Genomic DNA, 57,671 nt, shown 5'->3' with positions numbered 1-57,671 from the left:
CGTCCGTGAAGCCCTGCGCCAAGGCATTTCCCGGGGCAAGCTGGAATGCACCCTGCGCTTCACCGAAGAAAGCACCGGCAAGCCGCTGCAAGTTGACCGCGAACGCGCCGCTCAGCTGGTCGCTGCCGCCGAGACGATTGCCGGCCTGATCAAGAACCCGGCGGCGCTGAACCCGCTGGAAGTGTTGGCGTGGCCTGGCGTTCTGGTGGGCGATGCCACTGACCCGCAAGCCCTGAATGCAGAAGCACTGGCGCTGTTCAACGAAGGCCTGAAAGAGCTCAAGGCCGGCCGCGAGCGCGAAGGTGCGGAGCTGGCGCGGTTGATCAACGAGCGCCTGACCTCCATCGAAACAGACGTGGTGACCCTGCGCGAACTGGTCCCGCAGATGCTCGCCACCCAGCGCCAGAAAGTCCTCGACCGCTTCGCCGACATGAAGGCCGAGATGGACCCGCAGCGCCTGGAGCAGGAAATGGTCATGCTCGCTCAGAAGAGCGACGTCGCCGAAGAACTGGATCGCCTGAGCACCCACATCATTGAAGTTCGCCGGGTGCTCAAGTCCGGCGGCGCTGCCGGTCGGCGCCTGGACTTCCTGATGCAGGAACTCAACCGCGAAGCCAACACACTGGGCTCCAAAGCCTTCGACCCGCGCAGCACCCAGGCGGCGGTCAACCTCAAGGTGTTGATCGAGCAGATGCGCGAACAAGTGCAGAATATTGAGTAAGGCAAACCCGACATGACCCACAGCACCGGCACCCTGTACATCATTTCCGCACCTTCGGGCGCGGGCAAGAGCAGCCTGGTCAAGGCCCTGACCGACGCCGACCAGGAGATCCGCGTTTCCGTCTCCCACACCACCCGCGCCATGCGCCCTGGTGAAGTGAATGGCGTGAACTATCACTTCGTTGACCGCAGCGACTTCGTGAAGATGATCGAGCACGGCGACTTCCTCGAGCGCGCCGAAGTGTTCGGCAACCTCTACGGCACCTCGCAAAGCCACCTGCAGCAGACACTGGACGAAGGCCACGACCTGATTCTGGAAATCGACTGGCAGGGTGCAGAGCAAGTGCGCAAGTTGATGCCTCAGGCCCGTTCGATCTTCATTTTGCCGCCGTCCTTGCAAGCCCTGCATCAGCGCCTGACCAATCGCGGCCAGGACAGTGATGAAATCATTGACGGCCGGATGCGTGAAGCCGTCAGCGAGATGAGCCACTACGTCGACTACGACTACCTGATCATCAACGATGATTTCGCCCATGCATTGCGTGATTTGCAGGCGATTTTCCGTGCGAACCAGCTGCATCAGAAGCGCCAGCAGCAGCGAAATGGAAAACTTTTGGCTGAATTGCTCGGCTAAACAGCGCTTCCCAAAACCGCTGCAAGCGCTTTACATTGGCACTTGCAGCGCGTTGAAGGGCTTGATCAAAAAATCAGCGCTTCCCTAATCGCTGGTGATTTTTTAAACTGTTGAGTCCGCTCGCCCAACCGGGCAGCGCGCATATTGCATTCGCTCCGAGGAATACCATGGCCCGCGTAACCGTTGAAGACTGCCTAGAACACGTGGAAAACCGCTTTGAGCTGGTCATGCTCTCTACCAAGCGTGCCCGTCAACTGGCCACCGGTGGCAAAGAGCCGCTGGTTCAGTGGGAAAACGACAAGCCTACCGTTGTAGCGCTACGTGAAATCGCTGAAGGCCTGATGAGCTACGAGTTCATCGCCAATGCTGAAATCGTCGAAGACGAACCGCTGTTCGCAGCGTTCGAGGACGAGTCCAACGAGGCCGTCTAAGCCTATGCCTGGTCGACGTAGCACGGCGCGGGGTCACAGCGAACGGCAGGAGTCATCATGCCGAGCATAGACGCCCTCGCCGATCGCTTATCGACCTACCTCGGCAAGGACCAGGTCAATCTGGTCCGCCGAGCGTACTTCTACGCCGAACAAGCCCACGACGGCCAACGCCGCCGCAGTGGCGAGGCGTACGTCACGCACCCTCTTGCGGTGGCGAATATTCTTGCCGACATGCACATGGACCATCAGAGTTTGATGGCCGCGATGCTGCATGACGTGATCGAAGACACCGGTATTGCCAAGGAAGCGCTGCAAGCGCAATTCGGCGAAACCGTGGCCGAACTGGTCGACGGGGTCAGCAAACTGACCCAGATGAACTTCGAGACCAAAGCCGAAGCCCAAGCCGAAAACTTCCAGAAAATGGCCATGGCCATGGCGCGCGACATTCGCGTGATCCTGGTCAAACTGGCCGACCGCCTGCACAACATGCGCACACTGGAAGTCCTGTCGGGCGAAAAACGCCGGCGGATCGCCAAGGAAACCCTCGAAATCTATGCACCCATTGCCAACCGGCTGGGCATGCATGCCATCCGCATAGAATTCGAAGACCTCGGCTTCAAAGCCATGCACCCGATGCGTTCCGCGCGGATCTACCAGGCGGTCAAACGCGCCCGGGGCAACCGCAAGGAAATCGTCAACAAGATCGAAGAGTCCCTCAGCCACTGCCTGGCCATCGACGAAATCCAGGGCGAGGTCAGCGGTCGCCAGAAACACCTTTACGGCATCTACAAGAAAATGCGCGGCAAACGTCGGGCCTTCAACGAGATCATGGACGTCTATGCGTTCCGGATCATCGTCGACAAGGTCGATACCTGCTACCGCGTGCTGGGTGCTGTACATAACTTATATAAACCATTGCCGGGGCGCTTCAAGGATTACATCGCGATCCCCAAGGCCAACGGCTATCAGTCGCTGCACACCACGTTGTTCGGCATGCACGGCGTACCGATCGAGATCCAGATCCGCACCCGTGAAATGGAAGAGATGGCCAACAACGGCATCGCTGCCCATTGGCTGTACAAATCCAGTGGCGACGAGCAGCCCAAAGGCACTCATGCCCGCGCCCGCCAATGGGTCAAGGGCGTGCTGGAAATGCAGCAACGCGCCGGCAACTCGCTGGAATTCATCGAAAGCGTGAAGATCGACCTGTTCCCGGACGAGGTCTACGTGTTCACGCCAAAAGGCCGGATCATGGAGCTGCCAAAAGGCTCCACGGCGGTCGACTTCGCTTACGCGGTGCACACCGATGTGGGCAACAGCTGCATCGCCTGCCGGATCAATCGTCGTCTCGCGCCGCTGTCCGAACCGCTGCAAAGCGGCTCCACGGTCGAGATCGTCAGCGCTCCCGGCGCGCGACCGAACCCGGCCTGGCTCAACTTCGTGGTCACCGGCAAGGCGCGGACCCACATCCGCCACGCGCTGAAACTGCAACGCCGCTCCGAGTCCATCAGTCTTGGCGAACGCTTGCTGAACAAGGTCCTCAACGGTTTCGACAGCGCCCTGGACAAAGTGCCGGCCGAGCGCGTCAAGGCGATGCTCACCGAGTACCGCCTCGAACTGATCGAAGACCTGCTCGAAGACATTGGCCTGGGCAATCGCATGGCTTACGTGGTCGCCCGCCGCCTGCTCGGCGAAGGCGAACAACTGCCAAGCGCCGAAGGCCCGCTGGCGATTCGCGGCACTGAAGGCCTGGTGCTCAGTTATGCCAAATGCTGCACGCCGATCCCGGGCGACCCGATTGTCGGTCACCTGTCGGCAGGCAAAGGCATGGTCGTGCACCTGGACAACTGCCGCAACATCAGCGAGATCCGCCACAACCCGGAAAAATGCATCCAGCTCTCGTGGGCCAAGGATGTCACCGGCGAATTCAACGTCGAGCTACGCGTCGAGCTGGAGCACCAGCGCGGCCTGATTGCGCTGCTGGCCAGCAGCGTCAACGCAGCCGACGGCAATATCGAAAAAATCAGCATGGACGAGCGCGATGGTCGCATCAGCGTGGTCCAACTGGTGGTCAGCGTGCACGACCGCGTGCACCTGGCCCGCGTGATCAAGAAACTGCGCGCCTTGACCGGGGTGATTCGCATCACCCGCATGCGTGCCTAAGCCAACCCCTTACAAGGAGTCATTCATGACCAAGACCGTTATCACCAGCGACAATGCCCCGGCCGCCATCGGTACTTACTCCCAGGCGATCAAGGCTGGCAACACCGTCTACATGTCGGGTCAAATTCCTCTGGACCCAAAAACCATGGAACTGGTTGAAGGCTTCGAAGCCCAGACCGTCCAGGTGTTCGAGAACCTCAAAGCCGTGGCCGAAGCTGCCGGCGGCTCGTTCAAGGACATCGTCAAACTGAACATCTTCCTCACCGACCTGAGCCACTTTGCCAAGGTCAACGAGATCATGGGCAAGTACTTTGACCAGCCTTACCCTGCCCGCGCCGCCATCGGCGTAGCCGCGCTGCCGAAAGGTTCGCAGGTTGAAATGGATGCCATTCTGGTCATCGAGTAATGCGTCCGGCGCAGCCTAAAAGGCTGCGCCGTCCTCGTTTTGAAAGGATTCCACCATGCGCCAAGCGCTAGCTCTTTCGCTGGTCGCCCTACTCTTGGGCGGTTGTGCCAGCAACCCTGCCGACCGTGATATCAGCGGCACCTGGATCAACCAGGTGGCGATTGATGCCGCCTCCAAAGGCAGCCCCCTGCGTGAAGCGCTCCAAGCCTATGGTCCGAACCTGGAATGGGACGTCAACACCAAGGCCAGCCAGGCCCGCTACACCAATGGTTTTGAAAATGTCGAAGGCAAGCTGCTGGGCGAAGAGTCCGGCGCCTGGAAAGTCGACTTTTATGGCAGCTCTGCCAGCGAACTGAAGCGTAATGGCAAGCAACTGAATCAGCTCGCCAATGACAATGAGCCTGCGCAAGTCTTTGACCGTGCGTTGATCCCGGTGCCGGAAGGCGCTCCGATAGGCGCCAGTTTCGAGCGAGCGCTGTATTCGGCCTACATGGGCGGCAGCTGGAAGATCGTGAGCGGTCCCGGTGAAGGCAATACCGTGCAGTTCCAGGCCGATGGCCAGGTGACCGGTTTGCCAGGCAGTGATCGCTATGCGCTGTGCCTGGCCGGCGACTGCGCCTCGATGAGCGGCGGCAACGACAACATGTGGCTGCAACAGAACGGCCAGGGCAACACCTGGATATTTGCGCGCAAGGGCAAGGAACTGGAGATTCTGCAAGCGGTGAACACCGCACAGGCAGACGAAATGCCCCAGTTCACACCGGGTGAACGCAAGTGGTTGCTGGAAAAGCAGTAACCCGGTCTTTGCCGAAATGAACGACCAATGTGGGAGCGAGCCTGCTCGCGATAGCGGACTGACATTCAACATTGATGTCGACTGATACTCCGCTTCGCGAGCAGGCTCGCTCCTACAGGTGGTTTTAGTTGACTGGAAATCAGTTGCCTCCTTCGAGAATCGCGGCATACCCTTCCCGATAGCTTGCATACTTCGGCACCCAGCCCAAGGCCTTGGCCCGCGCGTTACTGCAACGCTTGCTCCCCGTGCGCCGCACACTCGCGTCATCAGCCCACTCGGTTACGCCCAGATACTCACGCAACCAGTCCACCACTTCAGCAAGCGGCGCCGGTGCATCGTCGACGCCGATATAGCAGTCATCCAGCACCACACCGCGCCGATCCGCTTCAAGCAGACACGCCATCAGTCCCGCCGCGTCATCGGCATGGATGCGGTTCCCGTACAGCGGTGGATCAATCGCCACGCGATACCCACGACGAACCTGGGTCAGCAGCCACTCACGGCCCGGGCCGTAAATACCGGTCAATCGCACAATGCTGGCCGGGATGCCGCTATCCAGCGCGATCTGCTCCGCTTCGAGCATCACACGCCCTGAATAACCGGCCGCTACCGCAGGCGAAGTCTCATCGACCCACTCGCCATCCTGCTGGCCATAAACACTGCTGCTGGAAACAAACAACAGCCGGTTGGGCACCTGTCCATAGTCGTCCAGCCACTCAAGCACATGCTTCAGGCCCTGGATATAAGCAGCACGATACCCGGCTTCATCGTGATCCGTGGCGGCCGCGCAATACACCAGGTAATCCACGGCACCGATCGGCCAGGTTTGCGGACAGTCTTTATCAAACAAGTCGCCGGCCACACCGATCACGCCCTCGGGCAAGCGTGAAACGTCGCGACGCAGGCCATGAACTTCCCACCCGCCCGCCAACAATTGCGTGGCCAGGCGACTACCGACATCACCGCAGCCGGCGATCAAAACAGAGGGTGCGGACATCAGAAAACTCCCATCAAAAAGACAAAAACCAGCGCTGGCAAAGGACGAGCGGCTAGCAACGGAGGAAAAAAAGAGACTCTATTACTTTTGTTAACAAGAATTATTTGCAATAATGCCCGCCACTTTTGTTCTCGGCCTTACGAGGCCTGGAAGAACATTAACCGTCTTTTCCTCTCAGGTCCGGCCAGCATGACACGCAATCAATTCACCGTTTTGCCAACGAATCGACCTCGCGCCTGGAGCGCGGTGGCCGCCCTGTTGTTCAGCCTGATGCTGGCACCGGTTGCCGCCTTGGCTGACGCACAAGCGCCAGCCACCCCGGCCACCGCTACCGCGCCGGCAGCAGCCGATCACGCCGCTGCACCGGTCGCCGCCGACCCGGCCCAGGCTGTCGACGCCAATGCCGAAGACGCTCCTGAAGTCCTCGAAGCCGACAACACTTTGGGCATGGCCCATGACCTGTCGCCGTGGGGCATGTTCCAGAACGCCGACATCATCGTCAAAGTCGTGATGATCGGCCTGGCCATCGCCTCGATCATCACCTGGACCATCTGGATCGCCAAGGGCTTCGAGCTGATGGCCGCCAAGCGTCGTCTGCGCACTGAAATCGTCCACCTGAAAAAAGCCACCACCCTCAGAGAAGCCAGCGCGACCGCCGCGAAGTCCGGCACCCTTGCCAACCTGTTGGTGCACGATGCGCTGGAAGAAATGCGCCTGTCGACCAACAGCCGCGAGAAAGAAGGCATCAAGGAACGCGTCGCCTTCCGTCTCGAGCGCCTGGTGGCCGCCTGCGGTCGCAACATGAGCAGCGGCACCGGCGTCCTCGCCACCATCGGTTCCACCGCGCCATTCGTAGGTTTGTTCGGCACCGTGTGGGGCATCATGAACAGCTTTATCGGCATCGCCAAGACCCAGACCACCAACCTCGCCGTCGTGGCCCCCGGCATTGCCGAAGCGCTGTTGGCTACGGCACTGGGCCTGGTTGCCGCGATTCCAGCGGTGGTGATCTACAACGTGTTCGCCCGCTCCATTGCCGGTTACAAGGCGCAAGTGTCCGACGCATCGGCAGAAGTCCTGCTGCTGGTCAGCCGCGACCTCGACCACCAGCCTGAGCGCAGCTCGCAACCGCACATGGTGAAAGTGGGGTAATCGGCCATGGGCCTGCATTTGAAAGAAGGCGCAGACGACGATCTGGCCGAGAACCACGAAATCAACGTCACGCCGTTCATCGACGTGATGCTGGTGCTGTTGATCATCTTCATGGTGGCCGCCCCGCTGGCCACCGTGGACATCAAGGTCGACCTGCCTGCCTCCACCGCCAAACCGGCGCCACGGCCTGAGAAACCGGTGTTTCTCAGCGTAAAAGCCGACCAGCGCCTGTTCCTCGGCGAAGACGAAGTGAAGGCCGAAGCACTGGGCGCCACACTGGACGCCAGGACCAAAGGCAAGAAGGACACGACGATCTTCTTCCAGGCCGACAAAGGCGTGGATTACGGCGACCTGATGAGCGTGATGGATAACCTGCGTTCCGCCGGCTACCTCAAGGTAGGCCTGGTCGGGCTCGAGTCGGCAGTCAAGAAATGATCACGACGCGCCATAAGCTGACGCGTTACAGCGGGAGCCTGGCCGTGGTGCTGGGCGTTCATGCGCTGGCCATTGCGCTGGCGATGAACTGGACCGCACGCCCACCCATCGAGCTGCCACCGCAGGCAATGATGGTCGAGCTGGCCCCGGTTCCGGCCCCGCCACCACCGGCACCGCCGAAAGTGATAACGCCACCCCAACCGCCCGCTCCGGTTGAAGAGTTGCCGATCCCGAAGCTGGCTGAAGCGCCAAAGGCCGAGATCGCCGTACCGAAACCGGTCAAGCCCAAGCCGAAGCCTCAACCGCCCAAGCCTGTGGAGAAAAAACCGGAGCCGCCGAAAGAGAAGCCGGCCGAGGAAAAACCGAGCGACGCGCAACCGACTCAGGCGCCAACGGAGAAATCCGCACAACCGGCACCAGGTCCTTCGCCCGCGCAGCAGGCTGCCAAGGCCAGCTGGCAAGGCACTCTGCTCGCTCACCTGGCCAAGTACAAAAAGTACCCGGCCAGTGCGCAGGCACGGGGCAAAGAAGGCATGAACCGCCTGCGTTTCGTGGTGGATGCTGAGGGCAATGTGTTGTCGTTCGAACTGGTGGGCGGCTCCGGCACTGCCGATCTGGACCGGGCGACCCTGGAAATGATCCGCCGCGCCCAGCCGCTGCCCAAGCCACCGGCTGACATGCTGACTAACGGCTCCATCGAAATTGTTGCGCCGTTTGTTTACTCGCTGGAACGCCGCCGGTAAGCAATACGCATAACCCGGGTTTGGCGGCGACCGCAAGCCCTGTGAAAGGCACCGAAAGGTGCCTTTTGCGTATCTGCCTGCGGCAAACCTGCATTACCCGGTGTCACTCAACGCACTCAGTCTGATAACGTGCGTCTATCGATTGCAGCCGGTATGCTTGGCTCGCAACTTCATGGACGCTTGCTATGACTCTTACAGAATTACGCTACATCGTTACGCTCGCCCAAGAGCAGCACTTCGGCCATGCGGCCGAGCGTTGCCACGTCAGTCAACCGACCCTGTCGGTGGGCGTGAAGAAGCTTGAAGACGAACTCGGTGTGCTGATTTTCGAGCGCAGCAAGAGTGCCGTGCGGCTGACCCCGGTGGGCGAAGGCATCGTGGCCCAGGCACAAAAGGTCCTGGAACAGGCCCAAGGCATCCGCGAACTGGCCCAGGCCGGCAAGAACCAGCTGACCGCCCCGCTGAAAGTCGGCGCGATCTACACCGTCGGCCCGTACCTGTTCCCGCACCTGATTCCGCAACTGCACCGGGTCGCCCCGCAGATGCCGTTGTACATCGAAGAAAACTTCACCCACATCCTCCGAGACAAACTGCGCAACGGCGAACTTGATGCAATCATCATCGCCCTGCCGTTCAACGAAGCCGATGTGCTGACCCTGCAGCTCTACGACGAACCGTTCTACGTCCTGATGCCGGCCCAGCACCCGTGGACGCAAAAAGACTCCATCGACGCTGCGCTGCTCAACGACAAGAGCCTGCTGCTGCTCGGCGAAGGCCACTGCTTCCGCGACCAAGTGCTGGAAGCCTGCCCGACGCTGACCAAAGGCAATGAAGGCGCCAAGCACACCACCGTGGAATCCAGCTCCCTGGAAACCATTCGCCACATGGTCGCGTCCGGCTTGGGCATATCGATCCTGCCGCTGTCAGCGGTGGACAGCCATCACTACGCCCCGGGCGTGATCGAAGTGCGCCCACTGACGCCGCCAGTGCCGTTCCGCACCGTGGCCATCGCCTGGCGTGCGAGCTTCCCACGCCCCAAAGCCATCGAGATTCTCGCTGACTCCATTCGCCTGTGCTCGGTGGCCAAGCCGCCCAAGCCCGTGGTTGCGGCTTAAGTCACTGTCATGACCGAGTTGTCGCAAGTGTCGGTGACGGCACTCAAGGGTGTCGGTGAGGCCATGGCCGAGAAGTTGGCCAAGGTCGGCCTGGAGAACCTCCAGGACGTGCTGTTTCATCTGCCGTTGCGCTATCAGGACCGCACGCGCGTGGTCCCGATCGGCCACTTGCGACCCGGGCAAGACGCCGTGATCGAAGGCACCGTCAGCGGTGCCGACGTGGTCATGGGCCGACGCCGCAGCCTGGTTGTTCGTCTGCAGGACGGCACCGGCGGGCTGAGCCTGCGTTTCTATCATTTCAGCAACGCCCAGAAAGAAGGCCTCAAGCGCGGCACGCGAATTCGCTGCTATGGCGAAGCGCGGCCCGGTGCGTCGGGGCTGGAAATCTACCACCCGGAATACCGCGCCATCACCGGTGACGAGCCACCGCCCGTGGATGAAACCCTGACACCGGTTTACCCGCTGACCGAAGGCCTGACCCAACAGCGCTTGCGACAGTTGTGCATGCAGACCCTGACGATGCTCGGCCCGACCAGCCTGCCCGACTGGCTGCCCACCGAACTGGCGCGCGACTATCAACTCGCGCCACTGGCCGACGCGATCCGCTACCTGCATCACCCGCCGGCCGATGCCGACGTCGACGAACTCGCCCTGGGTCATCACTGGGCGCAGCACCGTCTGGCCTTCGAAGAATTGCTGACCCATCAACTGTCCCAGCAGCGCCTGCGAGAAAGCATGCGCTCCCTGCGCGCGCCGGCGATGCCGAAAGCCACCACGTTGCCGGCCAAGTACCTGGCCAACCTTGGCTTCAGCCCGACCGGCGCCCAACAACGCGTCGGCAACGAAATCGCCTACGACCTCAGTCAGCATGAGCCCATGTTGCGCTTGATCCAGGGCGATGTCGGCGCGGGTAAAACCGTGGTCGCCGCCCTCGCCGCGCTTCAAGCGCTGGAAGCGGGTTATCAAGTCGCGTTGATGGCGCCGACCGAGATCCTGGCCGAGCAACATTTCATCACCTTCAAGCGTTGGCTCGAACCGCTGGGCATCGAAGTGGCGTGGCTGGCGGGCAAACTCAAGGGCAAGAACCGCGTGGCCGCGCTGGAGCAGATCGCCAGCGGCGCGCCTATGGTGGTCGGCACTCATGCGCTGTTCCAGGACGAAGTGCAGTTCAAGAACCTTGCGCTGGTGATCATCGACGAACAGCACCGTTTCGGCGTGCAGCAGCGGCTGGCGTTGCGGCAGAAAGGCGTCGGCGGGCGGATGTGCCCGCATCAGCTGATCATGACCGCCACGCCCATCCCCCGAACGTTGGCCATGAGTGCCTACGCCGACCTCGACACCTCGATCCTTGATGAGCTGCCCCCCGGTCGTACGCCGGTCAACACCGTGTTGATCACCGATACCCGGCGCGTCGAAGTCATCGAACGCGTGCGCGGCGCCTGCGCTGAAGGGCGCCAGGCCTATTGGGTGTGCACGCTGATCGAGGAGTCGGAAGAGCTGACCTGCCAAGCGGCGGAAACCACCTTTGAGGACCTCACCGCCGCTCTCGGCGAACTGAAGGTCGGGCTGATCCACGGCCGCATGAAGCCTGTGGAAAAAGCCGCGGTGATGGCTGAATTCAAGGCCGGCAACCTGCAACTGCTGGTGGCCACGACGGTGATCGAAGTCGGCGTCGACGTCCCGAATGCCAGCCTGATGATCATCGAAAACCCCGAGCGCCTGGGCCTCGCGCAACTGCATCAGCTGCGCGGTCGCGTCGGTCGAGGCAGTGCCGCCAGTCATTGCGTGCTGCTCTACCATCCGCCGCTGTCACAGATCGGCCGTCAGCGACTTGGCATCATGCGTGAAACAAACGACGGGTTTGTCATCGCCGAAAAAGACCTCGAACTGCGCGGCCCCGGCGAAATGCTCGGCACCCGCCAGACCGGCCTGCTGCAATTCAAGGTCGCCGACCTGATGCGCGATGCCGATTTACTGCCCGCCGTGCGCGACGCCGCCCAGGCGTTACTGGAACGCTGGCCGGATCACGTCAGCCCTCTACTCGACCGCTGGTTACGCCACGGGCAGCAATACGGCCAAGTGTGAGCACCGTCGCAGTTTCTGGACCCCGCACTTAAACAAGCTGGTTATACTCCAGCAATTGTTTTAGACCGGATACAGACTCATGACCGAAGTTGCCCTCGCACCCGCCACCCCGCACGCTCCGTCGGTTATACGGCTGCTGCTGGGCAAATTAGGCATTGCCTACGAAGAAGTCATCGACCACCACGGCCTGAAAGCCACGCGCAAAGTCCAGGCCATCCTGGTCGATGACGCCGTTGGCGCCCTGATGGTGCTGTTCCCTCAGAGCCAGTTGCTGGACCTCAATCGCCTCGCCGAACTCACGGGCCGCCGCCTCACAGCAGTGCCCACCGAGCGCCTGGAAAAAATGCTCGGCAAACACAGCCTGAGCTTTTTGCCTGGCCTGCCGGCGCTGACCAGTTCGCCCTGCCTGTACGAAGAAAGCCTGCTGCGCGAACCGAAGCTGCTGATCAACTCTGGCGAGCCCGGCGTGCTGCTGGAAATCACCAGCGAAGCATTCAAGACCATGCTGACCAAGGCCAGCGCCGCCAACTTCGGCGAAAACCTGACCAGCATCCGGCCGAACCTCGACCGCCCCGACGATGACCGCGAGGAAATCACCCAGGCCGTGCAAGCGTTCACCGCACGACGCATCCAGCAACGCCTGGAAGCCACCATCGAGATTCCGCCGCTGGCCGAGACCGCGCAGAAAATCATCAAGCTGCGCGTCGACCCCAACGCCACCATCGACGACATCACCGGCGTCGTGGAAACCGATCCGGCCCTGGCCGCGCAAGTCGTGAGCTGGGCGGCGTCGCCGTACTACGCGTCGCCGGGCAAGATTCGCTCCGTGGAAGACGCCATCGTCCGGGTGCTGGGTTTCGACCTGGTGATCAACCTCGCGCTGGGCCTGGCGCTGGGCAAAACCCTCAGCCTGCCCAAAGACCATCCGCAACACTCCACGCCGTACTGGCAGCAATCGATCTACACCGCCGCCGTCATCGAAGGCCTGACCCGCGCCATGCCGCGCGCCCAGCGCCCTGAAGCAGGCCTGACCTACCTCGCCGGCCTGCTGCACAACTTCGGTTACTTGCTGCTGGCCCACGTATTCCCGCCGCACTTCTCGCTGATCTGCCGCCACCTGGAGGTCAACCCGCACCTGTGCCACAGCTACATCGAGCAACACCTGCTGGGCATCAGCCGCGAACAGATCGGCGCCTGGCTGATGCGCTACTGGGACATGCCGGACGAACTGGCCACCGCGCTGCGCTTCCAGCACGACCCAAGCTACGATGGCGCCTACGCCGAGTACCCGAACCTCGTCTGCCTGTCCGTGCGCCTGCTGCGCAGCCGCGGCATCGGCTCCGGCCCGGATGAAGACATCCCCGATGCCTTGCTGGAACGCGTCGGCCTGACCCGCGAAAAAGCCAACGACGTCGTGACCAAAGTCCTCGAGGCCGAAGTACTGCTGCGCGAACTCGCGTCGCAATTCACCCAGGCCTGAAAGCATCGCGGGCCTGCCCGCGATGACTCCACCCCGATCTACCGCAAGCCCCTGTGGCGAGGGAGCTTGCTCCCGCTCGGCTGCGCAGCAGCCGCAAACCCAACCAACTCGGTCTCCTGATAAAACCCAGCCTCAGATCTCAGGGCCGCTTCGCAGCCCAGCGGGAGCAAGCTCCCTCGCCACAGGGTTAATCACTCGAATCAAGCCTTAGGCTTGGCCTTGCGCGGCTTCAAATACTTGGTCAGCCCCTGAAACCAGATCACCAGCGCCGGGTTGCCCTTGATCTGGATCGACTTGTCCTGAATCCCCGTCATAAACGCCAACTGCTTGTTCTTCGCCTGCAGGGTGTCAAAGCCATACGCCGCATCCTTGAACGCAATCGCAAACGCCGGCTCGGCATACACGCCAGACTTGCTGGTGATGCGCTGCCCTTTCACCCGGAAATGCCGCGCCACTTTCCCGTCCAGGGTCTGTAGCTGAAACACCAACTCCTTGTCGCCCAACTGCTGCTGAAACGCAGGATTAGTCCGGCTGGCCTTACCCATCAACAAACCCAGCATCCACAGAAGAAAACGAAATTTCATGCGCACAGCCTCAAAAGGAAAATGAACGGCCGGCGCAGTGTAGCGGCTTCGAGTGAGAACGCCACTATCGCGTTGCGTTAGAAGAAGATGCTGTGGTTTTTGACGGTGATGACTACCAAGTCATTGACGAAACAGGGCTGTTTAAAAGGCGGGGCATCTTGGTCTTTCTACGCTCGGCTCTATCGGACATTTCCTTCAACCCGTGTCGCTGTTCATGAACTAGGCAGGGTTAGACTCCACCGATAATCTCTCTTCGTCGCCGCAAAATCGGTGACACGGACGTGCAAGTCCGAATCCAGGTGCGCAATTGCTTATGGCTATTCGTCGAGCGTTTTCCTATGCTCGCGGGTCTTTATGGCGGCTGTGCGTCGGAGACCTTCGGGTCTGCCGGTTCCTGGATCGGTCTTGCACACCAACGCACAGCTGCCACCTCTTTCGAAGTGCAAAGCGAAACGGTGTCGGTCTCTTAATTCCAGGAGCTACATCAATGATCAAGCCAACGCCTAACCCTCCAGAACACGAAGCCACATCCCCTTACGAATCTCTCGATTCCAGAAAACTCCACGAAGCCGCCGAACGCGCCCTCGATCTTCACCTCGGCACGCCCGAGGATAAAAAATCCAAACGTCGCAAAGGCGACTTCTTTATCGTAGCTCCCGACCTGCATACCGAAACCTTGTTGGCCAACGCGTCGGAAGACCTGCTGTCCATCAGCGCCATCGCCGCCGACCTGGCAGACGACGTGGAAGGCTCACGGCGCTCTGTCGCCTTGGCACTCAGCAGAATGGCCGACGGCGTGCATCTGCTGGTGGAAAGAGCACTGGATCACATTGATTCGCCAAATCCGGCGAGGCATCAAGCGAAGGCGTAACCCAATCGCGAAATAAAAAGGGGATGTTGAATTCCCCTTTCTAAATAATTCAATCCTGCTCGCCTTGATCATCCTTTAGCGATAAAGGGGCGACTCGAAGCGCATTCCAATAGCGCAATTCGCGAAGTCATCCATTACACCCAACGCCGCAAGCGCTGTACCAACGAAGAGCTAGTGCCCATCGCAACACGCAGTTGTACGGCGGTGATCGTTCGAGCCGCCGCGTCAAAAGCCAATGCCATGCGCAAGGCTGGCCAGCAGTGTTTTGGCAGATTCCGAGGGGCGCTCAGCTCGCGGTCGAGGCGGCCATCACGCGCCTCGTTGGACGGCAAGCGGCGAAACGGGTGTTTGCCGCTCGCCAACTCATAGAGCACGCAGGCCACGCCGAAGATATCGGCGCTGGCCGACAACGCCTGGCCTTCGAGCAGTTCGGGGGCTGCATAGCCTGGCGTCCAGGCTTTGAATCGATCGCGGCTCAGGTGTGGCAGGCCGGGGAGGACGCCCACTTCGGCTTGCCCCAGACCGAAGTCGAACAGACGTACGCCTTCTTCGCAGAGCATCACGTTGCTTGGTTTCATGTCCCCATGCAGTACGCCTCGAGAGTGGGCGTAGGCCAGCGCGTCGAGCAGCGGCAGCGCGATGTTCCGCAGCTCGAACCAAGGCAGGCCCAAGGGTCGCTCGCAGAGCAGTTTGTCCAGGGTCATCCCTCGCATGAGTTCCATGGTGATGAAGGCACGCTGGCAATCGGTGTCCACTTCAAAGGAGTGCGGGCGCAGCACGTTTTCATGGCGCAATCGTCGGGTCAGCGCGAACTCGCTGTAGAGCAAGGCACTGGCGTCCGGCGACTCGGCAAATTCTTCGCTAAGGATTTTCAGCGCAATGTAGGGGTCGGGATCGCCGAACTGTTCACTTAGCAGATCCCGTGCGCGGTAAACCGCGCCCATGCCGCCGGCACCCAGCAGGCGTTCGATGCGGTAGCGGCCTGCCAATACGTCCGGGAGCTCGCCGACGCTGACTAGTGTCGGCGTCAGCGCGGGCTGCACTGCGTGCGATTTGGCAAACGCAAAGTAAGTCAGGTTGTTGGCTTGCTCTTCGCTCATCAGCAGGTCATCAAGCGGCGGCATGAGCTGGGTCATTGGCGTATCACTACGGCGGTCAGGTTGTCCGTGGCCGAGCCAAGCAAAGCGCCGTCGAACAGCCGCTCCAGTGCGACATGCGGCGCCACCAAGCTCAGGGCCCTACCCAAAACATCGCTGCTCATCCCGTTGTACAAACCATCGCTGCACAACAGAAACGCATCGCCGGGGCGCACCTCGAGTTCGAGCACGTCCAGTGTCAATTGCTCGGCAGCTCCGACCGCGCGGGTCAAGGCATGTGCGCCGGGATGTGCACGGGCATCTTCAAGGCTCATTTGCTGGTCGTCGATGAGTTGCTGTTGCAACGAATGGTCCTTGGACAGCTGATACAAACGCTGAGCACGCCACAAGTAGCAGCGGCTGTCGCCGGCCCAGATACAGGCCGCTCGATTGCCTTTTACCAGCAGCGCCACCACGGTGCTGCCCATAATGCTGTCGTGCCGCCCGGCGGTGACGGTCAACTCCTGCCCCAAGCGGCGATTGAGCCAGTGCAGGCACCGGCGAATACCTTTTAGACGTTGGTCAAAATCGTCCTGCATCGGCAATTCCGCCAGACTGGCGACGATCAATTGGCTGGCAATATCGCCGCCCTGATGACCGCCCATACCGTCCGCGACCACCCACAACCCCTGCTCTGGGCTGTCGAGGAACGCATCTTCGTTGCGCGCCCGGACCTTGCCAGTATCGGTGCGCGCAGCGCTGCGCCAGGAACTGGCAACCCCCATCAGAGCTGCACCGGCATACGGAATGTGCGCAGCACCCCCATATCGAACGGGTTTGGCGAGCGCTGGCTGGCCAGCAAGTAGTTGGCGCGCAGGCCGCCCACATCGGCCTTCAGCACCAGCACGTCGCGACCGCTCAAGTATTCGGTCTGCATCAGGTCGAACAATCGGAACAGTGACCACGGACCGGAGTTCTTCTCGATGCCGATCGGGCGGCCGACCATCTTGTCCATTACCAGGCTGGTACGACCGTCTTCAGCGTCAGTCGGCCATTCAAATGAAACCGGCACGATAGGGCCATGACGGTATTCGATGGTCTTGTCGCCGAACTTGAACTCGGAACGACTGACAGCAGGGTCGAGGGTGTAGGGCTCGAGTTTGAACTGCACCTGCGGTTCAGCCGTGTTGATCGAGAAGAAGCTCTGGCGAATCACTTGCACGGCGGTCATCTGGTCAAGGTAGACCCTGGAGATCGGCAAGCTGTGACCGTCGATACTGCGCAGGCGGTAATTACCGGGATCGCCACTGACAAACGGGCGCATGTAATGATCGAAGAAGCGATCGGCAATGCCCTGCACCTTGAAGAACTCACGGAAGTCGCTGATCGCCACGTCGCTGGTGCTGTGGGCGCTGAATGGGTAACGCTTGTTGATCGCCTTGCCGTAGAAGCTGTACAGCTCGCTCTGATAGCGCTGGTTCAGGTACCGGTAGGAATCGTTGAGCACCAGGCGCCAGGTGTCTTCGGCCAGCACGTTGAACCATGCGTTGATCGGGCGCGGTAAGCGGTTCGATGCATTTCGCAGATTGCTCAATGCGTCGCGCTGGCCGCTCATGCGGATCTTGGCCATCTCGAACGCGGCGTGCTCTGGCGCACTGGCACGCGCGAGACTTGCCAGTTGCAGTTGCAGGTCGTTGAGCGCTGTCAGTGCCGGGATCAACTCAGCGCTCGGGCCGTTGTTGCCATCCAGCAAACGGTGCAGCGGCTCGAAGCGACGTTGCAGGGATTTCTTTGAGGTGTCCGGCAGGTTCCTGGCCATGTCCGACGCTTTGTCGGCAGCGGCAGCGGCCAGCTTACCGAGCTTGCCGCCCTTCTCTGCCAGTTTCCCGGCAGCATCGGTGCCGGCACTGTCGGCAATCAGCTGGAACCGGGTGTTCTCCCGCACTTCTACCAGCAGTTGCAGGACGGGGGAATTGGCCGACGTCAGGCCCGCCAATTGCTCCGCACTGTCACCCGCCTCATCGATCGGGGGCAAGGCAACCTGGCCAACCGCTTCACTCCAGAAGTTGGCGTAGTCGCGGAAGTACAGTTGTTCCAGTTCGACCATCAAGCGGCGCAAGTCCATGCCGCTGATACCCGAGCTTTCGCCAAGCACCCAATTGTCTCGCAGGATGTCGGCAACCAACGTACCGCCCTGGACGGAGAAATATTGCCGATAACCCTGCCGGGTGTAGAAGCCCGGAATCGCGTAATCGGTGCCGACAAACAAAGCACCTTGCGGGCCCAGGTGTTGGCTCAAACGGTACTCCGGCAGATCTCGGGCCTGCTCGCGCAGCATCCGGTAAACCACGTTGGCCAGCGATTCGCTGCGCAGTACCTGCCGCGCCTGAACCACCAGTTGATCGTTCAGCGGATAGATAAACGGCTGCCTGAGCAAACGCTCGAAGTGCGTGTTCAAACCGTTCTGCACTGCCGTGTTGCCAGCGTAGTGCAACGACCACTCGGTAGCGACCCAATCCTTGAGCCATGCCGTATCACGGCGATCTTTCATGTTCAGCATCAGGTACGCACGCAGGCTATTGAGCAGGCGTTCGCGGTCCTTCGTGTTGACGCGGATCTGCCCTTCCAGCAGCGTTGCGACCTTGGGTAGCAGTTGCGTTTCGAGCTCTCGTTCGTAAGCCGCTTCCACCACAGGATTAACATCGTTCCCCTGGTACAGGCCACCTCGCTTGAGGTAACCGACATCACCCTTTTTCGGGAACACCTGAGTCGCCGCATAACGGGTGTCGAGGGTCTTGAGCACCGCCATGGAATCATTGCGAGCGATCAGCGCCGACCGTTGTTGCGTCCAGGTTTGTGCCAGATTGCGCAGGTTTTCCAGGCGCTCATAGTTGGCGGAGAAACCGCCCGCCCACAACAGACCGAAAAGCCCCAGCGCCGCCAGGGCGCCCACATACAACCCACGCTGGCCCCAATGGATGCGACTGCGTTCACGCTTGTCCAGCCCGGCCAGATCGGCCTCGGGGAAAATCACCCGGCTGAGCAAGTGGTGAATGAACCGCGAACGGCCACTGCGCAGCGTCGGCAACACGCCGGACTTCATCCCCAGATTGGCGCCGATGCCGGCCGTGTCCGGGTCTATTTCCTGAGTCAGATACGGTGCACTGATCAAGTAGAAACCGCGCAATTGGCTGACGCGCTGATAGCGGTTGCCGGTAAAGGCCATGTCGACGAACAGGCACAAACGCTCGCCGATCTGCCCCAATTGGTGTGGGAAGTCGAGGATGCGGCCACGGCGTCGGGTATCGCGCTCCTGGTGCATGCGCATGATCACCTGACTGTTGAGGCGACGCAGCAATGCTTCGAACTCGGCACGCAGCACTGTCACGTCGGCACCGCTTTGCTCTTGGCGGAAACTGGTACCGAGCACCTGATCGCTTTCTTCGCGGGTCAGCTGATCGAAAAATTCATCGAAACCGAGCAGCTTCTCCGCCTTGCTCAGCACCAGATAGATCGGCACATCGACGTGCAGTTTCTGGTGCACGTCCTGCAAGCGCGCACGCACTTGGCGAGCCAGTGTTTCTAGGTTCGGCTCAGCATTGCTAAACAGCATTTCCACGGGAATGGTCACCAGCACACCGTTTAACGGACGGTTGCGGCGACGCTTGCGCAGCAGGTCGAGCAACATGCTCCAGGCGCTGCCGTCGACTTCGGCATCCGGCTGGGTCAGGTATCGACCGGCAGTGTCGATCAGCACACCGTGGTCGGCGAAGTACCAGTCGCAATGACGGGTACCGAGGGTGTCGCGGGTCAGTTTGCGGTCGATCTTGTTGATCGGAAACTCAAGCCCCGAGAAGTCCAGCAGGCTGGTCTTGCCACTGCCCTGCGGGCCGATCAGCAAATACCACGGCAAGTCATTGCGCCAGTGCTCGCTGCGGCCGCGATACAGGCTCGACGTCTTCAGGGTTTTCAGGGCGTCCTTGAAACGCTCCTTCAACACTTTCTGCTCATCGTTGATGAGCTCTTCACGGCGGATCCGACCCTGGCCGTCCTCGGTCTCTTCGACGGCTTTTTTGCGCGCGCTTGTGCGCCAGCTGACGAAGACCATCGTCAGACCCCACATCAGGAACAACACACTGATGGTCAGCAAACGGGAGGTCGAACCTTTCCAGAACTTATAGTCATCGACCGCCAGCAACGGCCCGACACACCACACCAACAATGCGACCGACAGCACCAGCAGCAAAGTCCAGACCCAAGTCTGGCGCACCAGGGCACCGACTTTCTTGAAAAACTTTCTCATCACACGTCCCTGTTTACGGCTGCGGCCGGGCTACTGCCGAATTCAGCGGCTGATAAGGTTGCAGAACGGTGTCGCGCTGCTCGCCCAAGACCCAGGCGAAACCCGAATACATCACGGCCAGACAGACCACGGTGAACAGCACCACCCTCCACGCTGGCACGATGCGTACCAGGCTGCGGCGCTGGGCATTCAAGCCCTCCCATTGCGGTGACAGCTCGCGAGTGACGTCGCCGCGCAACTGACGGATCTGCCGAAACAACGCGTCGCGGATGCCCTCGAGTTCGAACATGCCGCGCGCTTGCACCCGGTACTTGCCTTCAAACCCCAGGGACAGGCACAGGTACATCAGCTCCAGCATCGGCAGGTGCTTGACCGGATTTTTCGACAGGCTATCCAGTAGCTGAAAGAACTTCTGGCCGCCGAAGGTCTCGTTATGGAAGCTGCTGAGCAGGCTCATCTGCGACCAGTCGCTTTCATTGCCCCACGGCGTGGTGACGACGGCTTCATCGACCACGGTGCAAAGCACGTAACGCGCGGCCGTCACCTGGCTGCTTTCGGCGCCTTCGTGCTGTGCGCGAGCGTCGAACAGTTTCAGCGCGTCGGTCAGTCGCTTATTGAGTGCGTGCAGGTCTTCGCGGGTGTCGCTGTGCTTGAGCCGCACCACTTCCGACAACACCTCTGACCCAGCGGCCACCAGGGAGTTGAGGCTGATATTGAACGTCTCTGCCGGGCGCAGGCGCGCAGCGTAGATCATCCGCTCTTCAAGCTGCTCAAAGCGCGGCGGTGCAGCGAAATCTGTCAGCGGACTTTGCGCCGGCCCGCGGCCCTGCCGGTCGAGCAGGACGGTTTTATCGTCCTGATGGTGTCCCGTGTCCTTGATCATGTCGGTCAGTTCCTGATGGCCCAGAATTTCAATTCGAGTTCGGCAAATTCGCCGGACACATGGAACGCGAAGCCGCCGGAGCGCTCGAGTTGAGCCAGGTCATCGGAACTGAGTTCGAGGATGAAATAGGTTTTGTTGGAGTGAAACGCAATCTGCCGCGGGGCCACCGGCAACGGTCTGACCTTGATGCCTGGCAGATGCAGATTCACCAAGTCACGGATGCGCTCCACCGGTGCCACTTTCAGGTGCGCCGGCAGGCGATGGCGCAGCTCTTCGGGGTCGCAGTCGGCGCTGGCCGCGAGTACAAACGACGCCGAGCCCAGCAGTTTGTGGTCGTGCAATGGCGAGACGATGATCCCGTACTGACGCGCTTGCAGGACAAGTTCGATGGCGTGCTGCTCAAGCACCATCGACAGCACCTGACGAATCGCTTCCATCAACTTGCGAAAGCTCGCGCCCTGGTCACTGTGCTGGTAACGGCTGTCCAGACGTGGGCGTTTGCTGTCGTTGGAAAAGGTCGCCAGGTCACCAAGCATGGTCAACAGCGTGCGATACAACTCTTCCGGGTGAACCTGCTCCAGGCCGAGGTAGTGACGCAGCAACAACTCGGTGCGGTTGATCAGTTGCAACATCATGAAGTCGCCAACTTCGGCGCCACCGACCTTTCCGTTAGAGCGAATGCGTTCAGCGATGGCGTCGCCGCGGTGGCCGAGCAGGCTGATCACCTCTTTGAGGCACGACAGCAGGTAGCTGGACGAATGCGCCTGAATGTAAGTCGGCACGAAGTCCGGATCGAGGGTTATCACGCCGTCGGGCGTAGTGTCGAGCACGTCGCAGATCTTCAATTTCACATAGGCCTGATCGCTCTGCTGCTCGCCCAGCAACAGTTTGAAGTCCGGTCGTCCACAGCTGATTTGGCTGACGGAGTCATCACCGGCGTTGGAGTCGGCTACGTCGGCTTCGTACGCAGTGAACCGCGCCAGCACTTCGGATTGCTCCGGGCGACGTGATTCGATGTGGTTACCGGTGACCAGCGGCAGCGTCAGATAAATCGGCGTGTTGCCCGTGCTCGGCGGCACATCAAGCGCCAGCGGCTCAGTGCTGCCAACGAGCTCGAACAGGCTTCCGTCCGGGAGAACCCCCGAGGCGTGGCTGATAACGAGTTTGCCCATGTTGAGGAACTGCAAATCAATGTCGAGGCTGAGAAAGCCCCAGGTGTAGCTGCCCAGCAACTGGGTGCGGGTTTTCATCTGGTGATCGTAGTAACGATCGCTGTGCTGAAAGTGCTGGGGGCGCAGCAGCATGCCTTCCTGCCAAATGACTTTATGGAGATTCATGATCAGTCATCCGCCCTGGCAAGCGTTTCATGGCTGTTGCGGATGCCGGCCTGGTCGAGGATCAATTCGACTTCGGTGATTTCCTTAGGCGTGATTGGCACGGTGTAGCGCCATTTGGTTTCCGGTAGGTCGCGGTAGGCTGCGAGGATTCCGACGTAACGGCTGCCCTCTTTCGCAGTGAGCTTGAGTTCGACACGTTCGCCCGGACGCAGCTCGATCTCTTCGCTGACGACCAGATCCGGGGCCAGGGACTCCTTGGCTCGCTCATAAAGGCTGAAGAAGTCGGCGTTCTCGAACGCCACCGGGTGCTTGAGTTCCAGCAGATGCACCACGATCGGCGACGGACGTCCGTTGAGATCCGGGTTCAACTGATCGCTGGCGGTGAGGTTCAGGTTGAGTTTGGTGAGGTGGGAGTACGGCGACAACGACGAGCAACCGGCCAGCAGCACCAGGGCTATCATCGCCATGAGCGTCTTGAAAAAAGCGGTTGGACAGCGAGACATGCACATCATCCTTGGTGGTCGGTGTGAAGGGTGGAAATCAGGCGGATCTGCTCTTCGTAGGCCTGGGCGAAGTCGCGGGCCAGCAGTCGTTCGCTCCAGTCGTCGTCCTGACGCAGGGCCTGGTGATAACGACCGTACGCTCTCCAGCGGCTGCCGGACGTCGTTAGTAACGGCTTGTTGTCGCGCTCGAAACGCAGGGTCAATTGTTGGGGCGAGAAGTGTTCCAGCGTGCCGCGAACAGCAGCGCGGCTGGCGGTCAGCAAGGCCACTTGATGCGCCTGCAAATCGCGGAATGCCCGTGAGATCGACTGCTCGGCTGGCAGCTGACCGGGTTTGTTCGGCTGCAACAAAATCCCCAGTGCTTCACTGGCATCAACTGCAAATTTCAGTGGATTTTTGTGGGATCCTTGCACCGTGGTCTGGGCAAGGCGCAGTTCGTTCTTCAGTTCGCTGCGAGTGCGCAGGCTCTGCTGCAAACCACCGACACTTTGTTTGAGCAGGCGCGCAGCGTTAAGCGCCATGGCTTCCCGGGCATCTTGGCCAAGGCCTTCGAGGTCCACACCCAGTGCGGCCCCGAAGTGTTTCCAGAATCCTTCACTCTGACCCTCGGCCGCTTTGGGTACAGGTGCGGGCACGGGTTCTGCCGGGGCTTCGACCAGCTGCGGCACCACCATGCTTTCCATGTCGATGCGTGCATAGTCGGCGCGCTGACAGGTGTCCTTGATGGCGGCACTCGGGGAGATCAGCTCGTCGATTTCCGAGTACACGTGCTCTTGCGGGTCAAGGGCGTTCAGCGGGTCGAGGTCGAGGAATGCATTGTCCGGAATGATGCTGCGCGCAGCTTGCGGACGACCGGCGTCTACACCGAAACTCGCCGGGGCACGTAGCAACCGCGCACGGATCTCGAAGTCACCCAACACGTATATGCTGCCGTGCTCAATGCGTATAGCTTCACCCTTGCGCAGACAAGTGCCGCTTCCGCTGTCCTGAATACCGTTGCTACTGGTATCGGTCAGAAAAAAAGTGCCATCGCGGTAGCTGATCAACGCGTGGTGGTTGGACAGGTGGCGCTTGCGGTCCGGGATAATCCAGTCGCAATCCTCGCCACGGCCAATCACGCCGCCGGCCTGTTTGAAGGTCTTCTCGCGCAAATCCGTAGGCACGAACTGCTTGGTATCCAGCATTTCGAAAACCAGTTCCATGGTGCTGCTCCTTGCGGTCACTTGCCGCGATTGACCGCCTGCGGATCACCCAAAGGGCGATAGGTGTTGTCGTTGAATTTGTAATTGCTGCTGCAGGCGCCGAGGCCGCATAGAACGACGAGGGTCAGCAGGACGGCTTGCCAGTGACGAACAGACATCAGAGGGTCTCCAGGGGTAGGCAAAGTACAAAAACATTGAGCTCAGTCATCAATGGCGCCGGTGTTGATATTCAGGCGACTGAGGCGGTACAGCAGCGTGCGACGTGGCAGGCCGAGTTCACGGGCCGTGAGGGTCTGGTTGCCGGCGTTTTTGCGCAGGCAATCGAGCAGCAGGCTGCGTTCGAACTGCGCCAGGCGTTCACGCAAATTCAGGCTGATGTATTTCGGCGCCGGTTCCATGCGCAGGGAAAAATGCTCTGCCAGCAACTCGCCGCCCTCACACAACAGCACGGCGCGTTCGACCAGACCCTTGAGTTCGCGCACGTTGCCCGGGAAGGCATAACCGGACAGACGATCCAGCGCCGCATCGGACCAGCCCACCGCATCGCGTTGCAAAAACGAGCAGGCCTTTTCGGCGAAATTCCGGGCCAGATCGAGAATGTCGCCTTCACGCTGGCGCAGCGCCGGTAACTCGATGGGGAACTGCGCGAGCCGGTAGTACAAGTCCTCGCGAAATTTGCCTTCGCCTACCAGCGCGGACAAATCCCGGTGGGTCGCGGCGATGATGCGCACGTCGATTTTGTGGGTGTCGTTGGAACCGAGCGGACGAATTTCGCCTTCCTGCAACACGCGCAACAATTTGGCTTGCAAGGACAACGGCATGTCGCCGATTTCATCGAGCAACAAGGTGCCGCCATTGGCTGCATCGAATAGTCCGGCACGATCGCGGTCTGCGCCGGTGAAAGCGCCTTTGCGATAACCGAACAGCTCGCTCTCCAGCAGGCTCTCGGGGAACGCGGCGCAGTTCTGCACAATGAACGCCTGCGAACGGCGCGGGCCGCAGTCGTGGATGGCGCGCGCGACCACTTCTTTACCGGTGCCGGTTTCTCCGCGCAGCAACACCGTGTAAGGGCTGTGCAGGACTTTGCTGATCAGCGAATAGGTGTCGCGCATGGCCTTGCTCTTGCCGATCAGGCCATAACCGCTGGCATTCGGGACGCTGGCTTTGAGCGGTCGCGCATCATCCGTTGGCGGACGCAGACGTTGCAGCAAGTGCAGTTGGCCGAGTACGAACGAACCCAGTTGAGCGAGGGAATCGGCGAAGCCCTGGAGGTCGACGTGCTGGCGGCTGGCGCACACCAACAAACCTTCGGCGGCTTTTCGCCGATTGACCAGCGGTACGCACAACAGTGATTGCCACGGCGCGACCTGGGGTGGCAGGAAGCCGGTTTCGTGCAGGCTGCCGTTCAATTTGCCAAGACTTACCACACGGTTCTGGCACAGAGCAAATTGCAGCAATTGCTCGTCGTCGTAATCCGCCGGCAGGCTCGCCGCTTCCCGCGGCTGGAGCACTCCGTTCAGAAACTCGGCGTTCATCCCCAGACATGTGTGCGTCGCGTCCAGCAGGTACAACTGCGTCAGCTCACAACCGCTGAGCTGCGCCACGGCACGCATGAAATCGCCCAATAGCGCCGCGCCGTCCGCCGCTCGTGAGAGGCTGGCGAACTGCGCCAGCAAGGCTTCTGCATAGTTCAACGGCTGCGGCACTTGAGTAAACATCACACCCACCTCAGGCGAACTCGCACGTCACGCGGGCATCGCCGTCGAGCGTGGCGTTGACACGCTTGAGCATTTCTCCAGTAGCCATCGCATCGAGTAAACGGTCGGCAACCAGCGGCAGCACGTGCAAGTCGAGCAAGTGATCGATCAAACGCGCGCCGCTGTCACTTTGAGTGCAGCGTTCGGCCAGGTAATCGACGAGGTCCTGCGAGTAGCTGAAATCCAGCTGCCGACGATTCAATCGCTCGCCCAGGCGACCGAGTTTTATTTCGATCAACTCGCGCAGCACCGGGCCGTTGACCGGGTAGTAAGGCACCACGCGCATCCGCGCCAGCAACGCCGGTTTGAAGTGTTTGCTGAGCACCGGGCGGAGGGTTTCTTCAAGCTTTTCGGCCGTTGGTCGCGCGCCGTTTTCGCAAAGCTCGCTGATGTGGTCGCTACCCAGGTTCGAGGTCATCAGGATCAACGTGTTGCGGAAATTGATCTCACGCCCTTCCCCGTCGTTGGCCACGCCTTTGTCGAAAATCTGGTAGAACAGGTTCAGCACGTCCGGATCAGCTTTCTCGACTTCATCGAGCAGCACCACCGAGTACGGTTTCTGACGCACAGCTTCGGTGAGCATGCCACCCTCGCCGTAACCGACGTAGCCGGGCGGTGCACCGATCAGACGCGAGACGGTGTGCTTCTCCTGGAATTCAGACATGTTGATGGTGGTAAGAAAGCGCTCGCCGCCGTACAGCAAATCCGCCAGGGCCAGTGCGGTTTCGGTTTTACCCACACCGCTCGGGCCGACCAGCAGGAACACGCCGACCGGTGCATCTGGTTTGTCCAGGCCGGCTGCGGTGGCACGCATCGAGCGGTCCAGTGCATGAACCGCTTGTTCCTGCCCACGAATACGAGTGCGCAGATCGGTGGCGAAACTGGCGACTTTAGCGTTGTGTTCGCGGGCCAATTGCGCCAGCGGTACGCCGGTCCAGGCGCTGACCACTTCAGCCACCAAGCGCGGGCAGACCTCGAAACTCACCAGGCGTTCTTTGACTTGGGACTCTGTCAGTAGGCGGTGGGCTTCGTTTAGCGCTGCTTCAAGGGACGCCACGTCGTCCGCTGGTGCTTCAAGACAGTCCTCAACTGTGGCGGTCGGCTCGATGGCAACGACTTCTCGCGCCTTGGCCAGTTGTTGGCGCAGGTCCAGCAGTCGCTCGGCCAGTTCTTTCTGTTCGGTCCAGTGGGTTTCCAACGTGCCCCTTTCTTCGTCGGCAGCGACCAGGCGATTTTCCAATGCGTGCAGCGCCTCGTGATCGATCAGCAAACCCGCGTCGGCATCACGGCGTAGCGCCTGTCGCTGACAGCTGCCTTCGGCCAGCTCGCTACGCAAGAGCTCCAGGCTTTCCGGGGCGGCAGCAAGGCTGATGCGGACGCGAGCGCAGGCGGTGTCGAGCACGTCGACGGCTTTATCCGGCAACTGGCGGCCCGCGAGATAGCGAGCCGACAACTCGGCCGCTGCGACCACCGCGTCATCGCGCAGATAGATGCCGTGGCTCTTTTCGTACACCTGAGCCAGTCCACGGAGAATGGTCACCGCTTCGCTGACGGTCGGTTCGTGCAGTAGCACTGGTTGGAATCGACGGGCCAGGGCCGGGTCTTTTTCGAAGTACTTCTTGTACTCCGCCCAAGTCGTAGCCGCGATGGTGCGTAACTCGCCGCGGGCCAGGGCTGGCTTGAGCAGGTTGGCTGCGTCAGAACCACCGGCATTACCGCCCGCGCCGATCAGCGTGTGGGCCTCGTCGATAAACAGGATGATCGGTTTCGGCGAGGCTTTGACTTCGTCGATCACGCCTTTTAGGCGACGTTCGAATTCACCTTTGACGCTGGCACCGGCTTGTAACAGCCCCATGTCCAGCGACAACAGCTCCACGCCTTTCAAGACCGGCGGCACTTCCCCGGCCACAATCCGTGAGGCCAGGCCTTCGACAATCGCGGTTTTACCGACGCCCGCCTCACCCACCACAATCGGGTTGTTCTTGCGACGACGCGCAAGGATGTCGACCATCTGCCGAATCGCGCCGTCGCGGCACAACACCGGGTCAAGTTTGCCGTCGCGGGCCTGTTGAGTCAGGTTGTGGGTGAAGCGCTCCAGTAAGGATTCGCCAGGCACGGCACGCTTGCCGGTGGCCGGTTGCTCTTTCTGGGACAGGGCAAATTCTTTCAGACGCTCGATGTTCAGCTTGGCCAACAACGACTGATAGCGGCTGCCGGCGTACCGCATCGGATTGCGTAGCAGCGCAAGGATCAGCGCGGCTTGCCCGACCTGGCTTTGGCCCAATTCGAGGTTGGCCACCAGCAACGCATCCTGCAGCCACTGCACCAGTTCCAGGGCGAACACCGGGTTGCGCGAAGCGCTGTGCTCGACCCGCGATTGCAGCGCGGCGTTCAGCTGCCCGGCGTCCACTTCAGCCTCTTGCAGCGCACGCGCGAGCAGGCCTTGCGGACGCTCCAGCAGACCGAGCAGCAAGTCTTCGACGAGTATTTTGCTGCCGCCACGTGCGACGCAACGCTCGGCAGAGCTTTCCAGATCGCGACGGGCTTCGGCATCCAGTGCCTGGATCAGTTGTTGCAGGTCTACGTTGATCATTGATCATCTGTCCTTAATGAATTTTGCTGCCCAGGGTCACCACGCCGTCCGCTTTTTTGCGGCCGAGCCAACTGGTCCATCCCAGGCGACAGGCGTTCTGCTCGCCGATGCGCAGTTCGCGGATTTCTTCCTGTCGCAGGACCAGGCGAATGTCGTAGTCGAGCGGGTCACGCAGGGTGAACCGCACTAGCGCGCACAGTGGCTGGTAGCCGAAACCGATCGGCAGGAACTCGTGAAAGCGCTGCCAGTCGAGTTCGCGGATGTGAATGCGGAATTTGCCGCTGCGGTCGCGTACGTTCTCGCCAAGCACCAGGTCTTCGCCGAGCAGGCTGTTGGCGCGACCCAGGCGATTGCGCTGTTCGTCGAGAATTTCCACGCGGCGCTCGATGCATTGCTCGATGGTCAGCTCGGCGTGCTTGAAGTAGTAACGCAGCACCGCTTCGATCAGTGCCGCCGAATGCGCTCGTAAACTGAGCAGGCCGAGGTATGGCAGCAGGCGTTTCCAGTTGAGTTCCCGGGCGTTGCGAATCTCTTCACCCCCTAGGCCGATCAGCGCAAATAGCTGGGAAGAAAACGGGTCCAGCGCGCCACTCTGGAAGCTGGCGCGGTAGCGGTATTTTTGCCAGATCGGCAGCATCAGTCGTTGCAGACGATGGTGGAACAGGTCGAAGAAGTTGCGGGTCGGGTTGCCATCCTCACCGTCGCCCAGCGCCTGTTCACCGTAGAACGCCGGCAATGGCGAGCCGGAACCTACCAGGCCGATCAAGTTGAATCGCAGGCGCGCACGCATCTGCCCGTGCTCATGGAAAAACTCCACGCGATCAACATCACTGCCCGGAAAACCCAGGCTCGGGTTGGCCTGAAACTCCAGTTGGTCGTACAGATCGTCTTCGCTCAAGTGCGGGTGTGCATGGCGCAGCCGGTCAATCACCAGCAGCACGGCCTGAAACAGCGAGTACTCACGGATTACCTGCGTCAGCCCGCTTAAAGCAGAGGCTGCAGGCCCATGCGTGGTGTCCATTGGTACACCTCTCCTTGTGTACTGGTTACCCGCAACTCGTGATACGAATTGAGGCTGGCGTAAAGCGCGAAAAACTCGTTTAGCACCGAAGCGAACACAAACAGATCGCCTTCACCGATATAGCCTTGCGGGTCGATCGTCAGCTCCGTGCGCAATCCGCGAACCGGCAACCCTCGGTGCAGCCGGTCGACATGTTGGTGCTGGATTGACTTGAGTCCGCCCAGCAGGCATTTGCTGATTTTTTCAGCCTGTTGGTCGTAATAGCGCGGCAGGTCATAGGTTTCGAGAATCACCTTCAGCGCATTGACGTCAGCCAGCGACAGGTAGTTGAGCGACATGTTGCTGATGAGCTTCCACAGGAAGTCGCGATTCAGCGGCGGTGCGAAACTGGCAGTGGCCGGGGTGATGTTGCGGAAGCTCAGGAACTCCGGCGTTTTATCGCTGGCCATGCAGATGTCGCCGAGCTTGAGCTTGTGCGGCAGGTTCTGGTTGGTGCACATCAGCTCGATCGACAGGGTTTCGTTGGCTTCGGTGTGACGGATGCCGAAGCTCAGGTAGGTGTCGAGGCCGTCGTGTTGCGAAGACGAACGTTGGCGGATGCTGTAGTGCGGTCGGCTGGTGGGCACGTCGAAACTCGGGTCGTGCTCGAAGGACTCGAACGGCACGTACGCCTGATAGCCCCGACCACCCGTCTGATAGCCGGTGACGGTTTCCACCGAGAACACGCCGCAGTTTTCCAGATCGTATTTGGCGGGCATCAGCAAGTATTCATCCTGCTTGCCATCGAGGCGGATCGGCAGTGCGTCGTGCTTGAACAGGTTGACGATCGGCGTGCAGTGGAGCTTCACATTGTCCAGCGTTGGACGCAGACGCTGCATGCCGCTCTTGCGAATGTCGAAGCGCAATTCGAGACCTCGCATCTGCTTCAACGCTTCTTCCGGCAGCGCGTTGAGCAGGTCCAGACCGTTGACGTCGACGAAGAGGAATTTGTCCTGAAAAGCGAAGTATTCCTGCAGATAGCGATAGCCACGGAAAGTGTTCAGCGGATACGGAATCAAGGCTTCTTCTTCGGCAAAACCCACCGGCTGCACGCGATTACCGGGCATTTTGAATATCATCGGGGTACCGCTGACGCCATTGACAGGCTTGCCGGCGGCGTCCAGCGGGATCAGCTCGATGCTTTCCAGGTAGCGCAACAGACTGAGGTAGAGCATCTGGCTGATGTATCGCTCGCCGGCAAAGTGCAGGCGCAGACGACTCAACTCCAGTTCACCGAGGTGGCCGTCGACGCTCATCTCCAGCCGCAGGCTCAACAGCGAACCCTTGCCCTTCACCGAATAATTCAGCGCGGCCAGATCCAGCGGCAACACTTCAGTCGGGTAGCAGGTGCGGAAACTACAAATCACGCCATTGATCGGCGTGCTCTCCACCGGCGTGTCGCGCTCGACCTTTGACGCCGGCCCCGAGCGCTTCAAGGGGTCGAACTGCAAGATGCTGAATGCCGGCAGCGGTCGCATGTAGTTTGGCCACAGCAGCTGCATCAGCGAGTGGCTGAGCTCCGGCAATTCGTCATCGAGTTTCTGTCGCAAGCGCCCGGTGAGAAACGCAAAACCTTCCAGCAACCGCTCTACGTCAGGATCCCGCCCAGCCTGACCCAGAAAAGGCGCCAATGCCGGGCTACGCTCGGCGAATCGACGACCCAACTGGCGAAGCGCGGTGAGTTCGCTTTGGTAGTAGTGGTTGAAAGACACGCGCAACACCTTGTCGTTAACTGACGTTGACTTGACCGCTGCCATTCAGGCGCGCGGCGAAACTGACCTGTCGCTTGAAGCCGTCCACCTCCAACAGGCCTTCAATGCTGAAGGACAGGCGAAGCTGATCGTGATCACGCGGCTGGGAGATGACACGCACTTTGCTCAGACGCGGCTCGTAGGTTTCGATGAAACTTTCGATGGCCCTGCGGGCTTGGCTCAGGGAGTCGTGCAGGCTCAGGCGCATGTCATTGAGATCGGGCAGCCCGTAGTCGGGCAGCGTTTGCACGCTGCCCGCACGGGTGCTGAGCATCTTGGCGAGATGGGCCGCCACGGACGCCATGGCGCTGGCCTCACGGCTCCAGCCGACGCGTTTGCCCGCGTCGCCACCCAAGCGTTCGAAAAGGCTGCCGTATCCAGTCATGCGTCAGCTCCGCTTACTCTTTGTCCAGCTTGCCAACCAGCGACAGGGTGAAATCGGCCCCCATGTACTTGAAGTGCGGGCGCACGTTCAGGTTGACGCGGTACCAGCCAGGTTCGCCTTCAACATCACTGACGATGATCTGAGCTGCGCGCAGCGGACGACGCCCGCGGACTTCGGCACTCGGGTTTTCCTGATCGGCGACGTACTGGCGGATCCACTTGTTGAGTTCCAGCTCGAGGTCGATGCGCTCTTTCCACGAACCGAGTTGTTCGCGCTGCAGCACTTTCAGGTAATGAGCCAGGCGGTTGACGATCATCATGTAGGGCAGTTGGGTGCCGAGCTTGTAGTTCAGCTCTGCGGTTTTGCCCTCTGCACTGATGCCGAAGAACTTCGGTTTCTGCACCGAGCTCGCGGAGAAGAAGGCCGCGTTGTCGGAACCTTTGCGCATGGTCAAAGAAATGAAACCTTCATCGGCCAGTTCGTATTCACGACGGTCGCTGACCAGAACCTCGGTCGGGATCTTGGTTTCGATTTCGCCCATGCTTTCGAAGTGGTGCAACGGCAGGTCTTCAACCGCGCCACCGCTCTGCGGCCCGATGATGTTCGGGCACCAGCGGAATTTGGCGAAGCTGTCGGTCAGCTTGGTGCCAAATGCGTAGGCGGTGTTGCCCCACAGGTAGTGCTCGTGGCTGTTGGCGACGGTTTCCTTGTACACGAACGATTTGACCGGATTTTCTTCCGGGTCGTAGGGGTTGCGCAGCAGGAAACGCGGCACCGTCAGGCCGACGTAACGGGAGTCTTCCGACTCGCGGAAACTCTGCCATTTGGCGAATTGCGGGCCGTCGAAGTGATCTTTCAGGTCCTTCAAGTCCGGCAGGCCGGTGAAGCTTTCCAGGCCGAAGAATTTCGGGCCGGCAGCCGCAATAAACGGTGCGTGCGACATGCAGGCAACGCTGGACACGTACTGCATCAGCTTCACGTCCGGAGAGCTCGGAGACATGAAGTAGTTCGCGATGATCGCGCCCACCGGCTGACCACCGAACTGACCGTATTCAGCGGTATAGATGTGCTTGTACAGGCCAGCCTGCATGACTTCCGGCGAATCTTCGAAGTCGTCCAGCAGGTCTTGTTTGGAGACGTTGAGGATTTCGATCTTGATGTTTTCACGGAAGTTGGTGCGCTCGACCAGCAACTGCAAGCCACGCCACGACGACTCCAAAGCCTGGAAGTCCGGGTGGTGCAGGATTTCGTCCATCTGACGGCTGAGCTTGGCATCGATCTCGGCGATCATGCGGTCAACCATGGCTTTCTTGACCGGCTCACCGTTGTTTTGCGGCTTGAGCAGTTCTTCAATGAACGCCGACACTCCGCGCTTGGCGATGCCGTAGGCTTCGTCGTCCGGGGTCAGGCGGGTTTCGGCGATGATGCTGTCGAGAAGGCTGTATTCGCGGTCCTCGTTGCTTTTTTGCTGCGCTGCGCTGTTGATCATGGCGTTGGCTTCCTTGGCTGATGGAGACTCAGGCGACCTGGACTGCGGCATTCAGGCCCAGCTCACCCAATACGCGACCGCGGGATTCATCGTCGGCGAGCACGCCTTCGATGGCTTTGCGGAATGCTGGCGTATTACCCAGCGGACCCTTGAGGGCCACCAGTGCGTCGCGCAGCTCCATCAGTTTTTTCAGCTCGGGCACTTGCTCGACCAGGCTGGCCGGGTTGAAGTCCTTCATCGAGTTGATGCGCAGTATCACGGCCAGTTCTTCAGTGTCGCTGTCGTCCTGAAGACGGTTCGGCACGCTCAGCGTCAGTTCCAGCGCTTGCTTGGCCAGCACCTCGTCGAAGGTCATCTTGTCGATGCTGATCGGCTTGCGATCTTCGACGTTGCGTTCGTCCTTGCGGTGGGTGTAGTCACCGATTGCCAGCAGTTTCAACGGCAGTTCAATCTCTTCCTGAGCACCACCGGTGGCAGGTTTGAAAGTGACGTTGATTCGTTCCTTGGGGGCTACCGAGCCTTCTTTGGCCATGGCTTTTTTCCTTGCGGTTGTGGCCCGGAGGCCTAATCGAGTACCACTTCAAGATCGAGGTGGCACAGCCTGCGATGTATCTCTTCCTTGCACTCACGGACGACATGGCTCTGCGGCAACAACTCGCAGCAGCTATTCAGCAAATGCAGCACTTCCAGCGCAAGGTCGGGCTCCCATGCGTGCAGGCCTGAGTCCTGTAATGTTTGGTCGAGGGTGTCGAGTTGGGTCTTGGCCAGTTCGTATTTCCTGGCGATGAAGCAGAGCCGTGCGAGGGCGAACTGCCAGAAGAATCGAGCGCGGCCGCCATGGGCGCCTTGCAGGCCTTGCTTGAGGATTTGCACGGCGGCCTTGAGGCCATCCTTGTGCAGAATCGGCAGGGCTACTTCCAGGGCGATGTCCCAGGCCGGCTGAGTGTCGGTGACTTCGACCTTGGGGGGTGGACTGGCGCTTTGCAGATGCGGCATGACGTGGTCGCTGATCCAGTCGCGGGTGGCGGGATCGGCGAAGGGCGCGCCGTCGTGATAGCGCAATTCGATAATGCCGGGCAGACGCTGGATCAAAAGCGCGAAGTGGACTTCCACTTCCCGCATGGCCAGTTCGGCGTTCAAACCCTGCAGACATTCCCAGATCATCCGCTGGCCGTCGAACCAGAACGGTGCCTTGGCCAGGCTGGCCTCAAGTTCAACCAACAAGTCGGCGTACTTGGCCTGGTCGAAGCGATCCTGATAGTCCTTGAGCTTGTCTGCCGGCAGCCCGCGCAACGCGGTGACCTGCTCGGCGTTGCGCTCGGGCATGGCGTCAATGGGCAGCCAGAGCAACGTGCGATTGAGGCGCAGGGCGCGCAGATCGGTGGCTTTTTGCTTGAGCCACCAGGCGCATAACGGGCGCGCACTTTCCTGCTGGGTGCGCAGGGCCTTCTGGGCGTCCTTTTCGTTGTCGATGGGTGCGTCGGGCGTGAATAACTGCGTGGCGACCTGCTTGACCTGAGCCACCGCAGCGCTCACCACTCCGGGTTGCGGTTGGTTGTCGGCAGCGCGCTGGACCATGTTCTTCAAGCGGCGGGAGAGCGGCAACAGTAGCGGCGCATCGTCGCGTAAATGCTGGGTACAGGCTGCGTCGAGCCCTTCCAGATGCTCCACCAGTTGGCGAAACATTGGCAGCTGTTCCTTGATCGCGACGTTTTCGGTCAGCACCTGCTCAAGACGCGACACCAGCCAGCTGATGGCAGCGGAGCGGGTGCGGTCTTTGTGCGGATAGACGTCGGCCCAGTGATGCTCACTCAAGTGGTGCAGCAAACCGAGACCGGCCAGCAGCCCTTGAAAGGATTCACGTTGGTACAAGGCCCAGGTCAACCAGGCCGCCACGCGCAAATCCTTGGACTGGGTGCGCAGCAGGTTTTCGCTGTTTTCGCGGATTTTCTGCCAGTCGGTCTGACCGCTTTCGTGCATGGAGCGGGCTTTACCCAACTCACTTTCCAGCGCTTCGAATTCTATCGAGAAGCGCACATCCTCGCCCGCGAAATGCTCTTTGGAAATAGAGGATTTTGCGAGTTCGAGATAATGCTGGGAAAGTTTGCTTGAGTAGGACATCCATGACCCTTAATTTGGATTACAGCCATACACCAATTGATAATCGCGCTCTTTTAAATGGACGCTTCGTATTCGTTATTTCTTGTAGGAGATTTCTCTACATGCAGTAGGAGAAACATTTAAATTGTATGAATTGCTCATTCAGAAGCACTCCCTGTGACCGGCGTGCAGCATGCCAAAAATAAAACAAGATAAATGTAGGAAGCTTCCGAAAATTCACCATTACAAAAAAATAAACCAAGTAAGCCAACGGAAATAAAATTTCGTATCTCTGTAGGACACTGAGCAGCACTCAGTAACGCGAGAAGTTTCGCACCGGGATTAAGGAGTCTTCCTACATCATTCTTTCAAGCACTTGGTTAGCGTCCCCGAAACATTGCGATAAGTTTCAGCATCGCACTCTTAATTCTTATTCGGCTTAAGGACGAGCCACGGACAGCAAAAGGATAAGCGCATGTTCGCACCGGCCAATGCCGCCCTCTTCACCCTGACCATTCCCACCGTTCGCAACGACTTCCAGGTGCTGGCCTTTGAGGGCACCGAAACCCTTAGCACCCTGTACGCCATTCAAATCGACCTGGTCAGCGAATACCCCGATGTCGACCTGGAACGCCTGCTCGGCCAACCGGCATTCCTGCAGTTCGGGTTGAACGGCGAAGGGATGCATGGGGTGCTGGACGCCGTGTCCACCCACGACGTCGGCATCCGCCTGAGTCGCTATCGTGTGCACCTGGTGCCGGCGCTGCATTACGCGCAGTTCAGCCACGATCAACGGATTTTCCAGCGCCAGACGGTGCCGCAGATCATCGAGCAGGTGCTCAAGGGCCACGGCATCCTGGCCGACGCGTTCACCTTCCATGTCCGTACCAGCCCCGAACGCGAATATTGCACCCAGTACGGGGAAAGCAACTTTGAGTTCATCCAGCGCTTGTGCGCCGAGGCGCGGTCTCACCTGGCATCACCAACATTCCCCAGACGGCCATCGGCTGGTGTTCACCGATGACTACACCTTCTTGACCAAACTGGGCGAAACCCCGTTTCATCCGGACGCCGGCAGGGTCGCGGAGCATCCGGTGGTCCGCCAGTTCTCCATGGGTTTTCGCACCCGTCCCAGCCAGGTCACCCGCCGCTATTACGACCTGAAACGCCCCAGCCGGCTGCGGGAAAGTCGCTTCAGCGCCGAGTTCACCCCCGAGCTCGAAGACTACCGATACCCGCTGGAGTTCGAGACTGAAAAACAGGGCGATCAACTCGCCCGCCAGGCCCTGGAACGGCACCGCGCCGACTACCAGGTGGCCGAGGGCACCAGCGATCAGCCGTCGCTGCGCAGCGGCCATTTTTTCAACCTGACCGATCATCCCCGCGCGCCGTACAACGACCTTTGGTTGCTGCTCAGCGTGACGCACGCGGGCAAACAACCTCAGGTGCTCGAAGAATTCGCCGCCAACACCCCCGAACCGGAGCACGGTTTTATCCAGGGCTACCGCAACCACTTCAGCGCGCTGCCCTGGGATGTGTTTTATCGGCCCCCGCTGCCGGCGCCCCGACCGGTGCTGGCCTGCCAGACCGCCCGCGTCACCGGCCCGGTCGGCGAAGAGATCTACTGCGATGAATTCGGTCGCGTCAAAGTCGAATTTCATTGGGACCGGGCCAAGCACAACAGCGAACACAGCAGTTGCTGGCTGCGGGTTTGCTCCAGCTGGGCGGGGGACGGTTTTGGCGCGGTGACCATTCCGCGGGTGGGCATGGAAGTCCTCGTCAGCTACCTCGAAGGCAATCCCGATCACCCAGTGATCACCGGCTGCCTGGTCAACCGGGTCACGCCCGCGCCCTACCCCTTGCCGGCGAACAAAACCAGAACCGTGCTGCGCAGCCACAGCTCCCCGTCCACCGGCGGTTACAACGAACTGTCGATTGAAGACCGCGCCGGAATGGAGTTGGTCTACCTGCGGGCGCAGCGGGACATGGAGCAGAAGATCGAGAACGACAGCCGTCTGGAGGTGGGTAACCAACGTCGGGAGAGCATCAAGGGCGACAGCATCAGCGTGCTCGGCGCTGAAGAACATCGCACGGTCACGGCGGATCGCAAGGTTCAGCTCAAGGCCAGCGATTATCTGCAAGTCGACGGCAGCCGCCACACCCGAATTGGCGAGGCGCTGGTGGTGGAGGCTGGCGAACAGGTGCATATCAAGGCCGGGGCCAGTCTGGTGCTGGATGGGGGCGCCAGCCTGACGTTGAAGGCGGGGGGTCACCATCTGGTGATTGATGCGGGTGGGGTGTTCAGCAGCACCGCGATTGAGGATGGCGGTTCGCCGCTGGTGGGGATGGCGGCGCAGGGGTTGTTGCCGGGGACGGTGGCGGGGTTGTTGGCGGCGGTGGTGCCTGAGCCGTTGGAAATTGATGAAGCGGAGGAGCTGGAGGAAGAAGAGGAGGAAGTTGAAGAAGAAGGCATTACGTTGCGGATCGGGGTGTTTTTTGATGGGACCGGGAACAACCGCGTCAACAGTGAAAGTGTCGCTGGGTGTTATGCGCGAGATGTGAATCTGCTGGAGGAGGCGGAGGATATTCAGCAGTTTTGCAAAATGCACGGTTACGACGGTCAGGGAAGCGTGCCGGATAACAGCTATGGGAACGACACCAGCAATGTGGCGAAGCTGCATGACCTTTACACCGATGACAGTGAGCGTCTGTTGGCGAATGACGAAACTATCGGTTTTATCCCCGTCTACCTGGAAGGTATCGGTACTAGCAGTGGTGAAGAGGGTTCACGCTTTTCTCAAATGACCGGTTTAGGCGCACATGGCGTATTGGCGAGAGTTGAGCAAATCCCTGCACTCATTTTGGAAAAAATCAGGAAATTTGAAAGGGTAAATCCAAAACGAAAAATTGAACGTATCGAATTCGATATCTTCGGTTTTAGTCGAGGCGCTGCCGCTGCGCGACACTATGCCAATGAAGTCTTTACAGGAGAGCAAAGCCCGTTGGCTACATTGCTGCCAGCTGATTCGCCATTGTTTGTCGAAGACTTTTCCTGGCGCACCAATACCGATGTCACCATCAATTTTATTGGCATCTTCGATACCGCCGCTGCCATCGCAAAAATTGCCGACGGCGATTTGAGCGTCCATGACGCCATCAACCCCGGCGTCAACTGGTACTTGGCGCCCGATATTGCCAAAAAAATCGTGCACTTGGTGGCGCAGGACGAACGCCGCCACAACTTTTCTCTCAACAGTGCAGGGGCTGCCGATATCGTGCTGCCCGGCGCCCACTCTGACCTGGGTGGTGGGTATCGGCCGAAGTACGTTGAACGAGTTCTGCTCAGCAAGCCGCGCTGTAGCCGCGATGAAGATTTTTACAGGCCTTCCACGGCGTCATCCGCCTATCGCTGGACCCAACAGGAATTAGGTCGCCTTCAGGATCAGCTCAATCTGTATGGGCTGCCACTGGAAGTAAAGACCTGGGCGGTAGAGACCGTTAGCAACGTTAGGGGCGATAGATCCAAGTCTAAAAATGTCTACGCGGCAGTCCGAAGCGAGCGGACTGTGCACAACGACCTGGCTTTGATTTACCTGCATATCATGCGTGAGTTAGCAGCAAGAAATGGCGTGCCTATGCGCGTTATCAACGATAAAGATCCAAAGTTAGCTTTACCCGTGGAGCTCCAAACCATCGCGCAAAAACTGATGAGTTATGCGCTGGGCGACACCCGCCGCCCTGGTCTGAGCGTGTGCGAGGAGGAGTTGCTCTACCAACGGTACATCCATTTGTCAGCGAACTGGAATGCAGCCAAAGGCTGGAACAACAGCGATCTGAACATCGTATTTATCGATCGACCCGCCGAAAACTATAAACGCGTGGTGCACCCCAATGCATAAAAGCTCAGCCACGCTTAAAACCGGCTTTGCGCTGCTATTTATGTTGTTGGGTGGATGTGCCTCTTATGGGAGTAGATCACTCCCTTACGACGCTTGGAGCCTCAATTTTTTTGCCCCCGACTATATGGAAGTCTGGATTGAAACCGCTGACGTCGTTGACATCAATGGACATGTGTTCCGGGGGGCGGGTAGCGGAATTCCTTCGACTGGTTATCCCCGAGGGCTAAGTAAAGGCATACCGGCTCACTTCAAGGGCGATGCAAAAGGATGGTTTGAAGATCCAGGAGGAAAAGGTCGACGTGTAATGGGGGCTGACCTGCCTCGCTTGGTCTATGTACGCTGGCAGTCCGTGGCAGAACCCCAGACCTACGAGGCCTACATCGAGATTCCCGAATCTGCCCGAAACACCATGCTCCAGGGTGAAAAAACTTTCTGTCGTGCAGACGGCAAATGGGTAACTGATTACCGCAAGCTTTTGATTGTCGGTCTTGCGCCAAGAGGAGTCGCCAAAGTGTGGTTGGGTGGGCCCTGCCTAAAATCGATTGAAGTCACTCGCGTCCAAGGCACGATCAATCCAGGAGGCCCGTACAGGGGAAAGTCAGGCGGTGCGTATTACCCTCTTTCGGAGGAGTCCAAAGCCTACATCGAAAAATTCGGGATTCCTTATGGCAGTTGGTAAGCAGTGTCTTCAGTTCCGACGGTCTGCCTGGCACACAGCTGCAAGCATAAAAACTACACAGTTATCTTCCCGGTTTCGTGCACGCAGGTAGGACGCGTCTGATTCAGCCTCGTTGGTCTGAAAGTGCCTCTCTGCACGATTCCTTTGCACAGTCACACTCAATGTCGAGTGAGTGCGGCACAACGCTTATGGAAACGCACCAATAAAAAGGGAGTTCAATCAGTTCATGGCTACTCGAAACAATAAAAAATGGACCGTGGCTTTTGGGTGCTATTGGGTCGCCCTATTTACACTCGTAGTCAGCGCCTCCGTTCGGGCTGAATTTTGTCGCTATGGTCGCTGTGATTTCAGCCCGCTTGATTACTCGGCAACAACTGGCTTTGGGTTGCTCTTCACAACGGTCGGGCCGTTTGTTTCGACGTCGAACGCCACAAAGGACGGACTCTCCAAACACTACGTCCAAGCTGTGAAAGATGATGCCGCCGCTTATATTGCCACCGACGGCGATATCGATGGCCCCACGCTTGAATCTGCATGGCGCATGCACTTGGACCACCACGCTGATCTTCAGCCAAGCAAGAAGGAGTTTGCCCACTTGGTACTCGCTACCTATGGATAAACAACCCCGCACCTGGTAATTGAAAGGCGTCACCTGAGCGCAACTGTTAGCTCTTCAGGGTCTGCCATAAAATGGCCGGATCGATATTGCTTTCAACACGCAATAAAAAATGGGCACCCAACCTGGTTGGTGTGCCCATTTTTTATGCCGCTCCCCGTCAGGCGGGAAGTCGGTGCGTGTTACGGATTAACGCTGTCTTTCAACGATTTGCCTGGCTTGAAGGCAACGGTGTTGCTGGCCTTGATTTTGACGGGCTCACCGGTTTGCGGGTTTTTGCCGGTGCGGGCACCGCGGTGGCGTTGCAGGAAGGTACCGAAGCCCACCAGCGTGACGCTGTCTTTGCGGTGCAGAGCGCCGGTGATTTCTTCGAGAACGGCGTTGAGAACGCGGTTGGCCTGCTCTTTGGTGAGGTCTGCTTTTTCAGCAATTGCAGCGGCGAGTTCTGGTTTACGCATTAGTGAAGCCCCTTTGACGGTTTTTTGTTGTTATGTCCGTGCTGTTCTCGTTGGAACAGCGCCCAAAGCGCCGCAGGTGCTCTACTCTGCGGCAGACGGGAGTGAGAATGGCACGCACGGAAGAGCCGCGCCAGTCTCGGCGCGACCTTTGTACGGGCAAAACAGGGGTTATTCCGACAGAACGACCGGTATTTACGCCAGCAGGGCTGGAAGCTCTTTGTTGAGCGCCAGTTTTTCCATGACGGCCGCGCCTGTCAGGGCATAACCCAGCAGTTTTCCGCCCGCATCACGGCACAAAACCTTGATGTCCGCGCCCTGCCCTTCGACCGTCCAGACACCTTCCGCGCCCCGTGGCGGCGGGGAAACCACCAACGGGCACACCGGCGTTTTGACGGTGATGGGCATCGGGCCGTAGTTCACGACGGTCGGGTTACCGGCGAGGGTCTGGGCCAGCGCTCTCGCACAGCTCATCAGGGGCATGACGTACAGCAGATTCAGCCCATCGACCTCGGCGCAATCGCCCAGGGCGTAGATGTTGGCGTGGGAGGTTTTGAGGTGGCGGTCGACGACCACGCCGCGATTGACCTGCACGCCGGCCGCGGCCGCCAGGTCGATGCGCGGGCGCAGGCCGATGGCCGACACCACGACGTCGCACGGGATCACCTGGCCGTCGGACAGGTGCGCTTCCAGTCCATCAGCAACGCGCTGCAAGCGGTTGAGCACCGGCCCGAGGTGGAAACGCGCGCCGAGGCTTTCCAGCCCGGCCTGGACCGCAGCGGCCGCCGCTGGGTGCAACAGCGTCGGCATGACTTGTTCGCACGGCGCCACCAGTTGCACTTCGTAGCCGCCGAGGATCAAGTCGTTGGCGAACTCGCAACCGATCAGGCCAGCGCCGAGCAGCAATACCCGGCGCTTGCCGGCTGCCGCAGCGCGAAAGCGTGCGTAGTCTTCGAGGTCGTTGATCGGGAACACGGCGTCTGACGCATCGCCCTCAATGGGCACACGCACGGTTTCCGCGCCCCAAGCGAGGATCAGGTCGCGATAGATCACCGACTCTTCACCGATCCACAAGCGCTTGTGGCCCGGATCGATACCGCTGATGCGCGTGTGGGTGCGCACTTCGGCCTTCAACTGCTCGGCCATGGCGCCGGGTTCGGCCATGCTCAGGCCGTCGGCGTCTTTGTTTTTGCCGAATCCGGTGGAGAGCATCGGCTTGGAGTAGGAGCGACCGTCATCGGCGGTAATCAGCAGCAGCGGGGTTTCGCTATCGAGTTTGCGAAATTCCCGGGCCAGGTTGTAGCCAGCGAGCCCGGTACCGACGATCACGACAGGTGCGTTCATTCCTTACTCCTCTAATGCCTTAGTTGATTTCAATCATTTCGAAATCCATCTTGCCCACGCCGCAGTCCGGGCACAGCCAGTCTTCGGGGACGTCCTGCCACAAGGTGCCAGGCGCAATGCCGTCATCCGGCCAGCCGTCGGCTTCGTTATAGATCAGGCCGCAGACCACACATTGCCACTTTTTCATTCAGTTACTTCCTCAGGATTCAGGCTTTTGCCGGCGCGAACGGTCGATGGGTGATGCGTTGCCGTCCGGCTCAAGGCGTTTTGTACTGATCGGGCCCGGCAGATGCAAGCCTGTTCGGCGCAACGGGGGGAGGATCAATCAAAATCACCGGCTGACATGGTAAGCTCGCCGCCTCATTTGCTGCCAATAATGACTCACTGTGCCGCACTCAACTGCCCCTCGCACCGCCCCGTCCTGGCGCCTCCAAAGCCAACTCGAGCCCCGCCCCGACCCCTCTATCCTCGACTGGTTGTTCGACGAAGGCTCGTTGACGCGTCGCTTGACCCGTCTGTCGAATGACGGTTTCAGCGTCACGCCGCTGTTCGAAGGCTGGCAATCGCTGCGCGCCGACGAATGTGCAGCCCTGGACCTGACAGAAGGCAGTGAAGGCTGGGTGCGCGAGGTGTATTTGCGCGGTCACGGCGAAGCCTGGGTGTTTGCCCGCAGCGTCGCGGCGCGCAGTGCGTTGCAAGGCGACGGATTGCACATGGATGAGTTGGGCAGCCGCTCGCTGGGTGAATTGCTGTTCTGCGATCAGGCGTTTCAGCGCCGGGCCATCGAGGTTTGTCACTATCCTCAGCAATGGCTGCCCGTGGAATGCCGGGCGCCTGAACTGTGGGGCCGCCGCTCGCGCTTCGACCGTGGCGCCTTGAGCGTGCTGGTAGCCGAGGTGTTCCTGCCGACCTTGTGGCTCGCCGCCCGTGCTCACCCGGAGAATTGCTGATGTACCAGAGCCTGCTCAAATCGCTGAACCGCTTGAACCCACGGGCCTGGGATTTCATTCAGCTGACGCGCATGGACAAGCCGATCGGCATTTATTTACTGCTGTGGCCAACGCTGTGGGCGCTGTGGATTGCCGGCAAGGGTTCGCCGTCGCTGGCCAACCTCGTGATTTTTGTCCTCGGCGTGGTACTGACGCGGGCCGGTGGTTGCGTGATCAACGACTGGGCAGACCGCAAGGTCGATGGCCATGTGAAGCGCACCGAGCAGCGCCCACTGGTGAGCGGCAAGATCAGCTCCAAGGAAGCATTGGTGTTCTTTGCGCTGTTGATGGGCGTGAGTTTTCTGCTGGTGTTGTGCACCAACGCGGCGACGGTCTGGCTGTCGTTCGGCGGCTTGGCCCTGGCGTTCAGTTATCCATTCATGAAGCGCTACACCTATTACCCGCAAGTGGTGCTGGGTGCGGCGTTTTCCTGGGGGATGCCGATGGCGTTCACCGCCGAAACCGGCGAGTTGCCCGCGGCGGCGTGGTTGCTGTGGATCGCCAACCTGTTGTGGACGGTGGGCTACGACACGTATTACGCGATGACGGATCGCGACGATGATTTGAAGATCGGCGTGAAGTCCACGGCGATTTTGTTTGGCGAGGCCGATCGGGTGATCATCCTGACGCTGCAGGGGTTGGCGCTGGGTTGCCTGCTGCTGGCCGGGTCGAAATTCGAGCTCGGTGGCTGGTTCCACCTCGGTTTGCTGGCAGCGGCGGGTTGTTTTGCGTGGGAGTTCTGGTACACCCGCGGCAAGGACCGGATGCGTTGCTTCAAGGCGTTTCTGCACAACCATTGGGCGGGGTTGGCGATTTTTGTGGGGATTGTGCTGGATTACGCGTTGCGTTGAAGCATTGAAAAGATCGTCCGGATGCCGTGGCCTCCGGACGACCCTTGTGAGCGATTTACATATGCTCGTGAACGACGTGCCAGACGTCTTTCATCTTGTCGCCCGTCATGTCGCCGGGCGCCTTGTCCTTCACAAAGTAATACAGCGGCTTGCCGCCGTAGGCCCACTGCATTGATCCATCGTCACGCTTGACCACTGTCCACTTGCCTTCAGCCTTGGCGCCAGCCTCTGCTTTCAACGGCGGCCAGTTTTCCGCGCATTGGCCGGTACACACTGACTTGCCGCCCGTGTCTTTGTCGAACGTATAAAGGGTCATGCCCTTATGGTCGACCATCATGCCGTCTTTCATCATCGCAGGTTCGGCAGCGAAGGCCATTGATGGCAACGCCAGGACCGCAGCCAGCATCAGCGCCTTGAAGGATTGCGAGTATTGCGTCATGGAAACCTTCCTTTTGTGGTTGTCAGGATTCGGACTTAGAGCTTAGTTCAGGTTCGCGACAATCGCAGGGCGGCTAAAATACTGTCACACGACTGCAATAATTCCGTTATCTAATGCGGCGCAAGACAGTTAAATGACAAGAGGATTAAAGGCATGGTTGGCAGGAGCATTCTGATCGTCGACGACGAAGCGCCCATTCGCGAAATGATCGCCGTTGCGTTGGAAATGGCCGGCTATGACTGCCTGGAGGCGGAAAACTCGCAGCAGGCCCATGCCATTATCGTCGACCGCAAGCCGGACCTGATCCTGCTGGACTGGATGCTGCCGGGCACGTCCGGTATCGAGCTGGCCCGCCGCCTCAAGCGTGATGAGCTAACCGGGGACATCCCGATCATCATGCTCACCGCCAAGGGCGAAGAGGACAACAAGATCCAGGGCCTGGAAGTGGGCGCCGACGATTACATCACCAAACCGTTTTCCCCCCGTGAGCTGGTCGCGCGCCTCAAAGCCGTGCTGCGCCGAGCTGGCCCTACCGATGGCGAAGCGCCGATCGAAGTCGGCGGCCTGCTGCTGGACCCGATCAGCCACCGCGTGACCATCGACGGCAAACCGGCCGAAATGGGCCCGACCGAGTATCGCTTGCTGCAATTTTTCATGACCCACCAGGAACGCGCCTACACTCGTGGCCAGTTGCTGGACCAGGTCTGGGGCGGCAACGTCTATGTCGAAGAGCGCACCGTCGACGTGCACATCCGTCGCCTGCGCAAAGCCCTCGGCGATGCTTACGAAAATCTGGTACAAACCGTGCGCGGCACCGGTTACCGCTTTTCTACCAAAGCCTGACCTAGCCCTTTCCCGCCCGACAAGCTGACAAGGACGCGTGTTCAATTGAACCAAAACTGGCATGGCACCCTGATCCGCCACATGCTGTTGCTGGTAACCGGCTGTTTGGTGATCGGCCTGATTACCGGTTACTACGGCTGGAGCCTCGCCGCGGGCCTGGGCCTTTACCTGGCCTGGACCCTCAAGCAATTGCTGCGTCTTCACGAATGGCTGCGTCTGCACAAACCCGATGAAGCCCCGCCCGATGGCTATGGCCTGTGGGGCGAAGTGTTCGACAGCATCTACCACCTGCAACGGCGCGACCAACGTGTACGCGGGCGTTTGCAAGCAGTGATCGACCGGGTCCAGGAGTCGACCGCTGCGCTCAAAGACGCGGTGATCATGCTCGACACCGACGGCAACCTTGAATGGTGGAACCGCGCCGCCGAAACCCTGCTTGGCCTCAAGACGCCGCAAGACAGTGGTCAACCGGTGACCAACCTCGTGCGCCATCCGCGCTTCAAGGAGTACTTCGAGCAGGACAGCTACGCCGAGCCGCTGGAAATCCCCTCGCCGACCAACGACCGCGTGCGCATTCAGCTGTACATCACCCGCTACGGCAACAACGAACACTTGATGCTGGTGCGCGATGTCACGCGCATTCATCAGCTGGAGCAGATGCGCAAAGACTTCATCGCCAACGTGTCCCACGAGCTGCGCACGCCGCTGACGGTGATCTGCGGCTACCTGGAAACCCTGCTCGACAACGTCGAGGAAGTGAACCCGCGCTGGACCCGTGCCTTGCAGCAGATGCAACAGCAAGGCGGGCGCATGCAGACGTTGCTCAATGACTTGCTGCTGTTGGCCAAGCTGGAAGCCACCGATTACCCCTCGGACAACCAGCCAGTGGCCATCGACGGCCTGCTGCAATCGATCAAAAGCGATGCGCAGCAGCTGTCGGGGCAGAAAAACCAGCACATCACGCTGGAGGCCGACGCGACGATTCTGCTCAAGGGCAGTGAAGCCGAATTGCGCAGCGCATTCTCGAACCTGGTGTTCAACGCCGTGAAATACACCCCGGCCGAAGGCAATATCCGCATTCGCTGGTGGGGCGATGAACACGGTGCGCACCTGAGCGTGCAGGATTCCGGGATCGGCATCGACAGCAAACACCTGCCGCGCCTGACCGAACGCTTCTACCGCGTCGACTCCAGCCGCAACTCCAATACCGGCGGCACCGGGCTGGGGCTGGCGATCGTCAAACACGTTTTGTTACGTCATCGTGCACGAATGGAAATCAGCAGCGTGCCGGGCCACGGCAGCACCTTTACCTGCCATTTCGCGCCGGCCCAAGTCACCAAATCCCGGGTCATCAGCACGGCCGACTGATACCGACCAGCACTCGCCACTAGGCAATCGCCCGGTCAGCCGCTACATTGGCTGACTTGTGCCTGCCTTTCAGGTGCAATTTTTTCTTTCCTTTTGAATCACACGGAACCCGCAAAACTCCATCATGGACCCTTCCCCTGGCTTGACCCTCGCTACAATATTCGCCGACTTCGGCATGATTCTTTTTGCTCTGATCCTGGTTTTGCTCAACGGATTTTTCGTTGCGGCAGAATTTGCCATGGTCAAACTGCGCTCGACCCGGGTCGAGGCCATCGCTGACAAAAACGGCTGGCGCGGGCACATTCTGCGCACCGTGCACAGTCAGCTCGATGCGTACCTGTCGGCGTGCCAATTGGGTATCACCCTCGCCTCCCTCGGCCTCGGCTGGGTCGGTGAACCGGCGTTCGCGCACATTCTCGAACCGCTGCTTGAAGCCGTCGGCGTGCAGTCGGCCGAAGTGATCAAGGGCGTGTCGTTCTTCGCCGCGTTCTTCGTCATTTCGTACCTGCACATCGTAGTCGGCGAACTGGCCCCAAAATCCTGGGCCATCCGCAAACCCGAGTTGCTGTCGCTCTGGACGGCGGTGCCGCTGTACCTGTTCTACTGGGCCATGTACCCGGCGATCTACCTGCTCAACGCCAGCGCCAACACCATCCTGCGCATCGCTGGCCAGGGTGAACCCGGCCCCCATCACGAGCACCATTACAGCCGTGAAGAACTGAAACTGATCCTGCACTCCAGCCGTGGCCAGGACCCGAGCGACCAAGGCATGCGTGTATTGGCCTCGGCGGTGGAGATGGGCGAACTGGAAGTGGTGGACTGGGCCAACTCGCGGGAAGACCTGGTGACACTGGAGTTCAACGCGCCGCTCAAGGAAATCCTGGCGATGTTCCGTCGCCACAAGTTCAGCCGCTACCCGGTGTACGACAGCGAGCGCAAGGAGTTCGTCGGCCTGTTGCACATCAAGGACCTGCTGCTGGAACTGGCGGCCCTGGACCACATTCCCGAGTCGTTCAACCTGGCCGAACTGACCCGGCCGCTGGAACGCATCTCGCGGCACATGCCGCTGTCGCAGTTGCTGGAGCAGTTCCGCAAGGGCGGCTCGCACTTCGCGGTGGTAGAAGAAGCCGACGGCAACATCATCGGCTACCTGACCATGGAAGACGTGCTGGAAGTGCTGGTGGGCGACATTCAGGACGAACACCGCAAGGCGGAGCGCGGGATTCTTGCGTATCAGCCGGGCAAGTTGCTGGTGCGGGGCGATACGCCGCTGTTCAAGGTTGAAAGGCTGCTGGGTATCGACCTGGACCACGTCGAAGCCGAAACCCTCGCCGGGCTGGTCTACGAAACCCTGAAACGGGTGCCGGAAGAGGAAGAAGTGCTGGAAGTGGAAGGTCTGCGGATCATCATCAAGAAGATGAAAGGGCCGAAGATCATTCTGGCCAAGGTGTTGATGCTCGATTAACCGTGATACCGGCGGCACGCAATCTCCCGTGGCGAGGGAGCTTGCTCCCGCTGGGCTAGAAAGCAGCCCCAAACCCGGCAACCGCATTTATCCGGTTACTCCGCATTTTACAGCTGTACGGCTGCTGCGCAGCCGAGCGGGAGCAAGCTCCCTCGCCACAAAAGCCCTCTCGCCGTATTAAATCTGTGCAACCTTCACTGCTTGCCCAACGCAAAGTTGGGCAACGCCCCCACCGGTTGATTGAACTGGTACGGAATCGACACCAACCCCAACCCGGTATTGCGCTGCACCACAAAGTGCAGGTGCGGTCCGCTGCTGTTGCCGGTATTGCCCGACAGCGCCAACGGCGTGCCGACCACCACCCGCTGACCTTCCCGAACGCTAACCGAACCTTGCTTGAGGTGCAGGTACACGCCCATGGTCCCGTCATCGTGCAATACGCGCACAAAGTTGCCCGACGCATCGGTGCCGCGCCCGTTCTGGGCATTCTCGGTTTTCACCACCACCCCGCCACGCGCGGCGATGATCGGCGTGCCGACGGGCATGGCGATGTCCATGGCGTAGCGGTTTCTGGGACCGAAGTGGCTGTATTGGCCATTGGCGCCCTGACTCAGCCGGAACGGCCCTCCACGCCACGGAAAGGGGTATCGATAGTCCATGGCAGCGCCTGAGGGGTCGCCCAGGGAGTATTCGAACTTGGGGACATACGCCAGCGGCCTGTCAGGCTGCGTGGCCGTGAGCAGCGCCAGGCGAATGCTGCTGCGTGCCGGCATGACCCGACGAATCGGTCGGCTCGGCGCACCGCTGACGTTCTGCAGTTCGTTGAAACCCAGCTCGATTTCTACCGGCGCGTACAGGTCATTGCGCACGTAGACACTGTCCACGCCCTTCTTTTTGGTGATGACGAGGTACACCTGGCGCTCCAGGTGCTCGACCATGCGATCCCGAAACGTGAACACCTGCGAGCCTTTCGTGGGGCGGTCGCTATAGGAGACCACGCCATTGGCGTCGGTGGACTTGTAGATCGTCATGGCCATGGCCGAGGCGCAGGCCATGCAGAGACCGCAAAACAACATCAGGCGCGCGAGCATGGGCATTGAGTCTGTCGAGGTAGGCCTGAAAAGGAGCCTAGCAGCTGCAATGGACCCGGGTTGTCGGCAGATGTTTCAAAATGGGCGGTTCAAGATGGGTGGTGAATGTGATGGCCCCTTCGCGAGCAAGCTTTGCTCCTACGGGTTTTGTGTTGTTCATGTCATCGACAACAACTCAAACCCGTAGGAGCAAAGCTTGCTCGCGAAGGCGGTCTATCAGGCGACGACGATTACGCGCCTGGAATGAAATGCTTCTGCGCCGTACCCCGCGCAATCAAACGGGAAATGTAGTCGAGCTTCTGCGCATCCTGATCGACAAAGCGAAACGTCAGTTGCAGCCAGTCGCTGTCGGGCTTCGGCTCGTGGGCGACGATGGCGTGCAGGTAGCCGTTGAGGCGGGCGATTTCAGCGTTCTCACCCTGCTCCAGATCGAGAACAGCGCTGTCCAGCACTTGCGGCAGCGCGTCAGTACGTTTCACGACCAGCAAGGCCTCCTTGAGGGTCAAGGCTTTGATCACGCATTGCTGGATGCCGCTCGGAAGACGCAACTGGCCTTGGCCACGACCGCTCGTTGCCGCGGCGCTGGCGGGAGCCTTGACCGGTGGGCTGTTGAGCAGACCGCGAGACGCTGCAGGTGCAGAAGCGGCTGCAGGTGCGGGCGCAGTGGGCGCAACCACCGCCGCCTTGCCGCCGGTCAATGCGTTCAGCGAGTCGTTAGCGAACGCCGAGTTCAACTTGACCGGCGCACCGCTCATCAAGGCATCGAGTTTGCCGACCTTGTTCAGCGCTTGCTTGACCTTGGTCAGCAACTGCTCGTTGGTGAAAGGCTTGCTGACGTAGCCGGACACGCCGGCCTGGATCGCCTGCACGACGTTTTCCTTGTCGCCACGGCTGGTCACCATCACGAAGGGCATGGATTTGAGGTTGTCTTGCTGGCGGCACCAGGTCAGCAGCTCGAGGCCCGACATTTCCGGCATTTCCCAATCGCACAGGACCAGGTCGAACGCTTCCTTGGCCAGCATGGCCTGAGCCTTTCTGCCGTTGATGGCGTCTTCGGTCCGGATGCCCGGGAAGTAGTTACGCAGGCACTTCTTCACCAGGTCACGAATGAACGCTGCATCGTCCACCACCAACACACTGATCTTGCTCATCCACCACCCCTCGAAAAAATCCCGGCAAGCATACCGCTTTGCTGATGGCACATTGCCAAAAACCTTCAGTCACGCCGGGACTTTTCGTTCGCGGGTGCTGCTTCTAACGTCGAAAACCACACACAAAAACGCCCGGCCAAAGGACCGGGCGTTTTTCTTGGGCAGTCTTACTTATCGTCAGCTTTGTCCGGAACATTAGCTGTTTCGGCACTTGTGCCTTCAACTTCTTCTTTCATGCGCTTGAGGCCCAGGTGACGCACGTCGGTACCGCGCACCAGGTAGATCACCAATTCCGAGATGTTGCGCGCGTGGTCGCCGATCCGCTCCAGCGAACGCAGCACCCAAATGATGCTCAAGACCCTCGAGATAGAGCGCGGGTCTTCCATCATGTAGGTGGCCAGCTCACGCAGGGCGGTCTTGTATTCGCGGTCGATGATCTTGTCGTATTGCGCCACCGACAACGCCAGGTCGGCATCGAAACGGGCAAAGGCGTCCAGCGCATCGCGAACCATGTTGCGCACCTGGTCGCCGATGTGACGAACTTCGACGTAACCGCGCGGGGCTTCGCCTTCTTCACACAACTGGATGGCGCGACGGGCGATCTTGGTGGACTCGTCACCGATGCGTTCCAGGTCGATCACCGACTTGGAAATGCTGATGATCAGACGCAAGTCGGACGCCGCTGGCTGACGACGGGCCAGGATGCGCAGGCATTCTTCGTCGATGTTGCGTTCCATCTGGTTGATCTGGTCGTCGATATCACGAACCTGCTGGGCCAGGCCGGAATCGGCCTCGATCAGCGCGGTAACCGCGTCGTTGACCTGCTTCTCGACCAGCCCGCCCATGGCCAGGAGGTGGCTGCGCACTTCCTCGAGTTCGGCGTTGAACTGCTGGGAGATGTGATGGGTAAGGCCTTCTTTACTAATCATCTGTTTCGCTCCGCGAAAGTTGCAAGCTTCAAGCTGCAAGCTTCAAGCAGTTATGTATAAGTCCTGATATTGCACCGCTTCTCTCTTGCCGCTTGCAGCTTGACGCTTGCGGCTGTACGGCTAGCCGTAACGACCGGTGATGTAGTCTTCGGTCTGTTTCTTCGCCGGATTGGTGAACAGGGTGTCGGTGTCGCCGAATTCCACCAGTTTGCCCATGTACATGAACGCCGTGTAGTCGGAAACCCGCGCGGCCTGTTGCATGTTGTGAGTCACGATCACGATGGTGAATTTCGATTTCAGTTCGTAGATCAGCTCTTCGACTTTCAGCGTGGAGATCGGGTCGAGTGCCGAGCAAGGCTCGTCGAGCAGCAGCACTTCCGGTTCCACGGCGATGGTGCGCGCGATTACCAGACGTTGCTGCTGACCACCGGACAGGCCCAGTGCCGATTCGTGCAGGCGGTCTTTGACCTCGTCCCACAACGCCGCGCCTTTCAACGCCCACTCGACGGCTTCGTCGAGAATGCGCTTCTTGTTGATGCCCTGGATGCGCAGGCCGTAGACCACGTTTTCGTAAATGGTCTTCGGGAACGGGTTTGGCTTCTGGAACACCATGCCGACACGACGACGCAGCTCAGCCACGTCTTCGCCTTTACGGTAGATGTTGTTGCCGTAGAGGTTGATTTCACCCTCCACGCGGCAACCGTCGACCAGGTCGTTCATGCGGTTGAAGGTGCGCAACAGCGTGGACTTGCCGCAGCCGGACGGGCCGATGAAGGCCGTCACGCGCTGTTTCGGAATGTTCATGCTGACGTCGTACAGCGCTTGTTTTTCGCCGTAGAACAGGCTCAGGCCCGGCACTTCAATGGCCACGGTTTCCTGTGCAAGGCTCAGGCTCTGTTTGTCGCGGCCCAGGGCAGACATGTTGATGCCGTGGGTATGTGCTTCGTGCTGCATGGGAGGCTCCCTGTGCTAACAAATTCGGTTCAGTTGTTGTGGGAGCCAGCCTGCTGGCGATTGCATCACCGCGGTTTCACAGATCCACCGCGTTGCCTGAATCGCCAGCAGGCTGGCTCCCACATAGAAATCAGTGCTGAAAATCAGCTATCCAGCGCTTTATATTTCTCGCGCAGGTGGTTTCGAATCCACACGGCCGACAGGTTCAACGTGGCGATCACCAACACCAGCAGCAGCGCGGTTGCGTACACCAGAGGTCGCGCGGCTTCGACGTTCGGGCTCTGGAAGCCGACGTCATAAATGTGGAAGCCCAAGTGCATGATCTTCTGGTCAAGGTGCAGGTACGGGTAGTTGCCATCCAGTGGCAGCGACGGGGCCAGTTTCACCACGCCGACCAGCATCAGCGGCGCCACTTCGCCGGCGGCGCGAGCCACGGCGAGGATCATGCCGGTCATCATCGCCGGGCTGGCCATCGGCAGCACGATCTTCCACAAGGTTTCAGCCTTGGTCGCGCCAAGGGCCAACGAGCCTTCACGCACGGTACGAGGAATCCGCGCCAGGCCTTCTTCGGTGGCCACGATCACTACCGGCACCGCCAGCAGCGCCAGGGTCAACGAGGCCCACAGCAGGCCCGGCGTACCGAAGGTCGGTGCCGGCAGTGCTTCGGGGAAGAACAACCGGTCAACCGAACCGCCCAGCACATAGACGAAGAAGCCCAGGCCGAACACGCCGTAAACGATGGCCGGAACGCCCGCCAGGTTGTTCACCGCGATGCGGATAATGCGCGTCAGCACGTTCTGCTTGGCGTATTCACGCAGGTAGACCGCCGCCAGCACGCCGAACGGGGTCACGATCATCGCCATGATCAGGGTCATCATCACGGTGCCGAAAATCGCCGGGAAGATCCCGCCTTCGGTGTTCGCTTCACGCGGGTCGTCGCTGAGGAATTCCCAGACCTTGCTGAAGTAGAAGCCGACCTTGGTCATCGTGCCCATGGCGTTCGGCTGGTAGGCGTGAACCACTTTGCCGATGCCGATTTCGATCTCTTTGCCGTTCGCGTCGCGGGCCGTCAGGCTATCGCGGTTGAACTGGGCGTGCAGGTCGTTCAGGCGTGCTTCGATGTCCTGATAGCGAGCATTGAGTTCGGCGCGCTCCGATTCCATGTCCGCTTGCGCGGTGGCGTCGAGTTTGCCGGCCAATTCCAGTTTGCGACCGTGCAGACGGATGCGTTCCAGGCCGGAGTTGATCGCACCGATATCGGTTTTTTCCAGGCTCTTGAGCTGTGCGGCGAGCCCGTTGACGCGAGCAACACGCGTCTGCAACTCGGGCCATGCGGCTTCGCCTTCAGCGATCACCTTGCCGTCCTGTTTGACGTTGACCAGGTAGCCGTAGAAGTTGCCCCACTCGCGACGCTCGATGGTCATCAGCTCCGGTGGCGTCTTCTGGTTGGTCAGCCATTCGCCGACTACCCAGGTGAAGTCGTTGCCGTTCAGGTCACGGTTGCCGACCTTGATCAGCTCGCGGGTCATGAACTCCGGGCCCTGATCGGGCACCGGCAGGCCAGCGCTTTTCAGGCGCTCGCGTGGCACTTCTTCTTTCTGCACCACTTCGCCGATCACCAGGTGATTGGCCTGGCCCGGCACATCGTAGCTGGCATGAACCAGGTCCGCCGGCCAGAAGTGACCCAGACCACGCACGGCAATCACCGCGAGCAGGCCAATGGTCATGATGACCGCGATGGACACCGCGCCACCGCTGATCCAGACGCCGGGGGCGCCGCTCTTGAACCATCCATTCAGGGAGTTCTGTTTCACAGACTTCTACCTTTCTTAAAGCGACGAGTATTTCTTGCGCAGACGCTGACGAATCAGTTCCGCGAGGGTGTTCATGATGAAGGTGAACAACAGCAGCACCAGCGCCGAGAGGAACAGCACGCGGTAGTGGCTGCCGCCGACTTCCGATTCGGGCATTTCCACCGCCACGTTGGCCGCCAGGGTGCGCAGGCCTTCGAACAGGTTCATTTCCATGACCGGGGTGTTACCGGTAGCCATCAGCACGATCATCGTTTCACCGACCGCACGGCCCATGCCGATCATCAGCGCCGAGAAGATGCCCGGGCTGGCGGTGAGGATCACCACGCGAGTCATGGTCTGCCACGGCGTGGCACCGAGCGCCAGGGAACCGAGGGTCAGGCCGCGAGGCACGCTGAACACGGCGTCTTCAGCAATGGAATAGATGTTCGGGATGACCGCGAAGCCCATGGCCAGACCGACCACCAGAGCGTTGCGCTGGTCGTAGGTGATGCCCAGGTCGTGGGAGATCCACATGCGCATGTCGCCGCCGAAGAACCAGGTTTCCATGTACGGGCTCATGTACAGCGACAACCAGCCCACAAACAGAATCACTGGGATCAAAATGGCGCTTTCCCAGCCGTCCGGCACTTTCAGGCGGATGGATTCAGGCAGGCGACTGAACACGAAACCGGCGACCAGGATGCCGATCGGCAGGAGCATCAGCAGGCTGAAGATGCCCGGCAAGTGCCCTTCCACATACGGCGCAAGGAACAGGCCGGCGAAGAAACCGAGGATCACCGTCGGCATCGCTTCCATCAACTCGATCACCGGCTTGACCTTGCGGCGCATGCCAGGGGCCATGAAGTACGCGGTGTAGATGGCAGCGGCAACGGCCAGCGGTGCGGCCAGCAGCATGGCGTAGAACGCGGCTTTCAGGGTACCGAATGTCAGCGGAGACAGGCTCAGCTTGGGTTCGAAGTCGGTGTTGGCGGCGGTCGATTGCCAGACGTACTTAGGCTCGTCGTAGTTCTCGTACCAGACCTTGCTCCACAACGCGCTCCACGAGACTTCCGGATGCGGGTTATCGAGAAGCAGCGGTTGGATCTTGCCGCCGGCTTCCACGATGACGCGGTTGGCGCGTGGCGACAGGCCGAAGATGCCTTGGCCTTCCACCACTTGATCCACCAGCAATGTGCGGTGGGCGGTGCTGTGGAAAACGCCGAGCTTGCCCGAGGCATCGAGGGCAATGAAGCCTTTGCGACGCTCTTCAGCGGTAATTTCAACGATTGGCGTAGTGCCCATCTGGAAGGTGCGAATTTGCTTCAAGCGCAGTTCGCCATCCGGGTCGCGGGCCATAAACCACTGGGCCAGGCCACCTTTGGAGTCACCGAGGATCAGCGAGATGCCGCCCACCAATTGAGTACTGGCGGTGATTTGCGCTTCGCCGTCTTCCAGCAGTTTGTAGCGACCGTTGAGGCTCTTGTCACGCAGACTGAACACATCGGCCTGGGCACGACCGTTGATCACGTACAGCCACTGCTGACGCGGGTCGACGAAGATGTTCTTCACCGGCTCGTTCATCTGCGGCAGATCAATGCGCTTCTGCTCGTTGGTGATTTCGCCGGTCATCATGTTTTCTTCGCTGGTCAGCGAGAGCACATTGAGTTGCGAACCGGTGGAGCCCACCAGCATCAGGGTGGTGTCGGTGGCGTTAAGGCTCACGTGTTCCAGCGCACCGCCCGCTTCGTTCAGCGCAATCGGGGTTTCGCCGTACGGGTATTCAACGGCTGGCGAGATGGTTTTCTTGCCTTCCGGGTAACTGACTTTATAAGTGTGACGGAAGACCAGTGCCTGGCCATTGGACAAGCCCACGACAACCAGCGGATGACCGGGCTGGTCTTCGCCGATGGACGTCACGGAGGTGCCGGCCGGGATAGGCAGATCGACGCGCTTGAGTTCGGCGCCACTGTCGATATCAAAGAACAATGCCTGGCCTTTGTCGGAAACCCGCATGGCGACCTGGTTCTGTTCTTCCAGGGAGATCATCAGCGGCTTGCCGGCGTCTTGCATCCAGGCTGGCGAGATAGCGTCCTTGGCGGTCAGGCTCGCACCCTGGAACAGTGGCGCGACGACATAGGCAAGGAAGAAGAAAATCAGGGTGATCGCGCCGAGAACAGCGAGGCCGCCAATGAGGACGTACCAGCGGGTCAGGCGATCTTTGAGCGCGCGGATGCGGCGCTTGCGTTGTAGCTCAGGCGTATTGAAATCAATTCGCTTGGGGGGATTATTAGTCATGGTGGAATTGGCCAGATCATTCATTCGCACACCCTAGCGATCCTGTATGACAGAAAGATGACAGTGCAGTGACGCAACTAATCCGCCGCCAACGGTCGCTGGCAGTGGATCGGGAATATGAGGGGGGCCGGGCTGCCAAAGATGGCAACCCTGAGCCTTGTAGGAGCGAGCTTGCTCGCGATGGACTTCCAGTCACAGAAGAGGTGTCGGATGTTCCATCTTCGCGAGCAAGCTCGCTCCTACAACAGATCCGGAGCTAACCCCGGATCAGGGTGTTACTTCTTTGCGACTTCAGCGCCGCCTTCCGCCAGACCCAGGTCAGCCAGTGCTTTTGCGGCAACTTTGGCTGGCAGTGGGATGTAGCCGTCTTTCACTACAACTTCCTGGCCCTGTTTGGACAGAACCAGTTTCACGAACTCGGCTTCCAGCGGGGCCAGAGGCTTGTTCGGGGCTTTGTTGACGTAAACGTAGAGGAAGCGCGACAGCGGGTACTTGCCGTTCAGGGCGTTTTCTTCGGTGTCTTCGATGAAGTCAGTGCTGCCTTTCTTGGCCAGTGCAACAGTCTTCACGCTAGCGGTTTTGTAGCCGATGCCCGAGTAACCGATGCCGTTCAGCGAAGAGCTGATCGACTGAACGACCGAAGCCGAACCTGGTTGTTCGTTGACGTTTGGCTTGTAGTCGCCTTTGCACAGGGCTTCTTCTTTGAAGTAGCCATAAGTACCGGACACCGAGTTACGACCGAACAGTTGAACCGGCTTGCTGGCCAGGTCACCGGTCACACCCAGGTCGCCCCAGGTTTTGACTTCGGTTTTAGCGCCGCACAGACGAGTGGACGAGAAGATCGCGTCAACTTGTTCCATGGTCAGGTGCTGGATCGGGTTGTCTTTGTGTACGAAGACAGCCAGGGCGTCCACGGCAACCGGGATAGCGGTTGGCTTGTAGCCGTACTTCTGCTCGAAGGCAGCCAGTTCGGTGTCTTTCATTTTGCGGCTCATCGGGCCCAGGTTAGCGGTGCCTTCAGTCAGCGCAGGTGGCGCAGTGGCGGAGCCAGCGGCCTGAATCTGGATGTTTACGTTCGGGTATTCTTTTTTGTAGTTCTCAGCCCAGAGGGTCATGAGGTTGGCCAGGGTATCGGAGCCGACGCTGGACAGGTTGCCCGACACACCAGTGGTCTTGGTGTAGCTCGGGATCGACGGGTCAACAGCGGCGAACGCGTTGGCGGTCGCAACGCCAGCAGCGACGAAAGTCATTGCCGCCATCAAACGCTTCAGTTTCATGCCTTACTCCTAGCAGATAGGGTGTGTTAAGTCGGGGCCAAGTATCAGCAGGCCGTGTGAACACTCTATGGCTGAAATATGACAATTGGATGAAAGGCCAGTATTCGAGTTTTTACTGGATGATTCGGCGCCTCAATCGCCAGCAGGCTGGCTCCCACATTGGAATGCATTTCAATGTGGGAGCC

At 59.8% G+C, this 57,671-nt stretch carries 49 protein-coding genes and 1 pseudogene (1 of these 50 running past the window's edge); 21 read left to right on the top strand and 29 right to left on the bottom strand.

What is annotated here, in order from left to right:
• From EJA72_RS06225 to EJA72_RS06200, 6 genes are all read left to right on the top strand, one after another.
• Positions 1–721 carry the 3' portion of a YicC/YloC family endoribonuclease gene (locus EJA72_RS06225; RefSeq protein ID WP_157710630.1) on the top strand. It extends 143 nt beyond the left edge of the window, so the window shows 721 of its 864 coding nt (coding positions 144–864); the start codon falls outside the window, past its left edge; the stop codon is at positions 719–721.
• 12 nt (positions 722–733) lie between these two features.
• Positions 734–1,354: a guanylate kinase gene (gene gmk / locus EJA72_RS06220; RefSeq protein ID WP_157710629.1), complete on the top strand. Its 621-nt coding sequence runs from the start codon at positions 734–736 to the stop codon at positions 1,352–1,354.
• A gap of 167 nt (positions 1,355–1,521) precedes the next feature.
• On the top strand, positions 1,522–1,785 hold the full coding sequence (rpoZ, locus tag EJA72_RS06215; RefSeq protein ID WP_003177259.1) for a DNA-directed RNA polymerase subunit omega: 264 nt from the start codon (positions 1,522–1,524) through the stop codon (positions 1,783–1,785).
• Between the two features lie 57 nt (positions 1,786–1,842).
• Positions 1,843–3,948 (top strand): bifunctional GTP diphosphokinase/guanosine-3',5'-bis pyrophosphate 3'-pyrophosphohydrolase, encoded by a 2,106-nt coding sequence (gene spoT, locus EJA72_RS06210; protein ID WP_157710628.1) that lies wholly within the window; start codon positions 1,843–1,845, stop codon positions 3,946–3,948.
• Positions 3,949–3,973: 25 nt separating this feature from the next.
• Positions 3,974–4,354 carry a RidA family protein gene (locus EJA72_RS06205; protein ID WP_157710627.1) on the top strand — a complete coding sequence of 127 codons (381 nt, stop codon included), beginning with the start codon at positions 3,974–3,976 and terminating at the stop codon, positions 4,352–4,354.
• Positions 4,355–4,409: 55 nt separating this feature from the next.
• Positions 4,410–5,150 carry a hypothetical protein gene (locus EJA72_RS06200; RefSeq protein ID WP_157710626.1) on the top strand — a complete coding sequence of 247 codons (741 nt, stop codon included), beginning with the start codon at positions 4,410–4,412 and terminating at the stop codon, positions 5,148–5,150.
• A gap of 139 nt (positions 5,151–5,289) precedes the next feature.
• On the opposite strand, the gene EJA72_RS06195 is transcribed toward EJA72_RS06200, so the two are convergent.
• Positions 5,290–6,147, bottom strand: coding sequence for an SDR family oxidoreductase (locus EJA72_RS06195; protein WP_157710625.1), 858 nt, complete (start codon positions 6,145–6,147; stop codon positions 5,290–5,292).
• Positions 6,148–6,336: 189 nt separating this feature from the next.
• Between EJA72_RS06195 and exbB the strand changes: the two genes are divergently transcribed.
• From exbB to EJA72_RS06165, 6 genes are all read left to right on the top strand, one after another.
• Positions 6,337–7,296, top strand: a complete 960-nt coding sequence (gene exbB / locus EJA72_RS06190; protein ID WP_157710624.1) for a tonB-system energizer ExbB — start codon at positions 6,337–6,339, stop codon at positions 7,294–7,296.
• Between the two features lie 6 nt (positions 7,297–7,302).
• The gene (exbD, locus tag EJA72_RS06185) at positions 7,303–7,731 is read left to right on the top strand and encodes a TonB system transport protein ExbD (protein ID WP_157710623.1); all 429 of its coding nucleotides are present in this window, start codon (positions 7,303–7,305) and stop codon (positions 7,729–7,731) included.
• Positions 7,728–8,474 carry an energy transducer TonB gene (locus tag EJA72_RS06180; protein WP_157710622.1) on the top strand — a complete coding sequence of 249 codons (747 nt, stop codon included), beginning with the start codon at positions 7,728–7,730 and terminating at the stop codon, positions 8,472–8,474. The genes exbD and EJA72_RS06180 overlap by 4 nt, the downstream gene beginning before the upstream one ends.
• 185 nt (positions 8,475–8,659) lie before the next feature.
• A complete protein-coding gene (locus EJA72_RS06175) occupies positions 8,660–9,589 on the top strand; it encodes a hydrogen peroxide-inducible genes activator (RefSeq protein ID WP_157710621.1) in 930 nt (309 codons plus the stop codon).
• Positions 9,590–9,598: 9 nt separating this feature from the next.
• Positions 9,599–11,674 (top strand): ATP-dependent DNA helicase RecG, encoded by a 2,076-nt coding sequence (gene recG, locus EJA72_RS06170; RefSeq protein ID WP_157710620.1) that lies wholly within the window; start codon positions 9,599–9,601, stop codon positions 11,672–11,674.
• Positions 11,675–11,753: 79 nt separating this feature from the next.
• Positions 11,754–13,154, top strand: coding sequence for an aminoacyl-tRNA deacylase and HDOD domain-containing protein (locus EJA72_RS06165; protein WP_157710619.1), 1,401 nt, complete (start codon positions 11,754–11,756; stop codon positions 13,152–13,154).
• 200 nt (positions 13,155–13,354) lie between these two features.
• Here the strand turns inward: EJA72_RS06165 and EJA72_RS06160 are convergent, their stop codons facing one another.
• The gene (locus EJA72_RS06160) at positions 13,355–13,738 is read right to left on the bottom strand and encodes a helicase (RefSeq protein ID WP_157710618.1); all 384 of its coding nucleotides are present in this window, start codon (positions 13,736–13,738) and stop codon (positions 13,355–13,357) included.
• A gap of 487 nt (positions 13,739–14,225) precedes the next feature.
• Here EJA72_RS06160 and EJA72_RS06155 point away from each other — a divergent pair, with 487 nt between their 5' ends.
• Positions 14,226–14,609 carry a DUF6124 family protein gene (locus tag EJA72_RS06155; protein ID WP_157710617.1) on the top strand — a complete coding sequence of 128 codons (384 nt, stop codon included), beginning with the start codon at positions 14,226–14,228 and terminating at the stop codon, positions 14,607–14,609.
• Between the two features lie 134 nt (positions 14,610–14,743).
• Here EJA72_RS06155 and EJA72_RS06150 read toward each other — a convergent pair whose 3' ends face one another.
• Genes EJA72_RS06150 through tssA form a run of 16 tightly spaced genes read right to left on the bottom strand, consistent with a single transcriptional unit; the run spans position 14,744 to position 35,069 of the window.
• Positions 14,744–15,745: a serine/threonine-protein kinase gene (locus tag EJA72_RS06150; RefSeq protein WP_178129107.1), complete on the bottom strand. Its 1,002-nt coding sequence runs from the start codon at positions 15,743–15,745 to the stop codon at positions 14,744–14,746.
• Entirely contained in the window at positions 15,742–16,470 is a 729-nt protein-coding gene (locus tag EJA72_RS06145; RefSeq protein ID WP_157710616.1) for a PP2C family serine/threonine-protein phosphatase, read from the bottom strand. The genes EJA72_RS06150 and EJA72_RS06145 overlap by 4 nt, the downstream gene beginning before the upstream one ends.
• Positions 16,470–19,988: a type VI secretion system membrane subunit TssM gene (tssM, locus tag EJA72_RS06140; RefSeq protein ID WP_157710615.1), complete on the bottom strand. Its 3,519-nt coding sequence runs from the start codon at positions 19,986–19,988 to the stop codon at positions 16,470–16,472. The genes EJA72_RS06145 and tssM overlap by 1 nt, the downstream gene beginning before the upstream one ends.
• Positions 19,989–20,001: 13 nt before the next feature.
• Positions 20,002–20,871: a type IVB secretion system protein IcmH/DotU gene (icmH, locus tag EJA72_RS06135; protein ID WP_157710614.1), complete on the bottom strand. Its 870-nt coding sequence runs from the start codon at positions 20,869–20,871 to the stop codon at positions 20,002–20,004.
• 5 nt (positions 20,872–20,876) lie between these two features.
• Positions 20,877–22,208, bottom strand: coding sequence for a type VI secretion system baseplate subunit TssK (gene tssK / locus EJA72_RS06130; RefSeq protein WP_157710613.1), 1,332 nt, complete (start codon positions 22,206–22,208; stop codon positions 20,877–20,879).
• 2 nt (positions 22,209–22,210) lie between these two features.
• The gene (tssJ, locus tag EJA72_RS06125; RefSeq protein ID WP_157710612.1) at positions 22,211–22,711 is read right to left on the bottom strand and encodes a type VI secretion system lipoprotein TssJ; all 501 of its coding nucleotides are present in this window, start codon (positions 22,709–22,711) and stop codon (positions 22,211–22,213) included.
• Between the two features lie 5 nt (positions 22,712–22,716).
• Positions 22,717–23,913 (bottom strand): type VI secretion system-associated FHA domain protein TagH, encoded by a 1,197-nt coding sequence (tagH, locus tag EJA72_RS06120; protein ID WP_157710611.1) that lies wholly within the window; start codon positions 23,911–23,913, stop codon positions 22,717–22,719.
• Between the two features lie 17 nt (positions 23,914–23,930).
• Complete coding sequence (locus EJA72_RS06115; protein WP_157710610.1) at positions 23,931–24,071, bottom strand: type VI secretion protein; 141 nt, start codon at positions 24,069–24,071, stop codon at positions 23,931–23,933.
• Between the two features lie 42 nt (positions 24,072–24,113).
• Positions 24,114–25,631 carry a sigma-54-dependent Fis family transcriptional regulator gene (locus tag EJA72_RS06110; RefSeq protein ID WP_157710609.1) on the bottom strand — a complete coding sequence of 506 codons (1,518 nt, stop codon included), beginning with the start codon at positions 25,629–25,631 and terminating at the stop codon, positions 24,114–24,116.
• Positions 25,632–25,641: 10 nt separating this feature from the next.
• A complete protein-coding gene (tssH, locus tag EJA72_RS06105; RefSeq protein WP_157710608.1) occupies positions 25,642–28,263 on the bottom strand; it encodes a type VI secretion system ATPase TssH in 2,622 nt (873 codons plus the stop codon).
• Positions 28,264–28,276: 13 nt separating this feature from the next.
• Positions 28,277–29,284: a type VI secretion system baseplate subunit TssG gene (tssG, locus tag EJA72_RS06100; RefSeq protein ID WP_157710607.1), complete on the bottom strand. Its 1,008-nt coding sequence runs from the start codon at positions 29,282–29,284 to the stop codon at positions 28,277–28,279.
• Positions 29,248–31,035, bottom strand: a complete 1,788-nt coding sequence (gene tssF, locus EJA72_RS06095; RefSeq protein ID WP_178129105.1) for a type VI secretion system baseplate subunit TssF — start codon at positions 31,033–31,035, stop codon at positions 29,248–29,250. The genes tssG and tssF overlap by 37 nt, the downstream gene beginning before the upstream one ends.
• A gap of 16 nt (positions 31,036–31,051) precedes the next feature.
• On the bottom strand, positions 31,052–31,459 hold the full coding sequence (gene tssE / locus EJA72_RS06090; protein WP_157710605.1) for a type VI secretion system baseplate subunit TssE: 408 nt from the start codon (positions 31,457–31,459) through the stop codon (positions 31,052–31,054).
• Between the two features lie 13 nt (positions 31,460–31,472).
• Positions 31,473–32,948 carry a type VI secretion system contractile sheath large subunit gene (tssC, locus tag EJA72_RS06085; protein WP_157710604.1) on the bottom strand — a complete coding sequence of 492 codons (1,476 nt, stop codon included), beginning with the start codon at positions 32,946–32,948 and terminating at the stop codon, positions 31,473–31,475.
• A gap of 28 nt (positions 32,949–32,976) precedes the next feature.
• Positions 32,977–33,480 carry a type VI secretion system contractile sheath small subunit gene (gene tssB / locus EJA72_RS06080; RefSeq protein ID WP_157710603.1) on the bottom strand — a complete coding sequence of 168 codons (504 nt, stop codon included), beginning with the start codon at positions 33,478–33,480 and terminating at the stop codon, positions 32,977–32,979.
• A gap of 32 nt (positions 33,481–33,512) precedes the next feature.
• The gene (gene tssA, locus EJA72_RS06075; protein WP_157710602.1) at positions 33,513–35,069 is read right to left on the bottom strand and encodes a type VI secretion system protein TssA; all 1,557 of its coding nucleotides are present in this window, start codon (positions 35,067–35,069) and stop codon (positions 33,513–33,515) included.
• Between the two features lie 454 nt (positions 35,070–35,523).
• Here tssA and tssI point away from each other — a divergent pair.
• The 3 genes and pseudogenes from tssI to EJA72_RS06060 all read left to right on the top strand — a co-directional run bounded on the left by tssI (position 35,524) and on the right by EJA72_RS06060 (position 40,245).
• Positions 35,524–38,947 (top strand): annotated as a pseudogene (tssI, locus tag EJA72_RS06070) (type VI secretion system tip protein TssI/VgrG).
• On the top strand, positions 38,940–39,626 hold the full coding sequence (locus EJA72_RS06065) for a DUF2931 family protein (protein WP_157710601.1): 687 nt from the start codon (positions 38,940–38,942) through the stop codon (positions 39,624–39,626). The pseudogene tssI and the gene EJA72_RS06065 overlap by 8 nt, the downstream one beginning before the upstream one ends.
• Before the next feature lie 226 nt (positions 39,627–39,852).
• Positions 39,853–40,245 carry a DUF2388 domain-containing protein gene (locus EJA72_RS06060; RefSeq protein WP_157710600.1) on the top strand — a complete coding sequence of 131 codons (393 nt, stop codon included), beginning with the start codon at positions 39,853–39,855 and terminating at the stop codon, positions 40,243–40,245.
• Positions 40,246–40,424: 179 nt separating this feature from the next.
• Here the strand turns inward: EJA72_RS06060 and EJA72_RS06055 are convergent, their stop codons facing one another.
• The 3 genes from EJA72_RS06055 to EJA72_RS06045 form a co-directional block, all read right to left on the bottom strand.
• The gene (locus tag EJA72_RS06055; protein ID WP_003213368.1) at positions 40,425–40,700 is read right to left on the bottom strand and encodes an HU family DNA-binding protein; all 276 of its coding nucleotides are present in this window, start codon (positions 40,698–40,700) and stop codon (positions 40,425–40,427) included.
• Positions 40,701–40,892: 192 nt separating this feature from the next.
• Positions 40,893–42,041 (bottom strand): NAD(P)/FAD-dependent oxidoreductase, encoded by a 1,149-nt coding sequence (locus EJA72_RS06050; RefSeq protein ID WP_157710599.1) that lies wholly within the window; start codon positions 42,039–42,041, stop codon positions 40,893–40,895.
• A 19-nt stretch (positions 42,042–42,060) separates the two neighbouring features.
• Positions 42,061–42,228 (bottom strand): rubredoxin, encoded by a 168-nt coding sequence (locus EJA72_RS06045; RefSeq protein ID WP_007954349.1) that lies wholly within the window; start codon positions 42,226–42,228, stop codon positions 42,061–42,063.
• 199 nt (positions 42,229–42,427) lie between these two features.
• On the opposite strand from EJA72_RS06045, the gene EJA72_RS06040 reads away from it, so the two are divergent.
• Positions 42,428–42,991, top strand: coding sequence for a chorismate lyase (locus EJA72_RS06040; RefSeq protein WP_178129099.1), 564 nt, complete (start codon positions 42,428–42,430; stop codon positions 42,989–42,991).
• Positions 42,991–43,881: a 4-hydroxybenzoate octaprenyltransferase gene (ubiA, locus tag EJA72_RS06035; RefSeq protein ID WP_157710598.1), complete on the top strand. Its 891-nt coding sequence runs from the start codon at positions 42,991–42,993 to the stop codon at positions 43,879–43,881. The genes EJA72_RS06040 and ubiA overlap by 1 nt, the downstream gene beginning before the upstream one ends.
• A 55-nt stretch (positions 43,882–43,936) precedes the next feature.
• On the opposite strand, the gene EJA72_RS06030 is transcribed toward ubiA, so the two are convergent.
• Entirely contained in the window at positions 43,937–44,320 is a 384-nt protein-coding gene (locus tag EJA72_RS06030) for a hypothetical protein (RefSeq protein WP_157710597.1), read from the bottom strand.
• 153 nt (positions 44,321–44,473) lie between these two features.
• On the opposite strand from EJA72_RS06030, the gene phoB reads away from it, so the two are divergent.
• The 3 genes from phoB (at position 44,474) to EJA72_RS06015 (ending at position 47,996) form a co-directional block, all read left to right on the top strand.
• Positions 44,474–45,163, top strand: coding sequence for a phosphate regulon transcriptional regulator PhoB (phoB, locus tag EJA72_RS06025; protein WP_007896474.1), 690 nt, complete (start codon positions 44,474–44,476; stop codon positions 45,161–45,163).
• An 81-nt stretch (positions 45,164–45,244) separates the two neighbouring features.
• On the top strand, positions 45,245–46,531 hold the full coding sequence (gene phoR, locus EJA72_RS06020) for a phosphate regulon sensor histidine kinase PhoR (protein WP_256679639.1): 1,287 nt from the start codon (positions 45,245–45,247) through the stop codon (positions 46,529–46,531).
• A 124-nt stretch (positions 46,532–46,655) separates the two neighbouring features.
• Positions 46,656–47,996, top strand: coding sequence for a hemolysin family protein (locus tag EJA72_RS06015; RefSeq protein ID WP_157710595.1), 1,341 nt, complete (start codon positions 46,656–46,658; stop codon positions 47,994–47,996).
• A gap of 194 nt (positions 47,997–48,190) precedes the next feature.
• Here EJA72_RS06015 and EJA72_RS06010 read toward each other — a convergent pair whose 3' ends face one another.
• From EJA72_RS06010 to EJA72_RS05980, 7 genes are all read right to left on the bottom strand, one after another.
• A complete protein-coding gene (locus EJA72_RS06010; protein ID WP_157710656.1) occupies positions 48,191–49,087 on the bottom strand; it encodes a peptidoglycan DD-metalloendopeptidase family protein in 897 nt (298 codons plus the stop codon).
• Positions 49,088–49,317: 230 nt separating this feature from the next.
• Positions 49,318–50,238, bottom strand: coding sequence for a response regulator (locus tag EJA72_RS06005; RefSeq protein WP_157710594.1), 921 nt, complete (start codon positions 50,236–50,238; stop codon positions 49,318–49,320).
• A 167-nt stretch (positions 50,239–50,405) separates the two neighbouring features.
• Positions 50,406–51,167 carry a phosphate signaling complex protein PhoU gene (gene phoU / locus EJA72_RS06000; RefSeq protein ID WP_157710593.1) on the bottom strand — a complete coding sequence of 254 codons (762 nt, stop codon included), beginning with the start codon at positions 51,165–51,167 and terminating at the stop codon, positions 50,406–50,408.
• Between the two features lie 120 nt (positions 51,168–51,287).
• Entirely contained in the window at positions 51,288–52,121 is an 834-nt protein-coding gene (gene pstB, locus EJA72_RS05995; RefSeq protein ID WP_157710592.1) for a phosphate ABC transporter ATP-binding protein PstB, read from the bottom strand.
• Positions 52,122–52,264: 143 nt separating this feature from the next.
• Positions 52,265–53,935: a phosphate ABC transporter permease PstA gene (pstA, locus tag EJA72_RS05990; RefSeq protein ID WP_178129097.1), complete on the bottom strand. Its 1,671-nt coding sequence runs from the start codon at positions 53,933–53,935 to the stop codon at positions 52,265–52,267.
• A gap of 15 nt (positions 53,936–53,950) precedes the next feature.
• On the bottom strand, positions 53,951–56,233 hold the full coding sequence (locus EJA72_RS05985; protein WP_157710591.1) for an ABC transporter permease subunit: 2,283 nt from the start codon (positions 56,231–56,233) through the stop codon (positions 53,951–53,953).
• Between the two features lie 251 nt (positions 56,234–56,484).
• The gene (locus EJA72_RS05980; protein WP_157710590.1) at positions 56,485–57,486 is read right to left on the bottom strand and encodes a phosphate ABC transporter substrate-binding protein PstS; all 1,002 of its coding nucleotides are present in this window, start codon (positions 57,484–57,486) and stop codon (positions 56,485–56,487) included.
• Positions 57,487–57,671 lie beyond the last annotated feature (185 nt).

It is taken from the genome of Pseudomonas sp. PB120, from assembly GCF_009761815.1.
Classification (GTDB): domain Bacteria; phylum Pseudomonadota; class Gammaproteobacteria; order Pseudomonadales; family Pseudomonadaceae; genus Aquipseudomonas.
This window is presented reverse-complemented; position numbering and strand designations above follow the sequence as displayed.

What these genes read in the sequence shown, in the direction of transcription:
- gmk (WP_157710629.1), top strand. Translation starts at nt 734, where the DNA reads ATGACCCACAGCACCGGCACCCTGTACATCATTTCCGCACCTTCGGGC.
- rpoZ (WP_003177259.1), top strand. Translation starts at nt 1,522, where the DNA reads ATGGCCCGCGTAACCGTTGAAGACTGCCTAGAACACGTGGAAAACCGC.
- spoT (WP_157710628.1), top strand. Translation starts at nt 1,843, where the DNA reads ATGCCGAGCATAGACGCCCTCGCCGATCGCTTATCGACCTACCTCGGC.
- EJA72_RS06205 (WP_157710627.1), top strand. Translation starts at nt 3,974, where the DNA reads ATGACCAAGACCGTTATCACCAGCGACAATGCCCCGGCCGCCATCGGT.
- EJA72_RS06200 (WP_157710626.1), top strand. Translation starts at nt 4,410, where the DNA reads ATGCGCCAAGCGCTAGCTCTTTCGCTGGTCGCCCTACTCTTGGGCGGT.
- EJA72_RS06195 (WP_157710625.1), bottom strand. Translation starts at nt 6,147, where the DNA reads ATGTCCGCACCCTCTGTTTTGATCGCCGGCTGCGGTGATGTCGGTAGT.
- exbB (WP_157710624.1), top strand. Translation starts at nt 6,337, where the DNA reads ATGACACGCAATCAATTCACCGTTTTGCCAACGAATCGACCTCGCGCC.
- exbD (WP_157710623.1), top strand. Translation starts at nt 7,303, where the DNA reads ATGGGCCTGCATTTGAAAGAAGGCGCAGACGACGATCTGGCCGAGAAC.
- EJA72_RS06180 (WP_157710622.1), top strand. Translation starts at nt 7,728, where the DNA reads ATGATCACGACGCGCCATAAGCTGACGCGTTACAGCGGGAGCCTGGCC.
- EJA72_RS06175 (WP_157710621.1), top strand. Translation starts at nt 8,660, where the DNA reads ATGACTCTTACAGAATTACGCTACATCGTTACGCTCGCCCAAGAGCAG.
- recG (WP_157710620.1), top strand. Translation starts at nt 9,599, where the DNA reads ATGACCGAGTTGTCGCAAGTGTCGGTGACGGCACTCAAGGGTGTCGGT.
- EJA72_RS06165 (WP_157710619.1), top strand. Translation starts at nt 11,754, where the DNA reads ATGACCGAAGTTGCCCTCGCACCCGCCACCCCGCACGCTCCGTCGGTT.
- EJA72_RS06160 (WP_157710618.1), bottom strand. Translation starts at nt 13,738, where the DNA reads ATGAAATTTCGTTTTCTTCTGTGGATGCTGGGTTTGTTGATGGGTAAG.
- EJA72_RS06155 (WP_157710617.1), top strand. Translation starts at nt 14,226, where the DNA reads ATGATCAAGCCAACGCCTAACCCTCCAGAACACGAAGCCACATCCCCT.
- EJA72_RS06150 (WP_178129107.1), bottom strand. Translation starts at nt 15,745, where the DNA reads ATGACCCAGCTCATGCCGCCGCTTGATGACCTGCTGATGAGCGAAGAG.
- EJA72_RS06145 (WP_157710616.1), bottom strand. Translation starts at nt 16,470, where the DNA reads ATGGGGGTTGCCAGTTCCTGGCGCAGCGCTGCGCGCACCGATACTGGC.
- tssM (WP_157710615.1), bottom strand. Translation starts at nt 19,988, where the DNA reads ATGAGAAAGTTTTTCAAGAAAGTCGGTGCCCTGGTGCGCCAGACTTGG.
- icmH (WP_157710614.1), bottom strand. Translation starts at nt 20,871, where the DNA reads ATGATCAAGGACACGGGACACCATCAGGACGATAAAACCGTCCTGCTC.
- tssK (WP_157710613.1), bottom strand. Translation starts at nt 22,208, where the DNA reads ATGAATCTCCATAAAGTCATTTGGCAGGAAGGCATGCTGCTGCGCCCC.
- tssJ (WP_157710612.1), bottom strand. Translation starts at nt 22,711, where the DNA reads ATGTCTCGCTGTCCAACCGCTTTTTTCAAGACGCTCATGGCGATGATA.
- tagH (WP_157710611.1), bottom strand. Translation starts at nt 23,913, where the DNA reads ATGGAACTGGTTTTCGAAATGCTGGATACCAAGCAGTTCGTGCCTACG.
- EJA72_RS06115 (WP_157710610.1), bottom strand. Translation starts at nt 24,071, where the DNA reads ATGTCTGTTCGTCACTGGCAAGCCGTCCTGCTGACCCTCGTCGTTCTA.
- EJA72_RS06110 (WP_157710609.1), bottom strand. Translation starts at nt 25,631, where the DNA reads ATGTTTACTCAAGTGCCGCAGCCGTTGAACTATGCAGAAGCCTTGCTG.
- tssH (WP_157710608.1), bottom strand. Translation starts at nt 28,263, where the DNA reads ATGATCAACGTAGACCTGCAACAACTGATCCAGGCACTGGATGCCGAA.
- tssG (WP_157710607.1), bottom strand. Translation starts at nt 29,284, where the DNA reads ATGGACACCACGCATGGGCCTGCAGCCTCTGCTTTAAGCGGGCTGACG.
- tssE (WP_157710605.1), bottom strand. Translation starts at nt 31,459, where the DNA reads ATGACTGGATACGGCAGCCTTTTCGAACGCTTGGGTGGCGACGCGGGC.
- tssC (WP_157710604.1), bottom strand. Translation starts at nt 32,948, where the DNA reads ATGATCAACAGCGCAGCGCAGCAAAAAAGCAACGAGGACCGCGAATAC.
- tssB (WP_157710603.1), bottom strand. Translation starts at nt 33,480, where the DNA reads ATGGCCAAAGAAGGCTCGGTAGCCCCCAAGGAACGAATCAACGTCACT.
- tssA (WP_157710602.1), bottom strand. Translation starts at nt 35,069, where the DNA reads ATGTCCTACTCAAGCAAACTTTCCCAGCATTATCTCGAACTCGCAAAA.
- EJA72_RS06065 (WP_157710601.1), top strand. Translation starts at nt 38,940, where the DNA reads ATGCATAAAAGCTCAGCCACGCTTAAAACCGGCTTTGCGCTGCTATTT.
- EJA72_RS06060 (WP_157710600.1), top strand. Translation starts at nt 39,853, where the DNA reads ATGGCTACTCGAAACAATAAAAAATGGACCGTGGCTTTTGGGTGCTAT.
- EJA72_RS06055 (WP_003213368.1), bottom strand. Translation starts at nt 40,700, where the DNA reads ATGCGTAAACCAGAACTCGCCGCTGCAATTGCTGAAAAAGCAGACCTC.
- EJA72_RS06050 (WP_157710599.1), bottom strand. Translation starts at nt 42,041, where the DNA reads ATGAACGCACCTGTCGTGATCGTCGGTACCGGGCTCGCTGGCTACAAC.
- EJA72_RS06045 (WP_007954349.1), bottom strand. Translation starts at nt 42,228, where the DNA reads ATGAAAAAGTGGCAATGTGTGGTCTGCGGCCTGATCTATAACGAAGCC.
- ubiA (WP_157710598.1), top strand. Translation starts at nt 42,991, where the DNA reads ATGTACCAGAGCCTGCTCAAATCGCTGAACCGCTTGAACCCACGGGCC.
- EJA72_RS06030 (WP_157710597.1), bottom strand. Translation starts at nt 44,320, where the DNA reads ATGACGCAATACTCGCAATCCTTCAAGGCGCTGATGCTGGCTGCGGTC.
- phoB (WP_007896474.1), top strand. Translation starts at nt 44,474, where the DNA reads ATGGTTGGCAGGAGCATTCTGATCGTCGACGACGAAGCGCCCATTCGC.
- phoR (WP_256679639.1), top strand. Translation starts at nt 45,245, where the DNA reads ATGCTGTTGCTGGTAACCGGCTGTTTGGTGATCGGCCTGATTACCGGT.
- EJA72_RS06015 (WP_157710595.1), top strand. Translation starts at nt 46,656, where the DNA reads ATGGACCCTTCCCCTGGCTTGACCCTCGCTACAATATTCGCCGACTTC.
- EJA72_RS06010 (WP_157710656.1), bottom strand. Translation starts at nt 49,087, where the DNA reads ATGCTCGCGCGCCTGATGTTGTTTTGCGGTCTCTGCATGGCCTGCGCC.
- EJA72_RS06005 (WP_157710594.1), bottom strand. Translation starts at nt 50,238, where the DNA reads ATGAGCAAGATCAGTGTGTTGGTGGTGGACGATGCAGCGTTCATTCGT.
- phoU (WP_157710593.1), bottom strand. Translation starts at nt 51,167, where the DNA reads ATGATTAGTAAAGAAGGCCTTACCCATCACATCTCCCAGCAGTTCAAC.
- pstB (WP_157710592.1), bottom strand. Translation starts at nt 52,121, where the DNA reads ATGCAGCACGAAGCACATACCCACGGCATCAACATGTCTGCCCTGGGC.
- EJA72_RS05985 (WP_157710591.1), bottom strand. Translation starts at nt 56,233, where the DNA reads ATGAATGATCTGGCCAATTCCACCATGACTAATAATCCCCCCAAGCGA.
- EJA72_RS05980 (WP_157710590.1), bottom strand. Translation starts at nt 57,486, where the DNA reads ATGAAACTGAAGCGTTTGATGGCGGCAATGACTTTCGTCGCTGCTGGC.